Origin of the sequence: Amycolatopsis sp. GA6-003 (assembly GCF_046267895.1) — a bacterium.
In the GTDB taxonomy this organism is placed as follows: Bacteria; Actinomycetota; Actinomycetes; order Mycobacteriales; family Pseudonocardiaceae; genus Amycolatopsis.
Genome location: NZ_CP176499.1, coordinates 1,759,544 through 1,816,877, shown reverse-complemented (window position 1 = coordinate 1,816,877; position 57,334 = coordinate 1,759,544). Strand labels below are relative to the sequence as shown.

The 57,334-nt window shown below is 70.8% G+C and carries 46 protein-coding genes and 1 pseudogene (2 of these 47 cut by a window edge); 17 read left to right on the top strand and 30 right to left on the bottom strand.

The genetic code is table 11. The features are described 5' to 3' along the window. The 7 genes from F9C12_RS07665 to F9C12_RS07635 all read right to left on the bottom strand — a co-directional run. Positions 1-536: the 5' portion of an NAD(P)H-dependent flavin oxidoreductase gene (locus F9C12_RS07665; RefSeq protein WP_409465335.1), read on the bottom strand. 421 nt of this gene lie to the left of the window's left edge; the window shows 536 of its 957 coding nt (coding positions 1-536); it begins with the start codon at positions 534-536; its stop codon lies off the left edge, out of view. Next, complete coding sequence (locus F9C12_RS07660) at positions 533-2,104, bottom strand: AMP-binding protein (protein WP_409465334.1); 1,572 nt, start codon at positions 2,102-2,104, stop codon at positions 533-535. Before F9C12_RS07660 ends, F9C12_RS07665 begins: the two co-directional genes overlap by 4 nt. Then, positions 2,101-2,841 carry an enoyl-CoA hydratase/isomerase family protein gene (locus F9C12_RS07655; protein WP_409181290.1) on the bottom strand — a complete coding sequence of 247 codons (741 nt, stop codon included), beginning with the start codon at positions 2,839-2,841 and terminating at the stop codon, positions 2,101-2,103. Before F9C12_RS07655 ends, F9C12_RS07660 begins: the two co-directional genes overlap by 4 nt. Beyond that, the gene (locus F9C12_RS07650) at positions 2,841-4,031 is read right to left on the bottom strand and encodes a CaiB/BaiF CoA transferase family protein (protein ID WP_409465333.1); all 1,191 of its coding nucleotides are present in this window, start codon (positions 4,029-4,031) and stop codon (positions 2,841-2,843) included. The genes F9C12_RS07655 and F9C12_RS07650 overlap by 1 nt, the downstream gene beginning before the upstream one ends. Next, on the bottom strand, positions 4,028-4,744 hold the full coding sequence (locus F9C12_RS07645) for an enoyl-CoA hydratase/isomerase family protein (RefSeq protein WP_409181288.1): 717 nt from the start codon (positions 4,742-4,744) through the stop codon (positions 4,028-4,030). The genes F9C12_RS07650 and F9C12_RS07645 overlap by 4 nt, the downstream gene beginning before the upstream one ends. A 20-nt stretch (positions 4,745-4,764) precedes the next feature. Beyond that, on the bottom strand, positions 4,765-5,685 hold the full coding sequence (locus tag F9C12_RS07640; protein ID WP_409465332.1) for a hydroxymethylglutaryl-CoA lyase: 921 nt from the start codon (positions 5,683-5,685) through the stop codon (positions 4,765-4,767). 61 nt (positions 5,686-5,746) lie between these two features. Further along, complete coding sequence (locus F9C12_RS07635; RefSeq protein ID WP_409181286.1) at positions 5,747-6,232, bottom strand: MarR family winged helix-turn-helix transcriptional regulator; 486 nt, start codon at positions 6,230-6,232, stop codon at positions 5,747-5,749. Positions 6,233-6,329: 97 nt separating this feature from the next. Between F9C12_RS07635 and F9C12_RS07630 the strand changes: the two genes are divergently transcribed. The 3 genes from F9C12_RS07630 to F9C12_RS07620 all read left to right on the top strand — a co-directional run bounded on the left by F9C12_RS07630 (position 6,330) and on the right by F9C12_RS07620 (position 13,379). After that, positions 6,330-7,667, top strand: coding sequence for an MFS transporter (locus F9C12_RS07630; RefSeq protein WP_409465331.1), 1,338 nt, complete (start codon positions 6,330-6,332; stop codon positions 7,665-7,667). A 122-nt stretch (positions 7,668-7,789) separates the two neighbouring features. Further along, the gene (locus tag F9C12_RS07625; RefSeq protein WP_409465330.1) at positions 7,790-9,223 is read left to right on the top strand and encodes an LCP family protein; all 1,434 of its coding nucleotides are present in this window, start codon (positions 7,790-7,792) and stop codon (positions 9,221-9,223) included. Positions 9,224-9,494: 271 nt separating this feature from the next. Beyond that, positions 9,495-13,379: a Pls/PosA family non-ribosomal peptide synthetase gene (locus F9C12_RS07620; protein WP_409465329.1), complete on the top strand. Its 3,885-nt coding sequence runs from the start codon at positions 9,495-9,497 to the stop codon at positions 13,377-13,379. A 53-nt stretch (positions 13,380-13,432) separates the two neighbouring features. Here F9C12_RS07620 and F9C12_RS07615 read toward each other — a convergent pair whose 3' ends face one another. Further along, positions 13,433-14,617, bottom strand: a complete 1,185-nt coding sequence (locus F9C12_RS07615) for a CaiB/BaiF CoA transferase family protein (protein ID WP_409465328.1) — start codon at positions 14,615-14,617, stop codon at positions 13,433-13,435. Beyond that, entirely contained in the window at positions 14,617-15,798 is a 1,182-nt protein-coding gene (locus F9C12_RS07610) for an acyl-CoA dehydrogenase family protein (protein ID WP_409181281.1), read from the bottom strand. The genes F9C12_RS07615 and F9C12_RS07610 overlap by 1 nt, the downstream gene beginning before the upstream one ends. A 127-nt stretch (positions 15,799-15,925) precedes the next feature. Between F9C12_RS07610 and F9C12_RS07605 the strand changes: the two genes are divergently transcribed. Continuing rightward, the gene (locus F9C12_RS07605; protein ID WP_409181280.1) at positions 15,926-16,666 is read left to right on the top strand and encodes an IclR family transcriptional regulator; all 741 of its coding nucleotides are present in this window, start codon (positions 15,926-15,928) and stop codon (positions 16,664-16,666) included. Between the two features lie 145 nt (positions 16,667-16,811). Then, positions 16,812-18,128: an MFS transporter gene (locus F9C12_RS07600; protein ID WP_409465327.1), complete on the top strand. Its 1,317-nt coding sequence runs from the start codon at positions 16,812-16,814 to the stop codon at positions 18,126-18,128. Here the strand turns inward: F9C12_RS07600 and F9C12_RS07595 are convergent. Continuing rightward, positions 18,121-19,293: a polysaccharide pyruvyl transferase family protein gene (locus F9C12_RS07595; protein WP_409465326.1), complete on the bottom strand. Its 1,173-nt coding sequence runs from the start codon at positions 19,291-19,293 to the stop codon at positions 18,121-18,123. The genes F9C12_RS07600 and F9C12_RS07595 overlap by 8 nt on opposite strands. After that, a complete protein-coding gene (locus F9C12_RS07590) occupies positions 19,290-19,889 on the bottom strand; it encodes an OmpA family protein (RefSeq protein WP_409465325.1) in 600 nt (199 codons plus the stop codon). Before F9C12_RS07590 ends, F9C12_RS07595 begins: the two co-directional genes overlap by 4 nt. 408 nt (positions 19,890-20,297) lie before the next feature. Here F9C12_RS07590 and F9C12_RS07585 point away from each other — a divergent pair, with 408 nt between their 5' ends. Together F9C12_RS07585 and F9C12_RS07580 are read left to right on the top strand one after the other, a co-directional pair. Further along, positions 20,298-20,918, top strand: coding sequence for a DUF998 domain-containing protein (locus tag F9C12_RS07585; protein ID WP_409465324.1), 621 nt, complete (start codon positions 20,298-20,300; stop codon positions 20,916-20,918). Then, positions 20,915-22,930 carry a glycosyltransferase gene (locus F9C12_RS07580; protein WP_409465323.1) on the top strand — a complete coding sequence of 672 codons (2,016 nt, stop codon included), beginning with the start codon at positions 20,915-20,917 and terminating at the stop codon, positions 22,928-22,930. The genes F9C12_RS07585 and F9C12_RS07580 overlap by 4 nt, the downstream gene beginning before the upstream one ends. 72 nt (positions 22,931-23,002) lie before the next feature. On the opposite strand, the gene F9C12_RS07575 is transcribed toward F9C12_RS07580, so the two are convergent. The 4 genes from F9C12_RS07575 to F9C12_RS07560 all read right to left on the bottom strand — a co-directional run bounded on the left by F9C12_RS07575 (position 23,003) and on the right by F9C12_RS07560 (position 29,005). Next, on the bottom strand, positions 23,003-26,266 hold the full coding sequence (locus F9C12_RS07575) for a GH92 family glycosyl hydrolase (RefSeq protein ID WP_409465322.1): 3,264 nt from the start codon (positions 26,264-26,266) through the stop codon (positions 23,003-23,005). Between the two features lie 338 nt (positions 26,267-26,604). Further along, a complete protein-coding gene (locus tag F9C12_RS07570; protein ID WP_409465321.1) occupies positions 26,605-27,795 on the bottom strand; it encodes a sensor histidine kinase in 1,191 nt (396 codons plus the stop codon). After that, a complete protein-coding gene (gene cseB, locus F9C12_RS07565; protein WP_409465320.1) occupies positions 27,792-28,463 on the bottom strand; it encodes a two-component system response regulator CseB in 672 nt (223 codons plus the stop codon). The genes F9C12_RS07570 and cseB overlap by 4 nt, the downstream gene beginning before the upstream one ends. 8 nt (positions 28,464-28,471) lie before the next feature. Then, a complete protein-coding gene (locus F9C12_RS07560) occupies positions 28,472-29,005 on the bottom strand; it encodes a hypothetical protein (protein WP_409181271.1) in 534 nt (177 codons plus the stop codon). A 155-nt stretch (positions 29,006-29,160) separates the two neighbouring features. Here F9C12_RS07560 and F9C12_RS07555 point away from each other — a divergent pair, with 155 nt between their 5' ends. After that, positions 29,161-30,318, top strand: coding sequence for a DUF418 domain-containing protein (locus F9C12_RS07555; protein WP_409465319.1), 1,158 nt, complete (start codon positions 29,161-29,163; stop codon positions 30,316-30,318). A 24-nt stretch (positions 30,319-30,342) separates the two neighbouring features. Here F9C12_RS07555 and F9C12_RS07550 read toward each other — a convergent pair whose 3' ends face one another. The 5 genes from F9C12_RS07550 to iolC are packed head-to-tail and all read right to left on the bottom strand — an operon-like array spanning position 30,343 to position 36,214. Continuing rightward, complete coding sequence (locus F9C12_RS07550) at positions 30,343-31,701, bottom strand: MFS transporter (RefSeq protein WP_409465318.1); 1,359 nt, start codon at positions 31,699-31,701, stop codon at positions 30,343-30,345. A 43-nt stretch (positions 31,702-31,744) separates the two neighbouring features. Then, complete coding sequence (gene iolD / locus F9C12_RS07545) at positions 31,745-33,604, bottom strand: 3D-(3,5/4)-trihydroxycyclohexane-1,2-dione acylhydrolase (decyclizing) (protein ID WP_409465317.1); 1,860 nt, start codon at positions 33,602-33,604, stop codon at positions 31,745-31,747. Then, complete coding sequence (gene iolB, locus F9C12_RS07540) at positions 33,601-34,407, bottom strand: 5-deoxy-glucuronate isomerase (protein ID WP_409465316.1); 807 nt, start codon at positions 34,405-34,407, stop codon at positions 33,601-33,603. Before iolB ends, iolD begins: the two co-directional genes overlap by 4 nt. Beyond that, positions 34,404-35,270, bottom strand: coding sequence for an aldolase (locus F9C12_RS07535; protein WP_409465315.1), 867 nt, complete (start codon positions 35,268-35,270; stop codon positions 34,404-34,406). Before F9C12_RS07535 ends, iolB begins: the two co-directional genes overlap by 4 nt. After that, positions 35,267-36,214 (bottom strand): 5-dehydro-2-deoxygluconokinase, encoded by a 948-nt coding sequence (iolC, locus tag F9C12_RS07530; RefSeq protein ID WP_409465314.1) that lies wholly within the window; start codon positions 36,212-36,214, stop codon positions 35,267-35,269. The genes F9C12_RS07535 and iolC overlap by 4 nt, the downstream gene beginning before the upstream one ends. Before the next feature lie 88 nt (positions 36,215-36,302). Between iolC and F9C12_RS07525 the strand changes: the two genes are divergently transcribed. After that, positions 36,303-37,067 (top strand): GntR family transcriptional regulator, encoded by a 765-nt coding sequence (locus F9C12_RS07525; RefSeq protein ID WP_409465313.1) that lies wholly within the window; start codon positions 36,303-36,305, stop codon positions 37,065-37,067. A 634-nt stretch (positions 37,068-37,701) separates the two neighbouring features. On the opposite strand, the pseudogene F9C12_RS07520 reads toward F9C12_RS07525, so the two are convergent. From F9C12_RS07520 to F9C12_RS07510, 3 genes and pseudogenes are all read right to left on the bottom strand, one after another. Further along, positions 37,702-38,271: pseudogene (locus F9C12_RS07520) on the bottom strand (RNA polymerase sigma factor); the annotation flags it as partial. A gap of 67 nt (positions 38,272-38,338) precedes the next feature. Then, positions 38,339-39,151, bottom strand: coding sequence for an enoyl-CoA hydratase/isomerase family protein (locus tag F9C12_RS07515; RefSeq protein WP_409465312.1), 813 nt, complete (start codon positions 39,149-39,151; stop codon positions 38,339-38,341). Positions 39,152-39,224: 73 nt separating this feature from the next. After that, entirely contained in the window at positions 39,225-40,100 is an 876-nt protein-coding gene (locus F9C12_RS07510; protein ID WP_409465311.1) for a MaoC family dehydratase N-terminal domain-containing protein, read from the bottom strand. A gap of 156 nt (positions 40,101-40,256) precedes the next feature. On the opposite strand from F9C12_RS07510, the gene F9C12_RS07505 reads away from it, so the two are divergent. After that, a complete protein-coding gene (locus F9C12_RS07505; RefSeq protein ID WP_409465310.1) occupies positions 40,257-40,931 on the top strand; it encodes a GntR family transcriptional regulator in 675 nt (224 codons plus the stop codon). 4 nt (positions 40,932-40,935) lie between these two features. On the opposite strand, the gene F9C12_RS07500 is transcribed toward F9C12_RS07505, so the two are convergent. Further along, positions 40,936-43,719: an FAD-binding and (Fe-S)-binding domain-containing protein gene (locus tag F9C12_RS07500; RefSeq protein WP_409465309.1), complete on the bottom strand. Its 2,784-nt coding sequence runs from the start codon at positions 43,717-43,719 to the stop codon at positions 40,936-40,938. A gap of 54 nt (positions 43,720-43,773) precedes the next feature. Here F9C12_RS07500 and F9C12_RS07495 point away from each other — a divergent pair, with 54 nt between their 5' ends. After that, the gene (locus F9C12_RS07495; RefSeq protein WP_409465308.1) at positions 43,774-44,526 is read left to right on the top strand and encodes a FadR/GntR family transcriptional regulator; all 753 of its coding nucleotides are present in this window, start codon (positions 43,774-43,776) and stop codon (positions 44,524-44,526) included. Positions 44,527-44,622: 96 nt separating this feature from the next. After that, positions 44,623-44,907 carry a DUF3140 domain-containing protein gene (locus F9C12_RS07490; protein WP_409466976.1) on the top strand — a complete coding sequence of 95 codons (285 nt, stop codon included), beginning with the start codon at positions 44,623-44,625 and terminating at the stop codon, positions 44,905-44,907. An 839-nt stretch (positions 44,908-45,746) separates the two neighbouring features. Here the strand turns inward: F9C12_RS07490 and F9C12_RS07485 are convergent. From F9C12_RS07485 to F9C12_RS07465, 5 genes are all read right to left on the bottom strand, one after another. Then, entirely contained in the window at positions 45,747-46,052 is a 306-nt protein-coding gene (locus F9C12_RS07485; RefSeq protein ID WP_409465307.1) for a MoaD/ThiS family protein, read from the bottom strand. Next, on the bottom strand, positions 46,049-47,164 hold the full coding sequence (locus tag F9C12_RS07480) for a WD40/YVTN/BNR-like repeat-containing protein (RefSeq protein ID WP_409465306.1): 1,116 nt from the start codon (positions 47,162-47,164) through the stop codon (positions 46,049-46,051). Before F9C12_RS07480 ends, F9C12_RS07485 begins: the two co-directional genes overlap by 4 nt. 33 nt (positions 47,165-47,197) lie before the next feature. Continuing rightward, positions 47,198-47,995 carry a helix-turn-helix transcriptional regulator gene (locus tag F9C12_RS07475; protein WP_409465305.1) on the bottom strand — a complete coding sequence of 266 codons (798 nt, stop codon included), beginning with the start codon at positions 47,993-47,995 and terminating at the stop codon, positions 47,198-47,200. A gap of 99 nt (positions 47,996-48,094) precedes the next feature. Continuing rightward, the gene (locus F9C12_RS07470) at positions 48,095-50,206 is read right to left on the bottom strand and encodes a 2Fe-2S iron-sulfur cluster-binding protein (protein WP_409465304.1); all 2,112 of its coding nucleotides are present in this window, start codon (positions 50,204-50,206) and stop codon (positions 48,095-48,097) included. A gap of 107 nt (positions 50,207-50,313) precedes the next feature. Further along, positions 50,314-50,877, bottom strand: a complete 564-nt coding sequence (locus F9C12_RS07465; RefSeq protein ID WP_409465303.1) for a CGNR zinc finger domain-containing protein — start codon at positions 50,875-50,877, stop codon at positions 50,314-50,316. Between the two features lie 82 nt (positions 50,878-50,959). On the opposite strand from F9C12_RS07465, the gene F9C12_RS07460 reads away from it, so the two are divergent. After that, positions 50,960-52,114: an epoxide hydrolase family protein gene (locus tag F9C12_RS07460; protein WP_409465302.1), complete on the top strand. Its 1,155-nt coding sequence runs from the start codon at positions 50,960-50,962 to the stop codon at positions 52,112-52,114. 42 nt (positions 52,115-52,156) lie between these two features. Here the strand turns inward: F9C12_RS07460 and F9C12_RS07455 are convergent, their stop codons facing one another. Continuing rightward, entirely contained in the window at positions 52,157-54,037 is a 1,881-nt protein-coding gene (locus F9C12_RS07455) for an FAD-binding monooxygenase (RefSeq protein WP_409465301.1), read from the bottom strand. Between the two features lie 137 nt (positions 54,038-54,174). Here F9C12_RS07455 and F9C12_RS07450 point away from each other — a divergent pair, with 137 nt between their 5' ends. The 4 genes in view from F9C12_RS07450 to F9C12_RS07435 are tightly spaced (at most 37 nt apart) and all read left to right on the top strand, a layout consistent with a single transcriptional unit that may run on beyond the window. Continuing rightward, positions 54,175-54,831, top strand: a complete 657-nt coding sequence (locus tag F9C12_RS07450) for an IclR family transcriptional regulator (RefSeq protein ID WP_409181250.1) — start codon at positions 54,175-54,177, stop codon at positions 54,829-54,831. A 37-nt stretch (positions 54,832-54,868) separates the two neighbouring features. Beyond that, positions 54,869-55,873 carry a D-cysteine desulfhydrase gene (locus tag F9C12_RS07445; RefSeq protein ID WP_409465300.1) on the top strand — a complete coding sequence of 335 codons (1,005 nt, stop codon included), beginning with the start codon at positions 54,869-54,871 and terminating at the stop codon, positions 55,871-55,873. A 20-nt stretch (positions 55,874-55,893) separates the two neighbouring features. After that, positions 55,894-56,547, top strand: coding sequence for an aspartate/glutamate racemase family protein (locus tag F9C12_RS07440; RefSeq protein ID WP_409465299.1), 654 nt, complete (start codon positions 55,894-55,896; stop codon positions 56,545-56,547). Positions 56,548-56,559: 12 nt separating this feature from the next. After that, positions 56,560-57,334, top strand: partial view of a GNAT family N-acetyltransferase gene (locus tag F9C12_RS07435; protein ID WP_409465298.1) — the 5' portion only. Its footprint extends 164 nt past the window's final position; the window shows 775 of its 939 coding nt (coding positions 1-775); the start codon lies at positions 56,560-56,562; its stop codon lies beyond the right edge, outside the window.

The following is a 57,334-nucleotide window of genomic DNA, read 5'->3' as shown; positions in this document are numbered from 1 at the left end:
GCAACCCCGCCGGAGGCGATCACGGGGAGCGAAGGCACGGCGGAGACCACGGCACGGACCAGAACCTGCGTCGTGACCATCCCGGGCGGCGGATGTCCGCCCGCCTCGGCACCGACTGCCACCAAACCGTCGACACCGGCGGCAGCGGCCTTCAACGCATGCGAGACACCCGCGACAACGTGCAGGCATCGGGTTCCGACGGCGTGGAATCGCTCGAGATACCGGCGTGGGCCGCCTTGGGAGGCGATCAGCACGGGAGGGCGGCGCGCGAGCAGGAGGTCGATCACCTCGTCGGCGCCAGCGCGGTAGAGCGGCAGGTTCACCGCCCACGGACGGTCGGTTCCGGCGGCCATTTCGTCCAGTACCCGCGCGAGGTCGGGCAAGCGCATCGGCCCGGCGGCGACGACACCCAGACCTCCGGCGTTCGACACCGCCAAGGGGAGCGCCGAGGAGGACGAGGCCCACGACATCCCGGCTTGGATGATGGGCAGGTCCACGCCCAGCAAATCGGTGACGGAAGTGCGCAGGCGGGTCATGAGTTCTCCAGCAGAGCCCGGGCATGGCGGGCCAGACGGGTTTTCTGCACCTTGGCGCTGGCGGTCATGCCGATCGACTCGAAGCCGTCCACAATGCGCAGGTATCGCGGGACTTTGAAGCCTGCCAAACGCTCTTTCGCCCACGCAAGCAGGTCTTCTTCCGAAATTCCGGGCGAGGTCAGGACGACAAAGGCGAAGGGTACTTCGATCAAGCGTTCGTCGGGGACTCCGACGACGGCGGCCTGGCGTACCGAAGGATGCCGGTGCAGCACATCCTCGACATCCGCGGGGGCGACATTTTCTCCGCCCACGCGGATGATTTCCTTGGTGCGGCCGGTGAAATGGAACCGGCCCGAATCGTCCAGCAGGCCGACGTCTCCGGTGGACAGCCAGCCGTCGGCGTCGATGGTTTCGGCGGTGCGCACGGGGTCGTCCAGATAGCCTTGCATGACGTTCCATCCCCGGACCAGCACCGAACCGGGTTCGCCGGGGGCGCAGTCGCGGGTGTCGTCCAAGGCGCGGATGCGGATTTCCACTCCTGGTTCGGGGGCCATGGCTCCCGAGGCGCGGATTTCCTCCGGTTCCCACCAGGCGGATTGGGCGACGTTGGGAGAAGCTTCGGAAAGTCCGTACCCGGCAACGCATTCGCGCGCGCCGAGTTCGTCGATGACGCGACGGACGACAGTGGGAGAGGCGGCGACCCAGGCACCGCGCAGGGAAAGGCGGCGGCGCGGGCGGTCGGGGTGGTTGAGCAGGAGCAGGGCGATGGTGTCGTTGCCGGAGAAGTGGGTGCAACGCTCAGCTTCCAGCAGTCGCAACGCTTCCGCTGGTTCGAATTTCGGCATCGTCACCAGGGTGGTGGCGTGTTGCAAAGAGGACAACACCGACAGGGTGCTTCCGGCGACGTGGAAGAAGGGGCGAGCGGAATGGAATCGGTCGCCGGGGCGCAAACCCATGCGGGCACCGGAAAAGAAAGCGTCGGCGCACATGCTGCGGTGGGTCAACAGGACGCCTTTGGGCCGCGAAGTCGTGCCGGAAGTGTATTGCACGAGAAGGAGATCGTCCGGCGTCGCAACGGGTTCGGCGGGAGAACTGGCGGCCAGGAAATCGGTCCAGCTGTCTTGGCCCAGGATGATGACCCGTTCCAGCGACGGAAGGGAAGCGCAGCCGGGTTCGATGCCTGCGTCGGCGAACATTTCGGGGAAGTTCACGTTCAGGACGCGCTCGGCGGCGAACAGAGTGCTGACCCCGGCGTGCGACAAAGTGTAATGCACCTCGTCCGCGGTGAAGCGGGTGTTCACCGGGACGACGAGCGCGCCCAGCGAACCCAGGGCCAGGAAAAGCGTGACCCACTCGGGAGTATTGCCCAGGCAGAGCCCGACTCGCGAACCCCGGACGATCCCGGAAGCGGCCAGGGCCCCGCGTACCCGGGAAACCTGAAGCGCCAGTTCCCGGTAGGTGATCCGGGCGTCGGCGGTGACGACGGCTTCGACGTCGGGGGCCAGGAGCGCGGCCCGGGCGAGGGCGTCCTGGACGGTGAGCGGGCAGGCGGTGCGCAGGTCGGTCATCGGGGCTCTCCAGTGAACCGGGCGACGCCGTCGCGCCAGCTGCCGTCGGCGAGGTTCTGTTCGATGGCGGACATTTCGATCCGGATTCCGCGGTCCAAGTCGGTTTCCGAACCCAGGTCCACCGCGCGTTTGGTCAGGGCGATCGCGCCGGGCGGGGCGGCGGCGATGGCGGCGGCCACCTCGGCTCCGGCGGCGGTGAGGTCGGGGACGACGCGGTTGACCAAGCCGAGCGACGCGGCTTCGGCAGCGGACAACGGCGTGTTGGTGAACAACAGTTCCTTGGCCCGGCGTTTGCCGATGGCTCGCTGAAGCCGTTGCGTCGCGCCGACGGTGCCCCAATGCGGTTCAGGGAAGCGGAAAACGGTGCCCGAGGCGGCGAGGGCGAAGTCGGCGGCGAGGGTGATCTCGCCCCCGGACCCGACGACGGTTCCGTGCACCAACGCGACCACGGGGCAGCGGCACGCCTCGATGGCCGCATAAGCCGCGAAGGACGCGACTCGGCGGCGGCGGACCCAGGCGGCGTCCTTGCCGGTCCGTTCCTTCAGATCGGCCCCGGCGCAGAAAACCGGACCGGCGCCGCTGAGCAGCACAACCCGGGCGTCTGAGATGTCAACGGCGTCGAAGGCTTCCTTCAGCGCGTGGCACATCGCGAGGTCCACGGCATTGCGCGCCGACGGCCGGGCCAGTTCGACGCGGGCGATTCCGTCGGTGACGTCCAGCGTCACGCGTTCGTTCATCAGAGCACTCCCGCGGCCCGCAGGCCCTCGATCTCGTTGTCCGACAGGCCCGCCAGGTCGCGCAGCACCTCGTCCGTGTCCGCTCCGAGCACCGGTGGCGTTCCCAGCGCCGGAGCCTCCCCGGCAGTCTCGCGCAACGGCGTGCGCAGTGCTGGGAACGTGCCTTCGACGGGATGCGTGAACTCTCCGACGACACCCCGCGCGACGGCGTGCGGATCGGCCAGCGCCTCGCGGACAGAACGCACGGCTCCAGCTGGTATCTCAGCTGCCTGCAGTTCTTTCACCAGCTGATCCCGGTCGTGCTGGGCGATCGCCCCGCGCAGCGCCTTCATCACGCGCGCGCGGTGTTCGACGCGGCCCGCGTTGTGCCGCAGCGAAGGGTCAGCGGCCAAAGTGGACAGTCCGAGCACAGCGCACAGCGGCTGCCAATGCTGGTCGCTGCCGCTGATGTGCAGCCATTCGCCGTCCCCGGCCTGGAACGCCGCCGACGGCACCCGGCCCGGGTGTTCGGTCCCGGTGCGGACGGGGTCCTCGCCGAGCGCGAACAGCCGCGCGGCGTTGAGGGCGTGCAGGCTGAGCTGGACGTCCATCATCGCCACGTCGAGATGCCGGCCGCGCCCGTCGGACGAACGCCCGGCCAGCCCGGTCAGCACGGCGATCACCACCCACAGCCCGGACGTCAGGTCCGCCACCGGCACCCCGGTTTTCGCGGGCGGACCGGCGGGATCGCCGGTCATCGCCATCACTCCGGACAAGGCTTGGAACACCGTGTCATAGCCCTTGCGGTGCGCGTCCGGTCCGGTCTGGCCGAAGCCGGTCGCGGACACCAGCACGAGGCCGGGATGGGCCGCGGACAGTTCGGCGTACCCGAGGCCGAGCCGATCGAGCGTGCCGGGCAGGAAGTTCTCCACCACGACGTCGGCGCGCGCGGCCAGTTTCCGGACCACATCCCGGCCGCGCGGGTCCTTCAAGTCCACAGTGACCGATCGCTTGCCACGGTTGAAGGCGAAGAAGTACGCGCTTTCGCCGTGCGGCAACCGCGGTTCGAAGCCGCGGGTTTCGTCGCCGGAGCCGGGGCGTTCGACCTTGATCACGGTCGCGCCGAGTTCGGCGAGGATCTGCGTGGCCAGCGGCGCGGCGAGGACCCGGGAAAGGTCCAGCACCGTGATCCCGGCGAGCGGGCCGGTCATGAGCGGAACCCGCGCATCAAGGCGTTGACGTCCTGGCCGGCGCGCATCGCAGCCTCCGTCGGCAGGTCCGCGACGCGGTAGAAAAGGTCCTTGGCAGCCGCGAGCGCGCGCGGTTCGACCGCGGCCCAGCGCTGCGCGACGGCGAGCGCGGCGGGCACGATCTCGGCAGGCTCGACCACCTGGTTCACCAACCCATAAGACAAGGCTTCGGCCGCGGTGAGCAGCCGCCCGGTGCTGACCAGCTCGAACGCCAGCTTGCGGCCGAGATGCCGGACCAGCCCGGTCATCACCAGCGCCGGCACGATCGAATGCTTCAGCTCGGGATAGCCGAACTTCAGATCCGACCCGGCCACCACCAGGTCCGCCCCGATCGCCAGCCCGGCGCCGCCGCCGACAGCCGCCCCGCGCACCGCGCTGACGACCGGGACCGGCAGTCGCTGCATGCGCGTCTGCAGCCGGGCAGTGAGCGCGGCGCGTTCGAGAACGGCCTCCGGCTGGTCCGGCGTGAGCGACGAGAACTCGTTCAGATCGGCCCCGGCGCAGAACCCGCGACCGGCCCCGGTCAAAACGACGGCGCGGACACTGGGATCCCGCCCGGCTTCGGCCAACGCGATGTCGAGCGCGCGGGTGAGCGCGGTGTCCAATGCGTTGAGTTTGTCCGGCCGGTTCAACGTGAGGACGCGGACGGCGTCGTGATTTTCGGTCAGCAGCACAGGTTTCTCCCCAAGAAAGGTCAGGCGGACGCGAAGCCGGCGCGGGCGACCATGCTGTACAGCGGGCGGCCGAGCGCTTCTTCGCAGGCCGCGGACGCCGCGGCGAGCTGGTCGAGATCGAGGCCGGTTTCGACGCCCATCGCGGCGAACAGGCTGGCCAGGTCCTCTGTGCACACATTGCCGGTCAGCCCGGCCCCGTAGCCGATCTTCGCCGGATGCCCGCCGACGCCGCCCATCGCGGAATCGAAATGCCGGCACCCGGCTTCCAGCGCGGCGACGGCGTTGGCGATCCCGGTCCCGCGCGTGTTGTGCAGATGTGCGACCAGCGGCAGGTCCGGGTTTTCCCGCGACAGCCGGGTGTACAGCGCGCGCACCGAACCGGGAGTCGCGACGCCGGTCGTGTCGCCCAACGTCACCAGGCTCGCGCCGAGGTTCGCGAACCGCGCGACGTCTTCGGCCACCCGGCCCGGGTCGACCTTGCCCTCGAACGGACAGCCGAACGCCACCGAAACCACTCCGACCAGGCGAAACCGACCGCCGGCGAGCTGGACCATCTCGGTCACGCGCTCCCACTGCCCGGCCCGCGTGGTGCGCAGGTTCCGTTCGGTGTGCGCTTCGGTCGCCGACACCAGCAGGCTCAGTTCTTCCGCGCCGTGCCCGGCTTCGAGGTCGGCGAGCGCGCGTTCGACCGCACGCGGATTCGGGCAGGTCGCCTTGAACGCGACGCCGGGGCGGCGGTCGATCCCGGCGAGCACCTCGGAGGCGTCGGAGAACCCGGGCACCCGCGCGGGATGGCTGTAGCTGGTCGCCTCGATCCGGCGGAAACCGGTGCGCGCGAAGGAGTTCAGCAGCGCGATCTTCGTCGCGGTCGGCACGGGCTCCGGCTCGTGCTGCAGCCCGTCGCGGGCGAAGCACTCGCAGAGCGTGACGGCGTCGGACATCCTGGGCCCACCTCCTCGTCGGTGGGTCCAGAAGTACGCGAGGGTGTTGATAAAGTCAACACTACTCGGCGGCCGGGTGAGCCCGCTCACTCTCCTCGACGGCCAGCGCGTGCTCGGCCAGCTTGTCCAGCGCGCGGTCCAGCACCCGCGCCTCCTCGGCGGTGAGCACGGCGAGGAAGTCCGCGTCGCGCTCGTTGGCGGCGGTGATCAGGCCGCGGTACACCCGGGTGCCCTCGGCGGTCAGGGCCAGCTGCGACGTGCGCCCGGACCCGGCCGTGCGGTTCACCAGCCCGCGGTCGGTGAGCCTGCTGACGACGCGGCTCATCTGCGCTTTGTCGAGTCCGGCGCGGCGGGCGAGCCGGTTGAGGGTGAGCGTCGGGTCGGCCGCGATGAGCGCGATCGCGCGCCATTCGCCGAGGCTCACGTCGAAGTCGCGCCGGTAGCGCACCGCGGCGCTGCGCGACATCGCCGACGACGTGCGCGAGAGCCGGTAGGACAGCAGTCCGGAGATGGGGACCAGGTCGTGTCCGTCTGCGCGTTCGGCCATGGCCGGACATCGTAGCCGCTGCCCGCTAGGTGTTGACAAACTCAACACTTGATGCGGAGACTGCCACTCGCCCGATCCGGACGAAGGAGTCTCAGCCGTGGCCGAACCATCCGCTGTCACCGGCGCTCCGGCAGTCGCCGCTGTCGACCGCAAAGCGACCTATCGCACGATCGCCCGGCGCGTCATGCCGCTGCTGGTGCTGTGTTACGTCGTGAGCTACATCGACCGCACCAACATCGGGATCGCGCAGCAAGGCCTGAAACGGGACCTCGGCTTCGGCCCCGCGGTGTACGGGCTCGGTGTCACGCTGTTCTTCGTCGGCTTCATCCTCTTCGAAGTCCCGAGCAACGCTCTGCTCGCCCGGATCGGCGCGCGCAAAACTCTCGCTCGCATCATGGCGACCTGGGGCGTGCTGACCGTGGTGACCCTGTTCGTGCAGAACGAGATCATGTTCTACGCCGCGCGGTTCCTGCTCGGCGTCGCCGAGGCCGGGTTCTTCCCGGGCGCGCTGTACCTGCTGTCGCTGTGGTTCCCGTCGTCGCGGCGGACGCGGATGACGGCGGTGTTCTTCATCGGCATCCCGGTGTCCGGCGCGCTCGGTTCGGTGATGTCGGGCTGGATCATGCACTCGCTCGGCGGCGCCGGCGGGCTCGCCGACTGGCAGTGGCTGTTCCTGATCGAGGGCATTCCGCCGATCCTGCTGGCCGGGCTCGTGCTGCTCTTCGTCACCGACAGCCCGGAGCAGGCGAAGTGGCTGACCCCGGAGCAGAAGGCGGCCGTGCGCGCCGACCTCGACGCGGACCTGCGGGACAAGGGCCCGGCTAAGCGGAAACACAGCGGCCTGCTGCTCGCCCTGCGCGATCCGAAGGTCTGGATTCTCGGGCTCTGCGCGTGCGGCGCGTACACGCTGGCGAACGCCGTCTCGTACTGGACGCCGCGGATCATCGCCAACGCCGGCGTCGGCAACGTCCTGAACCTCGGGTTCTTCTCGGCGATCCCGCCGCTGCTCGGCATCGTGGTGATGCTGCTGGTCGGCCGGCATTCCGACCGCACCCTCGAGCGGCGCTGGCACGCGGCGACGAGCTGGATCGTCGCGGTGTTCGCGATGCTGGCGATCTCGGTGTCCGGCGGCGACGTCGTGGTCGTCGTCCTCCTACTCGCCGTGATGGCGGCCGCGCACTACTCGGGGCTGACGGTGTTCTATTCCATCCCGTCGATCTACCTGACCGACCGGGCCGCGGCCACCGGGATCGCGGTCGTGACGTCGATGGGCTCGTTCGCCGCCGCCGCTTCGCCGTCGTTGCTCGGGTTCATCGAGTCCTCGACCGGGAGCCTGTCGCTGGGGCTGCAGATCAGCGCGGGCATCATCCTGCTCGCCGTCGTGGTGCTGCTGGTCGGCGTCCGGCCGGGCGACCTTCGCGAACGGCGGCGCTGACCCTCCACAGTGTGACTCTCGGCGCGCGGCGGCCCGGTCGGCCTCGGCGGGCCGTGGTCTCTCATCGCTCTCACAGCTTCCCCGGAGTAGACCGGGTGCGCCGGAGGGAGGAGCGGTGAGCGATGGAGCGCGCGAACGGGCATTGGGCCGAGCGGATCGGCGTGGTCGCGCTGGTCGCGGTCCTGCTGGGCGGGGCCGCCTACGGGTGGGCCGAACTGCGCGCGCTGCTGTCCGGCACGTCGGCGTCCACCGCGCTCGACGGGCAGGCCCGGCCGGGCGGGGACACGAACATCCTCGTCATGGGACTCGATTCGCGGCTCGACGAGCGGGGCGAACCGCTGCCCGCCGAGCTGTACGACCAGCTGCACGCGGGGGACCAGCACGCCACCGGATACCACACCGACGTGCTGATGCTGCTGCACGTTCCGGCCGACGGGGGACATCCGACGGTCATTTCGATTCCGCGCGACGACTACACCGACCTCGCGGGGTGTCCGGACGGGGTGTGCCAGGGCCGGATCAAGGAGGCTTACGGGCACGCGTTCGCGGCGGAGTCCCAACGTCTTGCCGCGCAAGGCGTTACCGAGAAGGCGGCTCGCGAACAGCGGGCCCGGGACGCCGGCCGAGCGGCGGAAGTCGCGACGGTGCGCCAGTTCCTCGGCGGAGTCGCGGTGGACCATTTCGTCGAAGTCAGCCTGGTCGCCTTTTTCCAGCTCGCCCAGGTCGTGCAGCCGATCACGGTGTGTTTGGCCGACGCGACGCACGACGGTTTCTCCGGAGCGGATTTCCCGGCCGGGCAGCAGCGGATTTCCGCGGCGCAGGCGCTCGCCTTCGTACGGCAACGAAGCGATCCGCGGCGCGAGTTCACCGACCTGGACCGGGAACGGCGGCAGCAAGCGTTTCTCGTTTCGGTGGCGCATCAGCTGAAAGAAGGACGGGTGTTCGGGGACCCGGTGAAACTCGGGCAGCTGGTTTCGGTCGCGCGGGAGAACGTCGCGGTCGATTCCGGGCTCGATCTCAACGCACTGGCGCGGCAGGCGGAATCGTTCGCCGGCGGGGATCTGACGTTGGCGTCGCTTCCGGTCGAAAGGTTCGAAAAAGACGCGCGCGGCGAAGACGTCGATATTGTCGACCCGGTGAAAATCCGCGCCGCCGCCGCCCGGCTGCTCGGCCGGACGGTCCCGCCGCCGCCCGCCGCGACGGCCGGGCCGGCGGTGGACGTGGTGAACGCGAGCGGCCGGGAGGGCGCTGCCGCCCGGGTGCTGAAGACGCTCCCGTCGCGGGGATACCGCGCCGGGCGCACGTCCAACGCGCGGCACACGCACCGTACCGTGGTCCGGTACGGGCGCGGGGATTCCGCGTCGGCGGCGAAACTCGTGGCCGCGCTCGGCGGCGGGTACGCCGTGTCCTACGACGGCGCGCTGGCCGCGGGGGAGCTGAAGCTGGTGCTCGGTGCCGATTTCCGGGAAACGGCCGACCAGGTGGACCCGGTCCCGGTCGCCCCGGAGTCTCCCGCCGACGAATTGTCCGGAGGCGGGGTGCCCTGCGTGCGGTGAACGGGAGAAGTACAAAGTTCCTGTGAACCCGTTGAGAACGAATTCCTAAATTGCCTCTACCGAGCGACCGCGGCGGCACTGCGTCCGCTAATGTCCGGAATCGCGTGCCGAGCCGCACAGCAGCGGCCGGGGGATTGCCCGATATCTGTTCTTGTTCCGATTTCAGTGCCTGGGAACGGCACTGCTGCTTCAACCCGGCCTCACGCCGCCCATTGTTGAGTGGCACCAGGCCGGTTTCGTGACTCCTGTTCTCCTGGAAAGAGGTTTTCCCGTGACGCTGGACGCGGATCGGGCGCGCGCGGTCGCGCCCGAGAGGCTCGCCGAAGAGGCGACGGCGGTTTACCGCGCGGGCCCGCCGCCCGCCGCGCGCACGCTTTACGACATTTTCGCCGAAACAGTGCGCAAGCACCCGAATGCGCTCGCGCTGGACGACGGAATCGAGCGGGCGACGTATCGCGAGTTCGCCGCGCAGGTCGAAGAACTCGGCGGACGCCTCCGTGCCGCCGGGGTGAAGCCGGGCGACCGGGTCGGCATCCGGATGACGTCCGGCACCGCGGCGCTGTACCGAGGCATTCTCGCCGTTCTTTCCGCCGGTGCGGCCTACGTTCCGGTCGACGCCGACGATCCGGCCGACCGCGCCGAAACCGTGTGGACGGAAGCCCAAGTCAGCCTGGTGCTGAGCGACGCGGGCGTGCCGCAGCCACGCGGACCGCAGTGGCCGCGGGTCCGTCCGCAGCCGCAGGACGACGCGTGGATCATCTTCACGTCCGGCTCTACCGGCAAACCCAAGGGCGTCGCCGTCACGCATCGCGCGGCCGCGGCCTTTGTGGACGCCGAAGCCCGGTTGTTCTGCACCGCGCGGCCGCTCGGCCCGGGCGATCGCGTGCTGGCCGGGCTGAGCGTCGCGTTCGACGCGTCGTGCGAGGAGATGTGGCTGGCGTGGCGGCACGGCGCGTGCCTGGTCCCGGCTCCGCGCTCGCTGGTCCGCGCGGGTGCGGACCTCGGACCGTGGCTGGCCGAGCGCGGCGTCACGGTCGTGTCGACGGTGCCGACGCTCGCCGCGCTGTGGCCGGTGGACGCTCTGGCCGGCGTCCGGCTGCTCATCCTCGGCGGCGAAGCCTGCCCGCCGGAGGTCGTGACGCGCTTCGACGACGGCGAACGGGAGATCTGGAACACTTACGGCCCAACGGAAACCACCGTCGTCGCGTGCGCGCAACGGCTGCGCGCGGGCGAGCCGGTGCGGATCGGGCTGCCGCTCGACGGCTGGGAACTCGCGGTCGTCGACCCGGAGGACCCGGCGGGCATCCCGGTGCCGTGGGGCCGCAGCGGCGAGCTGGTGATCGGCGGCACCGGGCTCGCGCGGTACCTCGACGCGGCGAAGGACGCGCAGAAGTTCGTGCCGCTGCCGGGCCTCGGCTGGAGCCGCGCGTACCGCAGCGGCGACCTGGTGCGCGCGGTGCCGGAAGGGCTGGAGTTCGTCGGCCGCGCGGACGGTCAGGTCAAGATCGGCGGACGGCGCGTCGAGCTGGGCGAGATCGACGCGGCGCTGCGGGCGTTGCCCGGCGTCGCGGCAGCGGCAACGGTGGTGCGCCGGACGGACAGCGGCGCGCAGGTGCTGGTGGGTTACGTCGTGCCGGAGGGCGCTGACCTCGACCGCGCCGCCGCGCGCAGTCGCCTGCGGGACCGGTTGCCCGCGGCTTTGGTGCCGAGGCTCGCGTTGGTGCCGGACCTGCCGGTGCGCGCGTCGGGCAAGCTCGACCGCGACGCGCTGCCGTGGCCGCTGGAGGAACCGGCCGCCGCGCCGGTGGCGCCGTCCGATCCGAAACTGGCCTGGCTGCTGCGGGTGTGGAGCGAACACCTCGGCACCGCGGCCGGGCCGGACGACGACTTCTTCGACCTCGGCGGCTCGAGCGTGACCGCCGCGCGGCTCGTTTCCGTGCTGCGCGAACGGTATCCGAACGCGGCAGTGTCCGAGGTGTACTCCTGCCCGACGCCGCGCGAGCTGTACGAACGCCTCGCCGGAGCGCCGGTCGAAACCGTCGCGGCGGAAGAGCCGCGCGTCGCTCCGGTGCGCGGCAGCGGCTGGTGGCAGGCCGGGGTGCAGCTGGTTTTGCTGGCGCTGTCCGGAATGCGCTGGCTGCTTTCGGTGTCGCTGCTCGGTTCGCTGGTCGCACTCGTGCTGCCGGTGCAGTGGCTGCCGCGGATGTCGTGGTGGATTCTCGTGCCCGCGTGGCTGGCGTTGCTGAGCCCGCCGGGCCGGATGCTGCTCGCCGCGGGCGGCGTGCGAGTGCTGCGCGGAAAGCTCGCGCCGGGGGAGTACCGCCGCGGCGGCATTGTCCACTTGCGACTCTGGACGGCCGAACGGTTCGCCGCCGTCGTCGGCCCGCCCGGGGTCGCCGGCACGCCGCTCGCCGCGCCGTATGCCCGGCTGCTCGGCAACCGGGTCGGCCGCGCCGCCGATCTGCATTCGCCGCCGCCGGTCAGCGGCCTCGCGGACTTCGGCGACGGATGCGCGATCGAGCCCGAGGCGGACCTCGCCGGATGGTGGCTGGACGGTCCGCTGCTGCGGATCGGCCGCGTCCGGGTCGGCGCCGGGGCGCGGGTCGGCGGCCGCAGCACGCTGCTGCCGGGCACGGACCTCGGGGTCGGGTCGGTGCTGCTGCCCGGCTCGACGCTCGACACCCGCGTGCCGGACGGCGCGGTCTGGGGCGGTTCCCCGGCCGGGCCTTCGGGAGAACGCCCTTCCCGGCCGGCCGAGCCGGCACCGCGGGCGAAGCGGTACTCGCTGGCCTTCGCGCTCGGCGGCACGGTGCGGTCGGCGTTCCTGTTGGTGTCCGCGCTTCCGCTGGTCGCGGTCGCGCTGCTGCTGGTCCCGACGGCGGACGATCCGCGCGGTGCCGCATTGGCGCTCCTGCCGTGGACGCCGTTGCTCGTCTTCGCCGGAATCGTCCTGTACGCGGTGACGATCGTCTTGCTCGTACGGCTGGCCAGCCTGGCTATCCGGCCGGGCATCCACCCGGTGCACAGCCGGGCGGGCTGGGCGGCCTGGTTCGTGCACGAACTGCTGGACATCGCCCGGCGGCAGCTGTTCCCGCTCTACGCCGCGCTGGCGACCCCGGTCTGGATGCGGCTGCTGGGCGCCCGGATCGGCCGCGGCGCCGAACTGTCCACTGTGCTCAGCCTGCCGTCGCTGCTGCGGGTGCGAGACGGGGCTTTCCTCGCCGACGACGTCCTCGCCGCACCGTACGAAGTGGACCGCGGCTGGGTCCGGCTGGGCGTCTCGGAGGTCGGAGAACGCGCGTTCGTCGGCAACTCCGCGGTCGTCGGCCCGGACCGGACGCTCGGGGCCGGGGCGCTCGTCGGCGTCCTGTCCGACACTCCGGCGGAGGTGCCCGACGGCACGTCCTGGCTCGGCCGCCCCGCGTTGGAGCTGCGGCGGACTGCCGACGCCGCCGACCCCGCCCGCACGTTCGCGCCGCCGCGCCGGTTGAAGCTGGCGCGGGCATTGGTGGAATCCTGCCGGATCGCGCCGCTGCTCGTCGCGGGACTGCTCGGGCTGGCCGTGACCGCGGTACTGACCGGAGTGGACCTCGCCGACGGCTTCTGGCTCGCCGCCGCTCTCGCGCCGGTGGTGTTCGTGGCGGCCGGTCTCGCCGCCGCGCTGCTCACGACGCTGGCGAAATGGACGCTGGTCGGCCGATTCCGGCCGGGGCGGCATCCGCTGTGGAGCGCGTTCGTGTGGCGGAACGAGCTGTACGACACCTTCGTCGAGACGCTCGCGGTCCCGTGGTTCGCCGGGTCCTTCCTCGGCACGCCGGTGCTGAACTGGTGGCTGCGGACCCTCGGCGCCCGCATCGGCCGCGGCGTCTGGTGCGAAAGCTACTGGCTGCCGGAAACGGACCTCGTCCACCTTGGCGACGGCGCCGTGGTGAACCGCGGCTGCGTGCTGCAAACGCACCTGTTCCACGACCGGGTCATGCGCCTCGACCCGGTCCGCCTCGGTGCCGGCGCGACCCTCGGGCCGCGTGCGTTCCAGCTGCCGGGGAGCGGGATTTCCGAGGGGGCGACGGTGGGTCCAGGCTCGCTGGTGATGGCGGGGGAGACGGTGCCCGCGCGCACCCGGTGGCGGGGGACGCCGGTGCGGCCCTGGGGGTGAGGGGTTGTGAGTGTTTATCCCGGTTAGAACCGGGATAAACACTCACGACCCACCTACGGCAGCCGCGTGTGCGCCGCCCCCCTCGCCAGCGCCCCCTCTACCTCCTCGTCGCTCAGTCCCGCCGCCGCCAGCACTTCCCGGGTGTCCGCCCCCGGCGGCCGCGGCGGCTCGGCGGCCCGGCCCGGCGTCCGGCCGAGCTTCACCGGCACCCCGACGCCGCGATACCCGTCCCGCTCGACGACCATTTCCCGATGCCGCACCTGCGGAGCGTTCATCGCCTCCGCGATGTCGTGCACCGGGGAAGCCGGAACCCCTTTGGCCAGCAGCAGTTCAGCCAAAGTGTCCCGATTGTACTGTCCGATCAGGACGCTCAACTCAGCGCGCAGCGCGCCGACATTGGCGACCCGGTCGGCATTCGAAGCGAATCGAGGGTCGGAAGCCAGCCCGGGCGCGCCAAGCACGTCGACCAGCGCGGCGAACTGCCGGTTGTTCCCCGCCCCGACGAAGAAAGGCCCGTCCGCCGTCGAAAAAGTCTCGTAGGGCGCGATCGACGGATGCGCCGAACCAGTCCGCTGCGGCACCGCGCCGTCGGCGAGCCACGCCGCGGAATGCGGATGCAGCAGGCTGATCACGGTGTCCAGCAAGGAGCAATCCACCAGCTGCCCGAGCCCGGACCGCTCCCGTTCGTGCAGCGCCAGCAGGATCCCGGAAAACCCGAGCACGCCGGTCACCACGTCGACCACCGGCACCCCGATCCGCAGCGGCGGCCCGTCGGCCTCGCCGTTCACGCTCATCAGCCCGCCGTACGCCTGCAGCACCGCGTCGTACCCGGGCAGCCCGCCGAGCGGCCCGTCAGTGCCGAAACCGGTGATCCGGCAGTGGATCAGCGCCGGGTGCTCCGCCCGGATCGTCTCGTCCGGCCAGCCCCAGCGCGCGAGCGTGCCCGCCTTGAAGTTCTCCACCACCACGTCCGCCCCGGCGAGCAGGGTGCCGAGCAGTTCGCGACCGTCCGGACCGGACAGGTCCAGCACGATGTTCTTCTTGCCCCGGTTGAGATTCGCGTAGTACGCACTCGTCCCCTCGGACAGGAACGGCGGGCCCCAGCCCCGCGTCTCGTCTCCCGAAGGCGATTCGACCTTGACCACCTCGGCCCCGTGGTCGGCCAGCATCTGCGTGCAGTACGGCCCGGCCAGCACCCGCGAAAGGTCCAGCACCCGCAGCCCGTCGAGCGCGCCCATCAGTACGACCTCGGCAGCCCGAGCACGTGCTGGGACACGTAGTTCAGCACCATTTCCTGGCTGATCGGCGCGAGCCGCAGCAGCCGCGCCTCCCGGAAGTACCGCTCCACGTGGTACTCCCGTGCGTAGCCCATCCCGCCGTGGGTCTGGATCGCCTGGTCGGCGGCCTGGAACCCGGCGTCCGCGCACAGCCATTTCGCCATGTTCGCCTCCTTGCCGCAGGACATCCCGCGGTCGTAACGCCAGGCGGCGTTGCGGGCCATCAGCTCCGCCGCGTCGAGCCGGGTCGCGGCCTCGGCGAGCGGGAACGCCAGACCCTGGTTCTGCCCGATCGGCCGGCCGAACACCTGCCGTTCCCCGGCGTAGCGCACGGCCCTTCGCAGCGCGGCCCGGCCGATGCCGAGCGCCTCGTGCGCGAGCAGGATGCGTTCCGGGTTGAGCCCGTCGAGCAGGTACCGGAAGCCCTTGCCCTCCTCGCCGACGCGTGCCGATTCCGGCACCCGCAGCCCGTCGATCAGCACCTCGTAGGACGACACCGCGTTGCGGCCGAGCTTGGGGATCGCGCGCAGCTGCACCGCGTCGGATTCGATGTCCACGACGAACAGCGACATGCCGTCGGTCGGCTTCTCCACCTCGTCGCGGGGGGTGGTGCGGGCGATCAGCACCATTTTCTGCGACTGGCCTGCCTTGGTGATCCAGACCTTCCGGCCGTGCACGACGTAGGAATCGCCGTCGCGGCGGGCGAAGGTGGAGATCCGCGTGGTGTCGGTGCCCGCGTCCGGTTCGGTCACGCCGAAGCAGACGTGCAGCGAACCGTCGACCGCACCGGGCAGGATCTCCCGGCGCATTTCCTCGCTGCCGTGCTTGACGATCGTGTTCAGCCCGAAGATGGTCAGGTGCATCGTGCTGCACCCGTTCATCCCGGCCCCGGACGCGGCCACTTCTTCCAGCAGCAGCGCGGCTTCGAGGATGCCGAGCCCGCCGCCGCCGTACTGCTCCGGGATCGCCATGCCGAGCCAGCCCGCCGAGGCGAACGCGTCGTAGAACTCGCGCGGGAACTCGGCCCGTTCGTCGCGTTCGGCCCAGTACTCGTCGGGGAACCGGGCGGCCAGCTCGCGCACGGCGCGCCGGATGTCCTCCTGGTCTTGGCTCAGCTGGAAGTCCACAGTGCTGCTCTCCATCGTGCGTATATGAGAACGCTAAGTTCGGATATACGTCCAACGTAAGGCGGCGCGCGGTTCGGGTCAAGCGCCGTTCCGGGCGGTCGGCGCGATAGGGTTCGCAGATACGAACGCAGGGGAGGCTGGCATGACCGAGTCGACGGCCAAGGCGCACCGGACGGTCGGCCGCGTCACCAGCATCCTGGAGTGCGTCGCGCGGCAGCCCGGAATGCGGCTGCATGAGCTGGCGGTGGCCCTCGACGCGCCGAAATCCTCGGTGTTCGGCCTGGTCAAGGGGCTGGTGTCGACCGGATACCTGATCGAGGCGGACGGCGCCTACCGGCTCGGTCCGGCACTGGGGAACCTGCTCACCGGCGGCCTGCCCGGCATCGCGACCGCGGCCCGGCCCGCGCTGGAGGAGCTGCGGCGCCGGTTCGGGGAAACCGTGATGCTCGGCGCCGCGGTCGGGGATTCGCTGATCTACGTGGACGCGGTCGAGTCCGAGCAGCCGATCCGCTACTCCGCGCCGCTGCGCACCCGGCGGCCGCTGTATCCGCCGAGCGCGGGCAAGATCTTCCTCGCGTACTGGTCGGCTCGCCGGCGCGAGGCGTACCTGAAGTCGGTGCTCCCGGACGACGAGCGCGTGCGGGCCGCGATGGACGAACTCGACACCGTGCGGGCGAAGGGAGTCGCGCTCAACCGCGGCGAAACGCTGCCCGACGTGAGCGCGGCGGCCCGGCCGATCCTGGTCGACGGAGAAGTCGTCGCGGCGATCGCGGTGGCGGGCCCGACCCCGCGGATTTCCGGACGGCTGCCGGAGATCGGCGACGCGCTGGCCGGCGTCACGGCGGCGGTCGTGAAGCGCTGGGAAGCCGCGCGCCAGGGCTGAGCCCGAATTCCCGAAGCCCCTTGACCGGTGTGTTCGCGGTCTCTTAGCATCCGGATATACGCATCAAGCGTTCCCAAATACGCACGCAACGGCGCGCGCAGGCTGGCTTCCGCTCGCCCGTGCCCCAGTTCCGGAGAGCAGGACCATGCCCAGTGTTGTGGACGACGGCGTCGGAACGACCCGGAAAGCCCCGCGCGGAGTCGGGGTGGCGGTGATCGTCGGCTCCGCGCTCGAGTGGTTCGACTTCTACCTCTACGCCTCGATGGCCGCGCTGGTCTTCGGCCACGTGTTCTTCCCGCCCGGCAACGACGCCGCGGCGACCATGGCCTCGGTCGCGACGTTCGCGGTCGGCTTCCTGGCCCGTCCGGTCGGCGGCATCGTGTTCGGCGCGCTCGGCGACCGGATCGGCCGCAAAAAGGTGCTGTCCTGGACGTTCGTGCTGATGGGCGTGTCCTCGGCCGGGATCGGCTTGCTGCCCGGCTACGCGAGCGCCGGGCTTCTCGCGCCGGTGCTGCTCGTGGTGCTGCGGCTGCTGCAAGGACTCGGCGCCGGGGCGGAATTCGGCGGCGCGATCGCGGTCGCCTACGAGCACGCCGATCCGCGCAAACGCGGCCGGCAGGGTTCGTGGCCCGCGCTGGGCGTGAATGTCGGGCTGCTCGTCTCCTCGCTCGCCGTCGCCGGACTGACCACTTTGGACAAGGAGTTCCTGCACGGCTTCGGCTGGCGGATCCCGTTCCTGGCCAGCTTCCTGCTCGTCGGCGTCGGACTGTGGGTGCGCCGCCGGGTCCCGGAGACCCCGGAGTTCGAGAACCTGGTGCGCAGCAAGAAAAACCGGCCGCGCGGCTGGGCGAACCGGCCGCTGGTGAAGCTGTTCCGCAGCGACTGGCGCGCGCTCGCGGTGGTCATGGTGATCACCATCGGCTACAACGGCGTCAGCTATGTGTTCAAGACGTTTTCGCTGGCCTATCTGACGAATTTCCGCGGCGTGCCGGCGAATGTCGGCGCGCTGGGGATCAGCATCGCGAGCGGGACGGCGATCGTGACGGTGCCGATCGCCGGGTGGATCAGCGACCGGATCGGCGCGAAGAAGGTCGTGGTCGCCGGCGCGGTGGCGACCGGGTTGCTGGCGTTCCCGTTCTTCTGGCTGCTCGACACCGGGGTCAACTGGTACATCTGGCTCGGCCTGGTCTTCGCGACCGGCATCGTGGTCCCGGCGATGCTGTCGGCGCAGGGAGCGTTCCTGGCCAAGCAATTCCCGGCCGAAGTCCGTTCGACCGGCCTCGGCACCGGCCGCGAGGTCGGGGGAGCGGTGTCCGGCGGGCTCGCGCCGCTGGCCGCGCTCGCGATCGTGGAAGCGTCCGCGACGCACGCGACCTGGGGAGTTTCGCTGCTGTTCCTCGCGGGTGCGCTGTGCATCGGGCTCGGCGCGTTGGCCGATCAGAGCCGCAACGCGCTCAACTGAGCCGCGGCCACCGGGTGCGGGTCTTGGGCAATTCCGGCCCGTACACGGCTTCGGCGACCGAGCGCTTCAAGTTCGCGCAGTGGTGCAGGACGTGCGCGGGAAAACCGTTGCCGGCAGGGCGTTCCGGCGGCTTCTCGGCGCCGGCGGCAACGAGTGTCCATCCTGAACCGAGTTCGAGGAGGCTCCGGTGTTTCGTGGTGTAGTACTCCGGAGAAACGTCGATCGCCACCCCGGTCGCACCCGCCGCGGCGGCGACCAGGTGCAGGTGGAACCGGCTGGAGATCCACGTCTGTCCGGGCGCGAGCGGAAGGCCGCGGCGCCAGACGTCGCGGAACGGGTGGAACTCCGCCCCGGGCAATTCGGGTTCCAGCAAAGCGAAAACCTCGCGGTCGACGCGAGGAATCCCTTCCACCACAGCGAGTTCGCCCGGCGGAAGCCGCCACTCGCGCACCAGATCGAGCACCTGCGCGGCGAGCGCGGACGGCCGCTCGGCGCCGATGTCCGATTGCACGCACAGGACGAACTCCCGCGACGTGGGCGTGGTCGGCGGATGCGGGTCGAGGAAAACATCGTCGCAAGACCGTTCGACGCCCGCGACACCGTGCAGGAGTTCGGCGGACGGATCGTCGCGGACGTCAACGACGTCGAACCGCTCAGCGAGCGCGCGCAACAGCACGGCCGCGCCCGCCGGGAACGGGACGAAACCCTGTCCGGTCATCGCCGAACGGGCTCCGGAACGCTGCGCGGCCGCGGCCGCCCCGGCGACCAGTCCCAGGTGCCGGGGCCATAACGCGTTGACATAGCCGCCGCCGAGCAGATGCACGACGTCGAGGTGCCCGAGCAATTCGATGCCCGCGTCCCAGCGCGGCGCCCGGCCGGGGTCGTGCACCGCGGCTCGCACCCAGGACGCGACTTCCCACGGATCGTCCGACGGTGCTTCGCCGCACAGCCGCCACAAGGTGTCGGTGCAGCGCAAACGCGGGTGCAGATCGCCGAGCAAATGCTGCGCGGGCCCGGGCGAATGCGTATCGAGCCAGACTTCGGAGTCCGGTTCGGTGCGGGCCAAGCGGCGGATCCAGGCCGCGGCGATCAGTTCGTCGCCGAAGTTCGGATAGCCGCTCGGCCCGACCAGGTAATGCCGGCGGGGAGACGGGGAACGGGTCACGAAGCGACGCTGAGCTGCGTGTCCAACGCCTGGTCGCCCTGCGCCTTTTCGTTGCCGCTCGGCTCGCTCTGGATGCGGTCCTTGGCCACGCCGTCGGCCTCGAGCGCGCTCGAGATCGCCTGCGCGCGCTCCTCGGAAAGCTTCTTCGCCTTCTCCGCGTCCGGGTAGCCGGCGTGGGTCACGACCTTCAGCTTGACGTCGTTGCCCTGCATGGCTTTCGCGATCGCGGCGAGGCCTTCCTTGGCCGGGCCGGTCAGTTCCGCCTTCTCCGGCTCGAACTTGATCGGCGAGGCCTGCGACGCCTGCTGGATCGCGGCGGTGACCGCCTGCGCGGCCGGGCCGCCCTGCCCGGGGGCTCCGTTTTCCCCGGACGCGCCGTTCTGGCCCGATGCGCCGTTCTGCCCGGACGCGCCGTTCTGCCCGGCGTCGCCGGACTGGTTGGCTCCGCTGGGCTGCGCGGCCGCGCTGGACTGGGCGGTGTTCTGCCCGGACGCTCCGGATCCGGACGAGTCGTTCGATCCGCCCGACCCGCACGCGCTGACCAGCGCGACGACGGCTGCGGCCCCGACGACCGCCTTGACGAGTGCCCTCTGCATGGGAATTGCGCTCCTTCGGCTGGGTTCGCCGGGATCTGAACACGGGGCCGGGGCGGCGGCAACCGGGGCGCACCCCGGCGAACGCGCCGAGCGACGGCGCGGTTTCGCGCCGTCAGCAGGGCGGGGGCGGCGGCTCGCGGCCCGGTTCGCCCGCGCTGACATCCACCCGGGTGAGGGACCCGTCAAGTCCACAAAGGACAGTAAGATCGACGCGCGCCTCACTGGTGTATAATGTCCTATTCAGCGGCGCGTCGGGGCGATTTGTCCGACCTCGCCGACGGCCGCCCGGAGGCGCGCGTCCGGACCATTCGGGCTTGAGAAGCCCCGCGAGCGGCCGCGGATTCCCGGGGTGCATCTCAGGGTGTTCCCCGATGCCGGGCAGTTGCGGCCGCCAGCATGCTGAGCGATGTGACCCTCATAACGCGGAAAGCCAGGGCGGCGGCGCCCGCGATCGCCGCCGGTGCGCTGGCTTTTTCGCTGGTGCCGATCCTTCTGCTGCATCTGGTCGCGGCGGGCACGATCGACCCGGTTCGCGACGTCATCAGCGATTACGTCTTCCCTCCCGGCGGAGCGGTGCTGCTGGCGGCGGCCTCGCTCGGGCTGGCCGGAGCGTCGCTCGCGGTCCGGCACGCGCTGCTCAAACAGGGCTTGCCGAGCCGAAGCCCGGAATCGGTGCTGATCGCGTTGTGGGCGGCCGGATTGGTCCTCGCGACGTTCTTCCCGACCGATCCGACCGGCGCGGAGACGTCGTTTTCCGGTGCGGTGCACCGATACGCGGGCGCGGCGATGTTCGTGTGCCTGCCGCTGGCAGGATGGTTGCTGGCACGCCGCCAACCGGAAGCGAAGGCGGTGCGCTGGCTTTCGCTGGCCTCCGGCGCCGCTTCGCTCGCCTTTTTGCTGGCCCACGCGCCATTGCTGGAGCAGTCCGTGCCCGAGTTCCTGGGATTGTTCGAGCGCGTGCTGTACGCCCTGCTCTACGCACAGCTTTTCGCCGTCGCCGCGATGGCGCGAGCCGAGGTGGCCTCATGACGATTCTCGCCATCGCGCTAGCCGTGCTCGGCGCGGTTTTCTTTGCCACCGGCGCACTTTTGCAGCACGGCGTCGTCACCGGCCTGTCCGGCCGGCCGCGGCTGCGCGAACTGATCCGCGCGCCGCGCTGGCTCGGCGGCCTTGGGCTGCTCGGTGCCGGGGCGGGCGTGCACGCGGTGGCACTGGGGATGGCTCCGCTGACCGTCGTGCAGCCGGTCGGGGTCATCGCCGTGGCGATCACCGCGATTCTCGACCGGAGGCGGCGGGAGCTGCCCGCCGTCGCGGTCACCATGCTCGGCGTCGGCACGTTCGTGACCGTCGCCGCGGGCAGCACCACGAGCACCGAAGTCGGGGCCGACGCGCAATTGCGGGCGGCCTTGCTGGTGCTGGGGGCCGTGGCGCTGCTGACGCTGATCGGCGCGCTCGCTTCGCGTCCGTCGATCCGCGGACTTTGTTTCGGCGCGGCCGGCGGCGCTGCCTACGGCTTCGTCTCGGTATTGATGCGAGCCGTTTCCCTCGAAATCCGCGAGGGAACCGTCGACTTCGGCACCGCGGTGTCCGTCGCCGCGATGGTGACCGCGCTGCTGGTCGGCGGCTGGCTCGTGCAGTTGTCTTACCGGTGCGGCCCGCCGCATCTCGCCGTCGCTTGCCTGACTGTCGTGGATCCGCTGGTCGCGGTGGGCCTCGGCGCCGGGGTGCTGGGGGAAGCCACCCGCCTCGACGCCGCGGCGACCGCGGTCGCGCTGACCGCGGCGGTGCTGGCGGTCGGCGGCGTCGCGGTGCTGAGCCGCGGCAGCTCTTCTTCCGTCCACTCCACCAGATCGGAGCACCCTGTGAACGACGACCGGGCTTTGCGCATCGTGGTCGCCGCCGAAACCTATCCGCCGGACGTCAACGGCGCGGCGCAGTTCGCGCACCGGCTCGCCACCGGGCTCGCCGGCCGGGGCCACGAGGTCCACGTGCTCAGCGTCGACCCGGAGGGCCCGGCGCGCACCGAAAGAGACGGCGACGTCGTGGTGCACCGCGTCCGGTCGCACCGCACCCCGTTCCACCGGACCTTCCGGATCGGCCTGCCCTGGGAGGTGAGCAAGGACGTCGCTGCGCTGCTGGAGGAGCTGCAGCCCGACCTGGTGCACGTCCAGGCGCATTTCGTGGTCGGCCGGTACGTGCTGAAGCACGCCGCGGCGATGGGCGTCCCAGGCGTGGCGACGAACCATTTCATGCCGGAGAACCTGTTCGGCCACGTGCGAGTGCCGACGTGGCTTCGCGGCGCGGCTTCGCGGTGGGCCTGGCGCGACCTGACGCGCGTCTTCTCGACGGCCCGCGTGGTCACCGCGCCGACGCCTAGGGCGGTGGAACTGTTGCACGACAACGGTTTCCCGAAGCGTGCGATCCCAGTGTCGTGCGGAATCGACATCGCTCGCTACCGGTCGCGCACGGTGCCTCGATCCTCCGGCGATCCGACGGTCTTGTTCGTCGGGCGGCTGGACGAAGAGAAGCGCGTCGACGAACTGCTGCGCGCGGTCGCGCTCGTACCCCGGCTGCGCGCGGAGATCATCGGCGACGGTTCGTGCCGGGCGGACTGGGAAAAGCTGGCCGGCGAACTCGGAATCGCGGACCGGGTCCGGTTCCGCGGGTTCGTGTCCGAAGAGGACTTGCTGGACGCCTACGCGGCGGCGGACCTCTTCTGCATGCCGGGCGTCGCCGAATTGCAGAGCCTCGCGACGATGGAGGCGATGGCGGCGGGCAAGCCGGTGGTGGTGGCGGACGCGATGGCGCTGCCGCACCTGTGCCGTCCGGGGTACAACGGCTGGCTGTTCGAGCCGGGCAACGTCGGGCAGCTGGCCGAGCGGCTGCACGCGGTCGCCGCGGATCCGGCGACGAGGGCGCGGATGGGGGCGGCGAGCGGCAAGCTGATCGCCGGGCACGCGCTGGAGTCCACTTTGGACGCGTTCGAGGCCTGTTACGCCGAGGCGATGGGCCGGGTCGCGGCGGTGCCCGCGGCCGCCTGAGATTTCTGGGGGAAGAGGGGGGATGGCCGGGTTCGCCGGACTAGGGGAGGGATCCGGCGAACCCGGCCGGGCTCAGGCCAGCGTAATGGCGTAGAGCTGGACGCGCGGGTCGTTCGGCAAGCTCACCGACTGGACGGTCTTGCTTCCGTCCACTGTGGCTGCGAGACCGAACAGCCGCACCGGCGGACCGTCGACCCCGCTGCCCGCCTTGATGCGGTGCGGCAGGTCGAGCACGACGGTCGTGCCGGACGGCGTCGAACCGGCCCAGTCGCCGAACGTCACCGGGAGATCCGCGCTGGATCCGTCGCTGTAGTGCACGGTCAGCGACGTGGACACCGGCCCGTTGTGCGAAGAGCCGATCAGCCGCACCGCCTGGTGCTTTCCGGCGGGCAGCAGCAGCGATTGCCCGCGTGCTTCCACGAAGTTCGCCGCGGTGCCGGTAGGGTCTGGTGCCGCATAGGTGACTCCATTGTGGACGAAGGTTCCTGCTGGCGGCAGCAGGTCAGCGTCGTAACTCCAGCCGCTGCCGTCGAAGTTGCCCTCCGTGGACGCCGTGACGGTCGCGGTCCCGTCGTGATTGCGGTCGTGGCTGAGATCGACCGCGCACTGGGTTCCGGAGGTCGCCGCGCACACCGTCGGTTCCCGGACTTCGATGCTCGCGGTGCGGGTGACGGTGTTCGCTCCCGGCCCGGATGCCTTGAGCTGCACCGAATACGTGCCGACTGGGGTGTTCGCCGGAACGGTCACGGTCACCGGTGCGGTCTTCTGGGTCGGCAGCCGGAAGGACCACAACAGCTGCAACGGTTCGGTCTGCACCCGCCAGCCAGACGGTGCCGACGAGGTCACGAAGACCGGCTGGGTCCCGGGATTCTGGCCCAGCACGTCCAGGCTCAAGTGGACTGTCTGCGATGAAGATTGCTGAGGCAGCACAACGGAACTCGGCCGCAGCGTCGCGTCCACGTGCCGACGGAGATCGCCGGCCGCCTTGTTCACCGACGGCGGTTCCGTGCCCGGCTGCGTGCCCCAGCGGGACGGCGTCGCACCGACCTGGTAGGCGAGATCGCCGCCGTGCGCGACCGCGGACCAGTCCAGCCAGGTCTGCCGGATGTCGCGCCCGTTGAGGGAAACGCTTTGCACGTAACGGTTCGTGTCGCTCGCACCCGGCGCGGTGATGGTGAGCGTGCCGCCTTGCCGGCCTTCGTACTGTCCGATCCGGACAGTCGCCGAGGCGAACTGCGGACTGGACACGGCGAGGAAGTTCGCGCCGCTCATCGTCGGGTAGAGGCCGAGCGAGGAGAAGACGTACCAGGCGGACATCGTGCCGAGGTCGTCGTTGCCGGTCATGCCGTCCGGTCCGGTGGTGAACAGCGTCATCGCGGCACGGACGACGGTCGCGGTCTTCGCCGGCGCGCCGACCCAGTTGTACATATACGGGGAAAGCAGGTCGGGTTCGTTGTTGGGGTTGTAGGTGGCCTTGGCGTAGTAGTCGTACGGGCTGGCGATCCAGTCCTTGCGCGCGGTGCCCGCCGGGTCCTTGAGCAGATTGTCGTAAGCGAAGAAGGAATCGAGCCGCTTTTCGGTCGCCTGCCTGCCGCCCATCAGCTCGGTGAGCCCGGCCGGGTCCTGCGGGACCAGCCACTGGTACTGGTAGGCGCCGCCTTCGTGGAACTGATGGTCGGCGTCGACCGGGTCGTACGGCGTGAGCCAGGTGCCGTCGGTGGTGCGCGGCCGGAACTGCTTGTCGGCGGCGTTCCACACGTTGCGGTACCACTGTCCGCGGTCGGCGAACATGCGCGCGTCGGATTGGTGGCCCAAGCCCTTGGCCATCAACGCGAGCGCGGCGTCGGCGGCGGAGTATTCCATGGTCGCCGACGTCGGGTGCTCGCAGTCATTGTCGCCGCCCTTGGCCGCGCAGTCCTTGCCGAGCGTGAGTCCGCTCGGGAGGTAGCCGCGGTCGTTGTAGTACTTCACGCCGGAGCGCCCGTTGTACGGCGAATCGGCGGGTGGCGTACTGGTCGCGTTCTTTTTGAGCAGCGCGTACGCCTCGTCCTCATGCCCGGCCAGCAAGCCCTTCGACCACGCTTCGACGAGGAACGGCGTCACCGGGTCGCCGGTCATGATGTTGGTTTCGCTGCCCGCCAGCGCCCATCTCGGCAGCCAGCCGCCGTCGCGGCCGATCGCCAGCACGGACAGCGCGACGTCCCGGGCTACCTGCGGTTCCAGCATCTCGAGCAGCTGGTTCTGCGGGCGATAAGTGTCCCAGAGCGAGAAGTTCTGATACGGCGTGTAGCCGTTGGCGCGGTGGACTTTGCCGTCGAAACCCGCGTAATCGCCGTTGAGGTCGCCAGCCAGGTTGGGGTGCAGCTGCGCGTGATAGAGCGAGGTGTAGAAGGCGGTCTGCCGTTCGGTGGTGCCGCCGCTGATCTTGATCGCACCGAGCCGGTCCGCCCACTGCTTGCGCAACGCGGCGCGGGTGGCGTCGAAGTCGTAGCTGTCGCTGGTTTCCTTCGCCAGGTTGTCCCGCGCGCCAGCCAGACCGGTGTAGGAAAGCCCCACTTTCAGGACGACATCGTGGTCCGCGCTGGCGTCGAAGCTGACCCACGCGCCATTGCCGCCGGTGCCCGCGGCGTCGCGGCTGCCCGCGGTGCGGGTGCTGCCGCGCCAGGTGCCGTAGGAGGCGAACGGACGGTCGAAAGTGGCGGTGAAGTAGACGGTGTGCTCGTCGTGCCCGGCGCAGAAACCGCCCGCGCGCACGCGACCCTCGAGGGTCCGGTCGCCGACGACGTGGATTTCGGAATCCTTCACGGACTGGTTCGCCTGGCCGGTGTTGAACAGCACGTTGGCCTGGCCGGTCGACGGGAAGGTGTAGCGCTGCCAGCCGGTGCGCGGGGTAGCGGTGAGCTCGGCGCCGACGCCGTATTTCTTCAGCCCGACGCGGTAGTAGCCGGGTTCGGCCTTCTCGTCGTCGTGGCGGTACTCGGATTTGTAGGAGTTCTTGTCGACGGAATCGACGGCCCCGGTGGTCGGCATGACCGGCAGTTCGCCCATCACCCCGCAACCGACTCCGGAGAGGTGGGTCTGGCTGAAGCCGTAGATCGCGTTCTGCTGGTAGTCGTAGCCGCCCTGGCCGCCGGTGTCCGGGCTGACCTGGACCATGCCGAAGGGAGCGCTGGCTCCGGGGAAGGTGTTGCCGAAGTTCTGCGTGCCGACGAACGGGTTGACCAGCGACACCGGATCCGCCGCCGCGGCCGCGCTCGCCGGCGTGCCGGCCACCAGCCCGGCCGCCGCGAACCCCGCCGCCGCGACCGCGGCCACCCGTCTCTTCTGCGACCACATGGACGCGCTACCTCCAGGGCTGACAACGTTGTCATCGTGCGAGCCGATGCGAAGACGACCGGCTGGTGAGCAGCTTGTCATCCCGCCGAGGGTTTGAGAAGGCCGACAACGGGACAGCTTCCGGGGTGCCCGTGGGGTGCGTCGAGTTCGCTGGCCGAGGCGGGTTGCGCAGCTCTGCTGAGGTCTGGGAGGGGAACCCTGGGGGGAATCAGCGTCCGTGCAGGCTTCTCTCACAGACCTCCGCGCCGTGCGCAGCCGGACGGTTGGTGTCTGAGTCCGTGAAGGTTCCCCTCACGAACCACCGCACCACCGAACCACCGCACCGCCGCACGAGCCCGTCACTCGCCGTCCGGCCCAGCCGTCTCCGGCAACCGGAGCACCGCCCGTGCCCCGCCGTCGGGGAGGTTCGAGAATTCCAGCTCCGCTCCCAGCACCCGCGCCTGCGCGACCGCGATCGTCAGCCCCAGCCCGTGCCCGCCGCCGCGGGAGTCCGTGCCGGTCCGGAACCGGGCGGGGCCCTCCCGGAGCAGCACCTCCGGGTATCCCGGCCCCCGGTCGCCGACCACGACGCACCGGCCGGCGACCTCCACCGTCACCGGGGGCTCCCCGTGCTTGGCCGCGTTCGACAGCAGGTTCGCCAGGATCCGTTCCAGCCGCCGGGGATCCGTCCGCACTCGGACCGCGACCGGGGCGGCCGCGTCCGGCACCCGCCGCCGGACGAACTCCGCCAGGTCGATGTCCGCCGGTTCGGCCCGTTCGGCCGCGGTGTCCAGCCGGGCCACCTCCAGGACGTCCTCCACCAGCGACCGCAGCGCCGCCACCCGGTCGCGGACCAGTTCCGCCGGACGGCCGGGCGGCAACAGCTCGGCCGCGGTCACCAAACCGGTGACCGGCGTCCGGAGTTCGTGCGCGATGTCCGCGGTGACCCGTTGCTCCGCGGCCAACCGCGCCTGCAACGCGTCCGCCATCGCGTCCACGGCCTGCGCGAGGTCCGCCGCTTCGTCGCGCGGACGCGGGCCGATCGCGTCGCGCACCCGGGCCGGAGCGCCGTTCGCGACGTCGCGGGCGGCGTCGGCGGCCCGCCGCAGCCGGCGCGCCATCCCGGCGCCGAGCACGACGCCCAGCAACGCCCCGGCGACGGTCACCACAGCCGAACCCGCCAGCAATTCCCGGTCCAAAGTGGCCAGTGCCTGCGTTTGCGCCGCATAGCTGGCCCGCACCGAAACGACGTGCCCGCCCGTTTCGGCGGCGGCCCACAGAACACCTCCGTCCAAAAAGGTCGCCCGGTTGCCGCCGCGGACGGCGTCGCGCAGGGGAGCGGGCAGCGCCGGATCGTCGAACTGGCCGTCGACGCCCGGATTGCGCAGCAGCAGCTGGATCCATTCGTCCTGCGCACGCCGCGCCTGATCGGCTTGGGTGCGCGCGAATTGCTGATGCACCAGCAAACTCAACGTCAGCGCGACGGCGGCCGACACGAGAGCCACCGCCGCGGTCAGCCGCCACCGAAGCGTGGCCGGGAGGAGTTTCACGGCTCGGCGCGGAGCTTGTATCCGAAGCCGCGCACGGTCCGCAGCCGGTCTTGCCCGATTTTCACCCGCAGCCGCTGCACGTGGACGTCGACCACCCGCGTATCGCCGCCCCACGCGTAATCCCACACGCTTGCCAGCAAAGTGTCCCGGCTGAGCACGATGCCGGGCGATTCGGCGAACCGCAGCAGCAGCCGCAGTTCGGTCGGGGTCAGGTCCACCGGCTGCCCGGCCCGGCGCACGTCCAGCCCGGCGCGGTCGATTTCGAGGTCGCCGAACCGGACGAACGCGTCCTCCTCGGGGCCGGACCACCCGCTTCGCCGCAGCACCGCCTGGATCCGGGCGATCAGGACCGCGGTGTCGAACGGTTTGACGACGTAGTCGTCGGCCCCGGCTTCGAGCCCGAGCACGACGTCGACCGCGTCGTCGCGGGCCGACACCATCAGGATCGGCGTCCGGCTTTCCTCGCGGATCCGGCGGCACAGGCTGACGCCGTTGAGGCCGGGCAGCATCACGTCGAGCAGCGCCACGTCCGGCGGCTGAGCGCGGAACCGGTCGAGCCCGGCGAGCCCGTCCGCGGCCGCCGACACCTGGAATCCGGCGCGTTCGAGGGCGAGCTGCGTCGCCTCCCGGATCACGTCGTCGTCCTCGACGAGCAGTACCCGCGTCATGTCCCCTCTCACTCCGGCGAAAACCCGTTGCCGGTCCAGCGGTAGCGCGCGACCCCGTTGTCCGGCCCGGTCGCCGACATCGTGGCCAGCCGCCCGTCGAGCACGGTCAGCAGCGCACCGGAGTTCTCCAGCTTGAACAGCTGTTTCCCGGTGACGGTGTAGACGTAGCCGCCGAGGTACGCGCTGACCGGCACGCCGGTCGCGCCGCTGCTGCCGGTGCCGGGAGCCCCGGCCGCGGCGCACGGGTAGACGTTCACCACGACGTCGACCTCGCCGGTCAGCTCGTGGTAGGCGGTGCTGACCGGATACGACCCGGCGATCGGCCCGCTCGGGCACGGGCGCAGCGCCGCCTTGGTCCGCGCGCTGACCGTCGGGTCCGCGCGCAGCAGCGCGACGGCGTCCACGCTCGGGCCGCGCGGGTTGTTCGCCGGTGCCGGGGTGGCTGCTGCCGGCGGAGCCGGTCCGGCGACGCGCACACCGTCCACATCGGAGCAAGCGGTGAGCGACAGCAGCGCGACCGCCGCGACCACTGTCCTCCGCATGCTTCGCACAGTAGCCATTGTGCCGTCCGAGCGCTGCTCGGGAAGCGCTGTTACGAGACCGATGGGTTTCCTCCGGACAGCCGCGACGCGGAGCGAGGCTGGCGGTGATCCGCCGTTCCTACCTTGGCCGGGAACCGAGCAGGGAGAGGAGTCCGATGAGGACGGAAACGGTGCGGGACCCGGCGGAAACGCGGGTGCCGAAGGGACGGCTGCTGGGCGTGGACGCGGTCCGCGCGCTGGCGATCGTCGGGGTGTTCGTCGAGCACTTCTTCGCCAGCGGCTGGCTGCGCGGCGGCCCGCCCGACCAGGCCCCGGGAATCCTGGCCTGGCTGAACGTGCAGACGTCGTCCCGGGCGATGAGCCTGTTCGTGCTGCTGTTCGGGCTGTCCGCGGCGTTGATGACCGGCGGCGCGACCCCGTACGGCGGGAACGAACAGCGGCGCGCCCGCGGCAGGCTCGCGGTCCGGGCGGTGGTGTTGTTCCTGCTCAGCCTGGCGATCGACGAGTACGGCAGCTCGGTGATCGAGTACTACGCGGTGCTCCTGCTCCTCCTGCTGCCGCTGACCCGGTTGCGCGCGCGGACGTTGTCCGTTCTCTCCGGAATCGCCGTTCCGGCGGTGACGCTTTACGCGTTCTGGGTGTTCAACGCCCATTCCGACTGGCTGCGCTCCGGATCCGGCACAGCGAGCGGGCTGGCGATCCTCGGGCATCCCGGGCAGTGGGGCGAGTTCTTCACGGGGATGCTGCTGTCCGGCGGCGGCTTCCAGGTCGCGTACGGCCTGCCGCTGGCGCTGGCGGGAATGGCGATCGGCCGGCTCGACCTTCGCGCGCACCGGGTCCGGATCCGCTTGCTGTACACCGGTTTCGTGCTCGCTTCGGCGTCGGCCCTCGGTTCGTGGATCGCTACCTATCCGCTGGGCGGAGCCGACGCGATCGCGACGACCCCGCCGCCCGCGATGCCGTGGCAGGTGCTCCTGGCGATGCCGGCGGACGGCTCGCTGTACGCCACCAGCCCGCTCGGCATCGTGCTCATGATCGGCGTGGCGATGGTGCTGCTCGGCGGGCTGCTGATCGCCTTGGACCGCCCGCTCGGCCGTCGTGCGCTGTGGCCGCTCGCCGCGGCCGGCGGGATGGCGTTCACCTGGTACGCGGCGCATTTCGCGGTCTTGAAGCTGGTGCCGAAGCCGTATTCGTTCGTGTTCCTGGCGACGGTCGTCGCGGTGATGCTGGCCGCCTCGGCGGCGTGGCGGCACTGGCGGCGGCGGGGTCCGCTGGAATGGCTGGTGCACCGGGCGACGCTGCTCGTGCCGTGACCGCGGGGCCGGTCCGTGCGGGAATCAGCGTCCCTCACGGACCGCCGAGGCGGCCGGCGGGCGTCGGCGGGTGGCCAGCAGAGTGCAGCCGACCGCCGCCGCGTAGCCGAGGGCGACCACGGTCATCGGGACGCTCAGCGACATCGTCGAGCCCGCGCTCAGCAGCGTGCCGAGCACCGCGGTGCCCAGCGCGCCGCCGGTCTGGCGGGCGGTGTTCAGCACTCCGCTGGCCAGGCCGGTGTGCTCCTCCGGAGGCGTCGACATCGCGACCGACGTCATCGCGGGCATCGCGATCGAGCAGCAGCACAGCACCACGCCGCCCGCTACCACCAGCGGCAGGGAGTCGGCGGCGGCCAGCAGGACCGCGCCGAGCCCGGCGAGGCTGAAGCCGGTCAGCATCGGGACGCGGGCGCCGAAACGGGCGGTGAGCCGTCCGCTGGCGGTGGCTCCGATGCCGATCGCGACGGTGAGCGGGAGCGTCAGCATGCCGGTCGCGTACGCGCTCTGGTGCAGCGGGCCCTGGAGGAACAGCGACAGGCAGAGCAGGGTGCCGTAGAAGCAGAAGTTGAAAAGCAGCCCGGCGGTGCTCGCGGCGGAGAACGGGCGGGACGAGAAAATCGCCAACGGCAGCATCGGATCGCGGCGGCGCCGCTCGACCGCCACGAACGCGACCCCGGCCAGCACCCCGGCGGCGATCAGCGGGAGGGCCCAGCCGGAGCGGCCGACCTGGATCAGCCCGCCGGCGAGCGCGGACAGGGCGACGGTGCCGAGGACGAGCCCGTACGGGTCGAGGCGGCGGTCCCTCGGCGGCGATTCGACGACGTACCGGCAGGTCAGCACGATGGCGAGGGCGGCGAACGGAACGTTGACCCAGAAGATCGCGCGCCAGTCGGCCAGTGCGATGAGCATTCCGCCCGCCACTGGGCCGGTCGCGAGGCCGATGGCCGCGATGCCGCCCCACACGCCGAGTGCGTGCGCCCGCGCCCGCGGTTCCGGGAACTGCCGGACGATCAGCGCCAGCGAACACGGCAGCAACGCGGCCGCGCCGATCCCCTGCAGCGTCCGCGCGGCGATCAGCACCGGAAGGGCCGGGGCCAGCGAACACAGCGCCGACCCGGCGCCGAACACGACGGTCCCCAGGACGCAGATCCGGCGCGATCCGTAACGGTCGCCGAGCGAGCCCGCGGTGAGCATGCCCGCGGCGAGGGCGACGGTGTAGCTGGCGATCACCCATTGTTCGCCGCCCAGCCCGCCGCCGAGGTCGCGCCGGATCGCTTCGACGGCGACGTTCACCACGGTCGCGTCGAGCTGGACCACGAAAAAGGGCAGGCAGAGCGCGATCAGCGCCAGCCGTTGCGTGCGTGCGGAGGTGGTTGCGGTCACCAGACCAGGATGACGCGGAAACCGTTCGGTGTGGACCGAAGCGTCAAAGATACGGCCGCTGGTTCCGCTTTTCCGCGACATAAGTCTCGTAAGCCGCGCGCGTGGAGTCCAGCTCGGACACTTCGCTCACCGGAACGTCCCACCAGGCCGAGCCGGGCGGATTGGGCGCGAGCGGATCCGTCTCCACGTGCACCACCGTCGTGACCGGATTCGCCTTGGCCTGCTTCATCGCCGCCCGGAACTCGTCCACAGTGGACGCGCGGAGGACGGTCGCGCCGAGGCTGGCCGCGTTGGCCGCGAGGTCGACCGGCAGCACGTCGCCGTCCAGCAATCCGTTGTCGGCGCGATACCGATACGCCGTGCCGAACCGTTGCGAGCCAAGGGATTCCGACAGCGACCCGATCGAAGCGAACCCGTGGTTCTGCACCAGCACGATGATCACCTTGAGCCGCTCGGCGATCAGCGTCACGATCTCCTGCGCCATCATCAGGTACGACCCGTCGCCGACGAGCACGACCACCTCGCGGTCCGGCGCGGCCAGCTTCGCCCCGACGCCCGCGGCGACCTCGTATCCCATGCACGAGTACGCGTATTCCACGTGGTAGGCCTTGGGATCTCTGGCCCGCCACAGCATTTGCAGATCGCCGGGCATCGACCCGGCGGCGTTGATGACGACATCGCGGTCGTCGAGCGAGCGGTTCAGCGCGCCGAGGATCTCGGTTTGCGCGGGCAGCGGCGCGTGCCCCAGATCGAAGCAGGCGTCGGCGGCGCGGTTCCATTCGCCGGCGAGTTGCCGGGTCCGCGCGCGATGGGCGGCGGAGACCTGCCAGCCGGACAGCGCGGCCGACAACGCTTCCAGCCCGCGCCGGGCGTCGGCGACCACCATCTCGGCGGAGTGTTTCGCGGCGTCGAAGCGGGCGACGTTGAGGTTCACGAACCGCACGTCCGGGTTGCCGAACACGGTGTGCGAAGCGGTGGTGAAGTCGCTGTACCGGGTGCCGATTCCCAGCACCACATCAGCGTCGGCGGCCAGCGTGTTCGCGGCGGAAGTGCCGGTGGAGCCTAAACCGCCGACCGCGCACGGGTGGTCCCACGGCACCGCGCCCTTGCCCGCGTGCGTGTCGGCGACGGGAATCCCGGTGGCGTCGGCGAACGCGCGGAGTTCCGGCCAAGCTTCGGAGTACACGACGCCGCCGCCCGCGACGAGCAGCGGAGCCTTCGCCGACCGCAGCAGTTCCGCGGCGCGGGCCACGGCTTCCGGCGCGGGCACCGGGCGGTCGACGTGCCAGACGCGGCGGCGGAAGAAGTCTTCCGGCCAGTCGTACGCTTCGGCCTGGACGTCTTGCGGCAGCGCGAGGGTGACGGCGCCGGTCTCCACCGGATCGGTCAGCACCCGCATCGCGGCGAGCGCGGCCGGGATCAGCTGTTCGGGCCGGGTGATCCGGTCGAAGTACCTCGACACCGGGCGGAACGCGTCGTTCACCGACACGTCGCCGCAGCGCGGGTCTTCCAGCTGCTGCAGCACTGGATCGGGGCCGCGGCCAGCGAAAACATCGCTCGGCAACAGCAACACGGGCAGCCGGTTCGCGGTCGCCAGCGCGGCCCCGGTGATCATGTTCGTGGACCCCGGGCCGGTGGACGCGGTGCAGGCGAAGGTCTGGAGCCGGTTGCGCATTTTCGCGAACGCGGTCGCGGCGTGCACCTGGCCCTGCTCGTTGCGCGCGAGGTAATACGGAAGGATTCCGGCGGGCGCGGCCTGCAGCAGGGCTTGGCCGAGCCCGGCGACGTTGCCGTGCCCGAAAATCCCGAAGCAGCCCGGGATCAACCGGTGCTCGACGCCGTCGCGTTCGGAGTACTGGTTGGCGAGAAACCGCACCAGGGCTTGTGCGGTGGTCAGTCTCATCGTGCGCCTCCGAACGGCAGCCGCGGGTCGACGGCCTGCGATTCCCAGGTCTCGCGGACCCACGCGTGGGCGGGGTCGTCGCAGATCAGCCACGCCCGCTCCGGGCCGGGCCCGGCCATCACGTTCAGGTAGTACAGGTCGTAGCCGGGCGCGGCCATCGACGGACCGTGCCAGCCGTGCGGGATCAGCACGACGTCGCCGGTGCGGACTTCCTTCAGCACGTCGATCGGGCGTTCCTCGGTGCCGTAGACCCGCTGGTAGCCCATCCCGCCGCCGGCGACCTCGAAGTAGTAGATCTCCTCCAGCTCGCTCTCGCCCTCGCGCGCCTCGTCGTGCTTGTGCGGCGGATAGGACGACCAGTTCCCGCCCGGCGTGAGCACTTCGCAGACGAGCAGCTGGTCGGCGTCGAAGGTGTGCGGCAGGCAGTAGTTGTTGACCTGACGGCTGCAATTCCCCGCGCCGCGCAGTTCGGTCGGCACCCCCGAAGCGGGCCCGTAGCGCGCGGGCAGCCGCTTCGAGGTCTTCGCCGAGGGCAGCGCGAACCTTCCTCGGCCGGTCAGTACAGCTTCGGAATCCCTTGGCAGGTAAGCGAAATCGGTGACCGCATCGAACACGCTAGCACGACCGGCCAAGTCGAACTTCTGTCCGTCGACCGACACCGAACAGCTGCCGGACAGCGGGAGCACGAGCGTCTCCGCGTCGCCGGTGGAGACGGTCTCGGCGCCGTCGAGTTCCAGCACGCGCAGGCCGGAGAAACCCCAGCCCGCCGATTCGGGCGTGATCACGACACTGAACTGGTTCACCGCAACCCCACCGCCGTGTCGACCGCCTTGGCCACGTCGCCGTCGTGCGGATAGAGCAGCGAACGCCCGACTACCAACCCCTGCACCGTCGGCAGCGCGAGCGCCTCCTGCCAGGACGCGAACGCCGCGTCCGGATCGGCCACCTCGCCGCCGAGCAGCACGACGGGCAGCGTCGAGGCGGCCAGCACCCGCTCCATCTCGGCGACCACCGGCAGCTTCAGCCAGGTGTAGGCGGACGACCGGCCGAGGCCGGACGCGATGGTGACCGACCGGATGACCGCGCCGGGGGAGAGGTCGTTCTTGATCTTCCCGTCGACCCATCCGGACAGGAACGGCTCCACCAGCGCGAGCAGCTTCCGGTCCGCGAGCGCGTTGACGGCCTTCGCGGCGTTCTCCAGCACGCCCGGCGTCGCCGGGTCGTCCAGGCAGATCCGGGTGAGCATCTTCCCGCCGTCGAACCGCATGCGCGCGATGGTTTCCGCGTCGTAGCAGGCGAACCGGTCGTCGATCTCGAAGCTCGACCCGGCGAGTCCGGTGCGGTTCATCGAGCCGAGGACGGTCTTGCCGTCGAGGACGCCGAGCAGCAGCAGGTCGTCGATCACGTCCGGCGTCGCGAGCACGCCGGTGACGCCCGGGCGTTCCAGCGCGAGGCACAGCCGTTCCAGCAGTTCGCCGCGGTCGGCCATCGCGAGCGGATCGGCCCCGACGGCGTTCGCGCCGCGGGCGGGGTGGTCGGCGGCGATGATCATCGCCACGCCTTTGTCGTTGAACGGCGATCGCGCCGGTATCCGGGCGGCGGCGGCTTCGGCGATGGCGTCCGGATCGTGGACCCGGGTGGTGACGATGCGTTCGACGGTGTTCATTCCGTCCCTCCGAGCCTGCGCAGGACCTGTTCTTCCGTGGGCATCGCGTCCGAACAAGCGAGTTCCCCGGCGACGTGCGCGCCCGCGGCGTTCGCGAACCGCATGACCCGTTCGACGTCCCAGCCCGCCAGCAGCCCGTGCACCAGCGCGCCGCCGAACGCGTCGCCCGCGCCAAGGCCGTTGACCACCTCCACCGGAACCGGCGGCACCTCCACTTCGCCGGTGTCGTCCACCGCGAGCACGCCCTTCGGTCCCTGCTTCACCACCGCGAGGGAGATACCCTTGTCCCGCAGCGCTTTCGCCGCGTCGCGAGGTTCGCGCAGAGCCACCGCGGTGTCGCATTCGTCGAGGTTGCCGACCGCGACCGTCGCGTAGTCCAGCGCCTTGCCCGCCCATTCGCGCGCCTGCTCGCGGGACTCCCAGAACATCGGCCGGTAGTCGAGGTCGAGCACGGTGTGCCTCTCACGCCCTCGGGCTTCCAGCGCGGCGAGCGTGGCGCTGCGGCTCGGCTCCTGCGACAGCCCGGTCACCGTCGCCCAGAAGACTTTCGCGCCGCGGATCGCGTCGAGGTCGAGTTCGCCGGGGGAGAGGTCGAGGTCGGGGGCCTTCGGGAACCGGTAGAAGTAGAGCGGAAACTCGTCCGGCGGGAAGACCTCGCAGAACGTGACCGGCGTCGGCAGGTGCGGCGAGGTCCCGACGAACCGGTCGTCCACGCCGTACCCGGCGAGCGCGCGGCGCAGGAACCGGCCGAACGGATCGTCGCCGGTTTTGGTGATCACCGCGCAGGAGCGGCCGTATCGGGCGGCGGCGACCGCGACGTTCGCGGCGCTGCCGCCGAGGTATTTGCCGAACGAGGTGACGTCTTCCAGTCCGACGCCGGTCTGCAGCGGGTAGAGGTCCACCCCGATCCGGCCCATCGTGACGAGGTCGAACCCCGTGGTCATCGCGTCCTCCTCGCAGGCTGTGCCCCGACCGTGCCCGGTGCGCGCGGACTTTGTCAAGACATACGGACATATGCGGTAGGCTTCGGCGATGACCACCAGCCCGGCCTGGGACCCGGTCCGCGGGATCGCGGTGGACCCGGCCAGCCCCGAGCCGCTGTACTTCCAGGTAGCCCGCCAGCTGCGGGCGGCAATAGACGACGGCCGCCTTCCCGCGGGCTCCCGGCTGGCGAACGAACTCGACCTCGCGGCCGGGCTGCGGCTGTCCCGGCCGACGGTGCGGCAGGCGATTCAGTCGCTGGTCAACCAGGGTCTGCTGGTGCGCAAACGCGGCGTCGGCACCCAGGTGGTGCGCACGAAAGTCACCCGTCCGCTGCGGCTGAGCAGCCTGTTCGAAGACCTCGCCGGGCTGGGCGAGACGCCGTCGTCGGAGGTGCTGCTCAACCGCGTGGAACCGGCCGGCGCCGAGACCGCCGCGCTCCTGGAAGCACCCGGGCTGAAGCAGGTCCGCCGGCTGAAGCGGATCCGCCGCGCCGGCGGCGAACCGCTGGCGATCATGAACAACTGCCTCCCGGACGGCGTTCTCGACGTCGAGGACGAGGAGTTGCGTTCCCAGGGGCTCTACCAGCTGTTACGACGGGCCGGGATCCGGCTGCATTCGGCCCAGCAGAACATCGGCGCGCGCCTGGCGACCGAAGAAGACGCGGAGCTGCTGGAAGAACCGCCCGGCGCGGCGTTGCTGACCATGCAGCGCACCACGTACGACGAAACGGGCCGGGTGGTCGAATACGGCTGGCACGTTTACCGGGCTTCGCGGTATTCGTTCAATCTCCCGCTGACGCACGGTCCGCAGTAGAAATCTCCGCCGCCGATTCGGCGGGGCAGGACAATTCCTCCAGCCGCGCCAGCAACTCGGCCGGCGACTTGAGCAGATGCTGATTCTGTTCCAGTGCCCGGACTTGCGCGACCGAAAGCGTCTGCGTGAACGCGGTGACCCGGCCGTTTTCGTCAGTGTGCTTCACCAGCAGCAGCGAACCGACCAGCGCGACGAAACTGTCGCACGCCGCGGCGGCGGAAAGCAGTTTGTTCGCCGCGTCCGCGTGCTGGGCGTTCACCTCGCTCATCGGTTTCTGCAAAGCGACGACCTCGACGGCGTGCTCGACCTTCTGCAGCCGCTGTCTGACCTCCTCGCGGGTCAGCGAGCGCCTCGCCCGCAGCGTGAACCGTTGCGCCCAGGACGAGATCACCGGCGGCCCGTCCGGGACGGCTTCGATGCCCTGCTGCGCGAACACCTCGGTGACGGCGGCGGCGAGCCGTTCCGCGGCCGCGTGATCGTCGCCGGAGACGTAGACGAAGCAGTGCCGGTCCAGCGCGCGGGTGCGGGCGGTCACCGCGACCGCCATCCGGGACGGCAGGTCGCCGGGAGCCGGGTCGGCCTTGTCCAGCACGCCGTCCAACCGGCCGCGCAGCTCCTCCTGATTGCCCGGTTCGCCGTCCTCGGCGAGGAGTTCGCGCAGCATCGCGAGGCAGCGGCCCCGCGTCGGCCCGACGCTGCCCCGCGGCAGGTGCATGACCTCGGCGATCAGCTGGTAGTCGGCGCGGCCGGCGAGCACGGTCAGCCGCAGCAGCTCCTGGCAGCGGTCGGGCAGCCGGCGGAAGGCGTTCCAGACCCGGCGGTCCCGGTCGGCGCGCAGCGCCTCCTCCTCGGGGCCGGGCAGGTCGCTTTCGAGGGTTTCGGCGACCTCGTCGCTCAGCGGGACCGGCCGGGCCTGCCGGCGGGCCGCTTCGCGGCGGGTGGTGACGATCAGCCAGGCGGTCAGCGAACGGGGATTCTTCAGCCGGTCGGCGTTCCGGAACAGCTCGAGCCACGTCGTCTGCAGCACGTCCTCGGTGTCCTGCGTGCTCAGCCCCTGCGCCCGCGCCACGTGCCAGGCGATCGGCGTCAGGTCCTCGACCAGGGCCTTCGCCGCCGACTGGTTCCCGGCCTTCGCCTCGCGCAGGGCGACGTCCAGCCGCTCCCCGTCCGCCGAACGGCCGACACTGTCCGCTGTCCCGGTCATCTTCCCCCCGCCGATCCGCCTGTCCCCGACCGCCGATCCTAGAGCAGCGCGGCCGTCGACTGTCTACTTAGGACTCGTGCACCCTCGTGAAGTCCGGCTCGCGGCGTTCCCGGTGCGAGGCGAGGCCTTCGCGCACCTCCGGACCGGCGAAGCCGTAGAACTCCAGTGCCAGCGAGGAGTCGAAGATCGCGCCCGCGAGCTGGCGGTACCAGAGGTTGAGGCTCTGTTTGGTCCAGCGGATCGCGTTCGGCGCGCCGTTGGCCAGCTCGTGCGCGATCTCCCGCGCGGCAGGCAGCAGCCCGGCCTCCTCCTCGACGCACAGCGACACGAGCCCGATCCGCTCCGCCTCGGCCCCGCTCATCGGACGGCAGGTCATCAGGTAGTACTTGGCCTTGGCCATCCCGCACAGCAGCGGCCAGCACACCGCCGCGTGGTCGCCCGCCGCCACGCCGAGCCGGGTGTGGCCGTCGATGATCTTGGCATTGGCGGCGGCCACCGAGATGTCCGACAGCAGCCCGGCGACCAGGCCCGCGCCGACGGCCGGGCCGTGGATCGCGGAGACGGTCGGCTTGGAGCAGTCGATGACGTTGTAGACCAGGTCGCGGGCCTCGCGCATGGTCCGGGAACGGGCTTCGAAGTCGTTCGTCAGCTTCTCGACCAGGTCGAAGGATCCGCCCGCGGAGAAGCCCTTGCCCTCGCCGCGCAGCAGGACGGCCTTGACCTCGGGGTCGCGGTCGAACTCGCGCCAGATGCCGGCGAGTTCGCCGTGCGCGGCGTCGCTGACCGCGTTGAGGTGCGGCGCGTCCAGGACGAGTTCGACGACGCCGTCCTCGTCCGGCCCGTCGACCCGCAGGTTCTCGAACTGCGCGTAGCGGCTCATTCGGCTTCCCTCCGTCGTCCGGAACACCTGGGCCAGCCTGCCATCGGTGCGGACGTCGCCGCCAGAGCCGAGGTCACCCGCCGTCTTCGGACAGTTCGACGGCGAGGCTGGTGCTCGGTCCGGACGGGCCGAGCAGGTCGAGCGCGACCGAACCGGCGCCGGGGCTGGCCCGCAGCTGCGCGGGCTGCCCGCAGAACAGCGGAGCGTGGTTGCGGTGGCTGATCCGGCGCACCCGCGAGGCCGGGGAGTCGAGCCGCAGCACCTCGGCCAGCGCGAGCGACATCAACGGCCCGTGCACGACCAGGCCGGGATAGCCCTCGACCCGGGTCGCGTACGGCCAGTCGTAGTGGATGCGGTGCGCGTTCGCGGTGGCCGCGGAGAAACGCATCAGCAGCGTCGGATCGGTGGCGAATTCCCACGTCTGCCCGTCGGTCCGGCGAAACGGCGACCCGACCGGCTCGAGCGCCGCGGCGGTTTCCGGGACCGCGGGCGCGGAGGACGGCCCGGCCTCGCGGTGCAGCAGGTCCTGGCGCTCCTCGAGGTACGGTGTTCCGTCCATTCCGGACAGTTCCGTGCGCACCTGGACGAGCACCAGTTTCCCGGAACGGCCGGACTTCTCGGCGACTGAGTCCACAATGGAGCGTCGGCGCACCGTCTCGCCGACCCGCGGCGCGCGATGGACCACGACCTCGCCTCCGGCGAACATCCGGCGCGGCAGGTTCACCGGCGGAAGGAAGCCGCCGCGGACCGGGTGGCCGTCGAGGCCGAGCCGCGACGACACCGGCCAGCGCGGCAGCGCGACCCAATGCCACAGCGGCGGCAGGGCGTCGCCTTCGCGCGGCGCGGGGAGCCCGTTGTCGAACAGCGCGGCCAGCGAGGCGACGGGACCGGGTTCGACGACCTCTTCGCCGACGAGGGCGTGCGGTTCCCAGGCTTCCGGTTCGGGCATGGGGTTCCTCAGATCCTGTCGCGGGCGAGGCGGTCGGCTGAAAACCTTATCAGGAATGCGCCGGGCGACCCGCTCGAACAGCAGGGATGAGCGGGCCGGCAGAAGCACGGCTTGTGCAATACTTTGTCCGGAAGACGTGTGCCGGAGGGGGAGGCGATGCCCGAAACCACGGGCGCGGGACCGCGCCGCGGTCCGGCGAACCTGAAAGCGCTGGCCGCGCACGAGATCCGGCGACGGGTTTTCTCCGGTCAGCTGCGGGCCGGGGAGAAGATCGACCAGGAAGCGCTCGCCGACGAACTCGGCATCAGCAAACTGCCGATCCGCGAAGCCCTGATCACCCTCGACCACGAAGGCGTGGTGGAGCACATCGCGCGCCGAGGCGCGTTCGTAGCCCGGATGACCCGAGACGACATCCGCGACCACTACCGCGTGTTCGGCCTCGTGTCCGGGCTGGCGGCGGAGCGCGCGGCGAAAAACCTGTCGCCGGAAAGCCTTCAGGCCCTGCGCGATCTCGCGGACCGGATGGAGTCCGGAGCGGACCGGGCCGAGCAGGAACGGCTGAATTTCGAGTTCCACCGCAGGATCAACCACGCCGCCGACTCCCGCAGGCTGGTCTCGATCCTGGGCATCCTGGCGAAAACGGTGTCGCACGGGTTTTACGAGGCGCACGAGGACTGGCCGGGCAAGGCGCACGAGGACCACCGGAAAATCCTGAACGCGCTCAGCGCCCGGTCGGCCTCGCGGGCACGGTCCATTGTGGAGAAACACTTCTCGGACGGCGGCGAGCGCGCGGTCGCCTTGCTGGAGAAACAAGGCTTCTGGGACCGCTGATTCGTCAGTGTCGCTTCAGCAGCTGTGCCAAGTGGACCCCGCGCACCCCGGCCAGCTGGTCGGCTTGCGTGCGGCAGGAGAAACCGTCGGCGAGAAACACGGCGTCCGGGTTTTCCCGCAGGGCCGGAAGCAGCGCGTTCTCCGCTACCGCAACGGAAATGTCGTAGTGGCCGCGTTCCATGCCGAAGTTCCCGGCCAGGCCGCAGCATCCGGCGAGAGTGCGCAGTTCCGCCCCGGTCGCGGCGAGCAGCGCCCGGTCGGCCTCGAAGCCCAGCACCGAGTGGTGGTGGCAATGCGGCTGCGCGACCACGGTGACGCCGGACAGATCGGGCGCTTGCCAGCCTTCGGTCTTGGCGAGGAGTTCGGCGAGGGTGGTGACCGCGCCGGAGACGGTTTTGGCGTCCGGATCGTCCGGGAACAGATCCAGCAGATCGGACCGCAGGACAGCGGTGCACGACGGTTCTACGCCGACGATCGGGAGCCCGGCCTGCGCGTACGGGCGCAGGGTGTGCACGAGATCGCGAAGCTTCCGGCGGGCGGTGTCGAGCTGTCCGGTGGTGATCCAGGTGAGTCCGCAGCACGGACGGCGCGGCGGGACCAGCACGCGGTATCCGGCGTCGGCGAGCACCGCCGCGACCGCTTCGGCGACCTCGGTGTCCATCCCGTCCGAAAAGGAATCCGCCCACAGCACCACTTCCGGTCCCTGTTCGCGGATCCTGCGCCGGGACCGGGTGAACGAACGGCGGGCGAACTTCGGCGCGCGGCGGCGGGTGTCCACTCCGGACAGTGCTAACAGGACCTTCTCGACCGGCCGGAGCGACATCAGCGCGTTGCCGACGAGCGGGCCGAGCACCGGGATCCGGTGCAGCAGGCGAAGCCAATCCGGCAATCGGCCCAGGGTGTAATGCGAGACCGGACGGAGCCGGTTCCGGTATTTCCGGTGCAGTGCTTCGGATTTGTACTGCGCCAGGTCCACTCCGGCCGGGCAGTCGCTGCCGCAGGCCTTGCACGACAAGCAGAGATCGAGCGATTCGTGCACCGCGCGGTCCGACCAGCCGGACACCAGCGAACCGTTCGCCACTTCCTGCAGCACCCGCGCCCGGCCGCGCGTGCTGTCCTTTTCGTCGCGAGTGGCGAGATAGGACGGACACATGAACCCGCCGGCGGACCGGTTGTCGGCGCGGCATTTCCCGACCCCGACACAGCGGTGCACGGCGCGGGTGAAGTCGCCGCCGTCGTGCGCGAAGGAGAATCCGCCCGCGACGACCGGGAGCGGACGTGCTTGCGGGCGGCGGAGATCGGCGTCGAGCGGATGCGGCCGGACGACGACGCCCGGGTTGAGCAGGTCGTCGGGATCGAAGAGGTTTTTGACCGCGCCGAACAGTTCGATCGTTTCGGCCGAGTACATCCGCGGGAGCAGTTCGCCGCGCGCCCGGCCGTCGCCGTGCTCGCCGGAGAACGAGCCGCCGTAGCCGACGACCAGGTCCGCGGCGGCGGTCATGAACTCGCGGAACACCGACGCGTCGCGTTCCAGCGGCAGCCCGAGCCGGACGTGCACGCAACCGTCGCCGAAGTGGCCGTAGGGGAGTCCTTCGAGGCCGAATTCGTCCAGGAGCGCGTCGAAATCCCGCAGGTACGCGCCGAGCCGTTCGGGCGGGACGGCCGCGTCTTCCCAACCGGGCCACGCCTGCTCGCCGGCCGGGGTCCGGCCCGCCAGCCCGGCCCCGTCCTCGCGGATCCGCCACATCGCGGCGGCCTCGGCGCCCGGGGCCAGCACGACGTGGTCGAGCGCCTGGGAGTCCGCGACAAGACGCTCGGCGTGGTGCCGGGCCTCGGCTTCCGTTTCGCCGCCGACCTCGATCATCAGCCAGCCGCCGCCTTCCGGCAGCGACGGGACGTCGCCGCGGTGGTTGCGCACCAGGTCGACCAGCCGCGCGTCGAGTCCTTCGACCGCCAGCGGGCGATGCGGCAGCAACCCGGGCACCACGTCGCCGGCCGTCGCCATGTCCGGGTAGCCGAGCACGACCAGCAGCCGCGCGGGGGAGATGTCGACCAGGTCGACGGTCGCCTCCAGCGTGACCGCCAGCGTGCCTTCGGTGCCGACCAGCGCCCGGGCCAGCGACCGGCCGTTCTCCGGCAGCAGATGTTCGAGCGAGTAGCCGGAGACCTGGCGGCTGAACCGGCCGAATTCGGTGCGCAGCAGGCTGAGCCGGGTGTCGATCAGCTCCGCGAGGCCCGGCACCGTGTCCGACGGACCCGCGGCGAACCGGCGTCCGGTGCCGTCGACCACGCGGAGTTCGCGCACGTTGTCCGCGGTGCGGCCGTAGGCGATCGCGTGCGGACCGCAGGCGTTGTTGCCGATCATGCCGCCGAGCGTCGCGCGGGCGTGCGTGGACGGGTCGGGCCCGAAGCGCAGCTCGTGCGGCGCGGCGGCCCGCTGCAGGTCGGCGAGGACGACACCGGGCTGGACGACCGCGGTCCGCGCTTGCGGGTCGAGGTCGACGATGCGGTTGAGGTGCCGGGAAAAGTCGAGCACGATGCCCGGCCCGATCGCGTTGCCCGCGACCGACGTGCCCCCGCCGCGGCTGGTCAGCGGAACGCCGTGGCGGCGGGCGATCTCGAGGGCCGCGAGAACGTCGCCGGTCTCCCGGGGCAGCACGACGACCCGCGGGACGACTCGGTAGTTCGACGCGTCGGTGGAGTACTCGGCGCGTCGCCGGACGTCGGCGTGCACCTCGCCGCGCACGTTCGCGCGGAGGTCGGCGAGCAGATCGGTTTCGGTGGGCATCCCGGCCTGAACTTAGGTGTTTGAAACAGTGCCGTCAATCCGTACGCTGGCCCGATGACCTCGGGACGGAGGGGACCGCCGCCGGAGCTGGCCAGGGTGCGCCGGGTGAGCGTGGTGGACTCGCTGGTCGAAGAGATGACCCGGAAAATCCTCGGCGGCGAATGGCCGCCCGGGACCGCGCTGCCGTCGCTGCGCAACTTCGCGGCCTCGGCCGGGGTGTCGATGCTGACCGTCCGCGAAGCAGTCCGGACGCTGCAGGCGCGCGGCTGGGTCGAGACGCGCCAGGGGGTCGGGACGTTCGTGCTGGAACCCGAGGCCGGCGGTTTCGTGCCGTGGCAGCTGGGCGCTTCGGACGCGGCCGAGTACCGGGAGCTGGTCGAGGCCAGGGAGGCGATCGAATCGACCGTCATCGGCCTTGCCGCCCGCCGCCGGACCTCCGCCGAGCTGGCGGTTCTGACGGATTTGGTCGACCGGATGGCGGCGGCCTCGACCGACCGGGACCGGTTCCTTGAAGCGGACGCGGAGTTCCACGTCGCGCTGGCCGAAGCCGCGCACAACCGGATCCTGCTGCGCAGCATGCTCGCGATCCGCGCGCCGCTGCGCCGCCTGATGGCCGACCGGCTCCGCGAAGAACTCGCCGAACACGGCGATCTCACCCGATCGTGGGAGGACCACCGGACCATCGCGGAGGGCGTCGCGAGGTGCTCGCCGGAACCGGCGTGTGCCGCACTGGCACGGATCGCCGCGCGAGCCCGGTCCTATGTGGACTCGAGACTGCCCGGGTTTGCCGCCCGGCCGTCCGGGTAACCGCCCTCGCGACGACGACGCCGGGAGGTGATCGACGTGGCCACGCACGAGACCGTGGACGACGAGCTGTGGACGGAATTCCACCGCGTAGTGAACATGACCTCGCGAGAACTGGCCGACTGGCTGCGCACCCGGGAAGCCGGACCGGACACCGAACCGCTGCCGGACCAGGCGGGCCCCGCCACCGGCCGCAAGGTCTTGGCCATCCTGGGCAAACGCAGGTCGGACGTGAACGAAGCGGACGCCGAGGTGATGCGCGACGTGGTGGACCGCGTGCACGCCTCGCGCAGAGACGACCTGGAACCGGTAGCGGGCGACGCGGGGTGGCGGCAGGGGCTGATGTCTCTGGGCCACGACCCGGTGAAACCGGTGCGGGGCTGATCCGGGGCGGCTGGCTTGGGCGGAGAGCCGCGGGTGGATGAACTCTGATCCCGCTCGGCTGCCGCTTGTTCCCGCGCGGGCGGTGGCGGTCGGTGTTGCTGGGGAACCGGCTGCCTGGGGCAGAGTGACGGCCGCGCCGAGAGCGGGCGAGGGCCGCCTCCGGCAGGTCGGCCGCCGCGCCTCGCGGGATTGAGCGTGGGACGTCCGAAGCGGGCCGCGCTCCTGCGGCGTGGAGCGCGGGGCGCGCCGAATGCGTAGGGGCAGCATGCCCAGCGGGAGGGAAATCCCCGTGCGGAACGTCTGAAGTGCGGCTGTGCTGTGGGGGCGTGGGGCGCGTGCTGAATGCGGCAGGGGCAGCACGTCCAGCGGGTGGGGAGATCCCCGTGCGGGATACCTGAAGTGCGGCCGTGCTGCGGCGGCGTGGCGCGCGCGGGCGCGCAACGCGCAGGGGCAGCACGGCCGCAGGAGGAGAAACCGCGCGCGGGACGTCTCAAGTGCGGCTGTGCTGCGGGGGCGTGGGGCGTGCTGGATGCGGCAGGGGCGGCATGCCCAGCGGGAGGGAGATCCCCGTGCGGGATGCCTCAAGTGCGGCCGTGCTGCGGCAGCATGGAGCGCGGGTGCGTGCCGAATGCCGTAGGGCATGCCAGCGCGAGGGGAGATCCCCGCTTGACGCTCCTCCTCGACCGGCTCCGCGTGTCAGCCGTGCTCCTCCCGCCTGGCAGCGACCAGCGCGGCCGAGCGCGACCAGGCACAACCCGGCCCAGTAAGCCCCAGGCCTCGGTGCGCCCCCGCGACGCACCGAGGCCCGGGGTTCTTCCCCTCGGCCGGTGGTTCGTGGGTCAGCCGCCCGCCATGGCTCCGATGATCAGGAACGGTTCGGCTCCGGACAGGACCTCGGCGGGCAGCGTGGCGTCCGGGGCGGTGTTCGACAGGTCTTCCTCGCAGGCGAAGAACCGGACGAACGCGCGGCGCCGGCCGGTGGTCGTGTCGCGGACTGTGCCGCGCAGTTGCGGGTAGGCGCGTTCCAGCGCGTCCAGCAGGGCGTCCCGCGTCGGCGGGTCCTCGACCGGCAGCCGGATTTCTCCCTCGACCTTCGCCAGGCGGCGCAGGTGCGTGGGCAGCTTGACGCGCACGAGCGTGGTCATCGCAGCGTCTGCACCTCGACCGAGCACACCGCGGGCAGGTCGTGCACGATCGGGGTCCAGCTGTCGCCCCCGTTGTTCGACGCGTAGACCTGTCCGCCGGTGGTGCCGAAGTAGATGCCCGCCTCGTCGCAGGAATCCACGGCCATCGCGTCGCGCAGGATGTTCACGTAGCAGTTTTCCTGGGGCAGGCCGGCGGTGAGCGGCTCCCATTCGTCGCCGCCGGTGCGGCTGCGGTACACGCGCAGCTTGCCCTCCGGCGGGTAGTGCTCGGAATCGCTGTGGATCGGGACCACGTACACCGTTTCCGGTTCGTGCGGGTGCACCGCGATCGGGAAACCGAAGTCGCTCGGCAGGTTGCCGCTGATCTCCCGCCAGTGGTCGCCCGCGTCGTCCGAGCGCATCACGTCCCAGTGTTTCTGCATGAACAGCACGTCCGGTCGCGCCGGGTGCAGCGCGATCCGGTGCACGCAGTGCCCGACCTCGGCGTCCGGGTCCGGGATGCCGTCGGAGTGCAGGCCGCGGTTGATCGGCTGCCAGGTTTCGCCGCTGTCGTCGCTGCGGAACGCGCCCGCGGCCGAGATCGCGGCGAACATCCGCTTCGAGTTCCGCGGGTCGAGGATGATCGTGTGCAGGCACAGCCCGCCCGCGCCGGGTTGCCAGCCCGGCCCGGACGCGTGGTTGCGCAGCCCGGTCAGCTCCCGCCAGCTCTTCCCGCCGTCGGTGCTGCGGTACAGCGCCGCGTCCTGCGCGCCCGCGTACACCGTGTCCGGGTCGGTCAGCGACGGTTCCAGATGCCAGATCCGGGTGAACTCCCACGGTTTCGGCGTGCCGTCGTACCAGAGGTGCTCGCCCGCCCCGCCCTCGTAGGCGAAGTCGTGGTCGACCTGGTTCCACGTCTTCCCGCCGTCGTCGGACCGCTGGATCAGCTGGCCGAACCACGACGTGGACTGCGACGCGTACAGCCGGTCCGGGTCCGCGGGCGAGCCGGCGACGTGGTAGACCTCCCAGCCGCCGAAGTGCGGCCCGTCGACCTCCCAGCGCGTGCGGCCCTCGTCCGAGGTGAGGATGAACGCGCCTTTGCGCGTGCCGACCAGTACTCGAACTCCAGGCATGGCTTCTCCCTGACAACGGCCTTCTGACCTGGCCTAACCTAACTTCGCCAGTCGCGCGCCGCCTCTCCATTCTTGCGCTCCCGGCGACGCCAGCGGCGGCAGCGCGACCAGCACCGGAGGCGACCACGAGGGCGCGACGTCCAGCCGGACGTCCTGGCGCAGCGGCACCGGCCCGGCCCGGATCCGCACCGGCCGCGCGGCCGAGCCGACCGCCCGCACGCTCGGCGCGAGCTGCGCGCGCGGATCCGCGGCCGACGGCAGCGCGCAGGCCAGCAGCCGGTAGGTGCCCGGGGGCACGCCGACGAGCGCGAACTCCAGGTCCGGCCCGAGCAGCGAGCCGCTGACCGGCACGCCGCGCGCCGACGACGAGGCGAACAACCCGACGTACACCGCGGGCGCTCCGTCGAGCGCGGCCACCGCGGCCGGGCTCAGCAGCGCGCGGCCGGCGACCGCCCCGCCGGCGCAGTCCGGGCCCGCCACCCGCACCGGTTCCGGCGGGTGCTCGGCGAGGAGGCCGGGCAGCTGCCGGAACCGGTGCGGGCTCACCCCGACCGCCGCGGTGAACCGCGTGGTGAACGTGCCCGGCGCGGAGAACCCGACCTCGTGGCAGATGTCGACCACTTTCTCGCCGGTGTCCAGCAGCAGCTCCTTGGCGAGCTGGAACCGTTGCGCGGCAAGGAATTTCCCCGGCGGCAGGCCGATCTCCCGCTCGAACGCGCGCGCCAGGTGGAACGGGCTGTAGCGGACGTGGTCGGCCACGTCCTCGAGCGTGAGCTGCCGGGTGCGTCCGGCGGCCAGGAACCTCGCCGCCTCGAACACGGCGTCCCGCATGTGCACACCTCCTCGGATGTGCCGCCATGGTAAATCCGTGCACCGACAATTCCGGGACGTCGGCTGCCCGCGAAGCGAGGAAGCCAGGGAAACCGGGCGTCAGTCGTCTTCCAGCTCGACCACCACCGCGGAACGCGGGCAGCTGACGCAGGCGAGCACGTACCCGTCCGCGCGCTGCCGCGGGGTGAGGCAATTCGGCTGTTTCATCGAGACCTCCCCGGAGCGCAGCCGAACCAGGCATTCGCCGCAGTTTCCGACAGTGCACGAGTACGGCATCGGCAGCCCCGCGGCGAGCCCGGCGTCGAGCAGCGTGTCACCGGGTTCCACCGTCGCCGCGCCGACGTTCTCCACGACCATTTCCCGCGGTTCGGCGCTCATTTCCGCCGGGTCGAAAGCGCCGCTGGTGTAGCGCTCCTCGTGGAAGCGCCCGTCCGGCACGCCCAGTTCGGCGACCACCGCACGGGCCGCGGCCAGCACCGGTTCCGGACCGCACACGCAGTACTCGGCGGTCGGGGAAGCGTCGGCCAGCCAGCGGCGCAGCAGGTCCGCGTCGATCCGGCCGCGTTCGCCGGTCCAGCTCGAGTCCGGACGCGACAGTACGTGCGTGATCCGCAACCGGCGCGGATGCCGCCGCCGCAAACGGGCCAGTTGAGCGGCGAAGATGGTTTCTTCCGGAGACCGGTTCGCGTACAGCAGCGAAATCCGGCTGCGCCCCGGCCGGGACAGCCGCGTGCGGACAATGCTCATCATCGGCGTGATTCCGCTGCCCGCGGCGATCAGCACCAGGTCGGCGCGCGGATCGGGGCGGAACGAACCGGACGGGCCGCGCACCGACAGCCGGTCTCCGACGCGCAGGCGGTCGTGCAGATAAGCGGAGAAGCGGCCGTCGTCGACCCGTTTCACGGTCACTTCGAGCCGCTTCTTTCCGGGGACCGACGAGGCGGAGTAGGCGCGGCGCACCGAACGGCCGCCGAGATCGGCGATCAAGGTGAAAAACTGGCCGGGACGGAAATCGAACGCGGCCCCGTCCTCCAGCGCGATGGTCACCGCCTGCGGGGTTTCCCGGCGGATTTCGGCGACCCGCACGGTTCGCAGCCGCCGCTCGAGTTCCGGCGCGGAATCGGCGTACCCCTCGGCGTGGAGCTGGCTGCGATAACTCCGGTCGATGACGAATCTGAGCAGTTTCGGGAATTTCGCGAGCAGCCTGAACAAGAACCCCGACGACGCGCCTACCGCGGTGTTGAGCGAAGCCTGTTTCATCGCCAGCGCCATCAGGTCCGGCACTTCGGCCCGGTCGACGTGGGCCTCCGGATGCCACAGCCGCGAGCGTTCGACGGCTTCGCCGGGCGCCAGTTCGGCGTGCGTCACGTCGATCAGCAACGCGGCTTGGGGGAGATTTCCGCGCAGGGCAAGGGGTTCCAGCAGGGCCGGGTCGGCGGTGAGGGAGGCGGTGCCGCGCAAGTGGAGGATGCCGGTGCGTCCGGGGACGAGCGCGGCGAGGGCGAGTTCCGGGTCTTGGAGCAGGTTGCGGTCGGTGTCGGCGCGTTTGTTGCCGTTGCGGTCCGGCAGCAGGATCGTGCGGCCGTCGACGAGCTGCGCGAAGCCGGGCTGGTCGCCGCGCGGGCTGGTGTCGCTTCCGCCCGCCGCGTCGCCTGTGGTGAGGACCAGGAACGGGGAGCGGGCCAGGAACTCGGCGACGTCGGGCCGGGCCAGCGGACCGTCTCCGAGAGCGGGAGTCGGCGGGGCGGCGGACACTGGGCGCGGTTGCCAGAGCCGGGAGCGGAAGACGGCACGTCCACAGTGGATGTAGGTCTCCTGCACTTTTACTACGGTTTCGCGGCCATCTGTCGCGGTGACGGTTCCGTTGAGCCGCAGGGTTTCGCCGACGCCGGGAAGCAGGACCACGAACGAAATGCCGTGGCCGATCGCCGGTTCCGGCGCGTTGGCGGGCAACTCGAAGGAAACCTGCTTAGGGGAGCGGACGCGCAGGAAGCCGGGTACGCCGCCGACGAACGTGCTGTGCCGGGCGCCGGCTGCGGTCCGGTAGCCGCAGCCGGCGAACGGGGAGTGCGCCAGGATCGTTTCGCAGCCTTCGTCGAGCCAGTCGAGCTGCTTCAGCTTGATCGCCGCGCCGGGACGGCCGATGACCGCTTCCAGCTCCTCGACAGTGGTCGTCCGGCGCGCGGTGGTCGCCGTGTTTGCGCTGGTCATGGCTATATTGTGAGCTTTAGCTCGGGTATTTGGCTACTCGCTTTTCCGGCCGCGCGAAACCAGTGTTCAGCGGGGATCGGCCCCGGTGGCTGCTCGCATTCGGCGGGTCACTTCGCCGCCGCGCGGTTCGCGTTGAAGCGCGCTTTCTTCTGCCGGTTGCCGCACGTGTTCATGTCGCACCACCTGCGGGTGCGGCTCTGGCTGGTGTCGAAGAAGGCGGCTCGGCAGGTCGGCGAGGCGCACAGCGCCAGCTTTCCGTCGCGTTCGCCCGAGATGATCTCGATCGCGTCGGCGGCGATCACGCCGAGCGCGTCTTCCACCGCGGTGGCCGGGCCGAGCTGCCAGCGCCGTTCGCCGTCGGGCGTCAGGACGGCCGCGGCCCGGCCTTGCGCGCTGCGGGCATTGATCACCTGGACCGCGGACGCGGGGAGGGGTTCCTGGAGCGCGGCCGCGGTCGCGGCGGCGTGGATCGACTCCCGCAGTTCCCGGGCGAGTTCGAGCTGTCCGGTGGTGCAGGAGTGCACGGCGAGGCCGCTCACTGCCAGCCAGTCGGCGAGCCGCTGCGGGGTGGGAATGCGCTCGACGGGATCGCCGCGACGCTCGGTCAGGGTCGCCGTGAAGCTGGTCGCGAGCACGGTGCCGAGGCGGAAGTCGGGGAACGCGGCAGGCATGGAACCAGCTTAGCCGGTTGCGCTCGGCCGCGTGGGCCTGCTAGAACCGGCTAAGCCGGTTCCAACTCCCGGAGGAGGATTCATGACCCGCCTGACCAGCGACGTAGAACCGTTCCAAGCCCGCGCGACGGACGCCGACCTCGAGGATCTGCGGGCGCGGCTGGCCGCGGCGAGGCTTCCGGAAGCCGAAACGGTGCCCGCCGACCAGCGATGGGGCCAGGGCATTCCGCTCGCCGACCTGGTCGATCTCGTGCACTACTGGCGCACCGGGTACGACTGGCGTTCGTTCGAAGAGCGGCTCGACCGGATCGGCCAGTTCCGGACCGTCATCGACGGCCTGGGCATCCACTTCCTGCACCGCCGATCCCCGCGCGCCGACGCCACACCGCTGATCCTGACGCACGGGTGGCCGGGAAGCGTCGCGGAGTTCGTGGACGTCGTCGACGAATTGGCGGATCCGGACGAGGCCGGCGCGCCGGCCTTCCACGTCGTGATTCCGTCTTTGCCAGGTTTCGGATACAGCGACAAACCGGCCGCGACGGGATGGGGAACGGAGAAGATCGCGGCCGCGTGGGCGGAACTGATGGATCGGCTCGGCTATCGGAGGTTCCTGGCGCACGGCGGCGACTGGGGCGGCAATATCACCACGATTCTCGCCGGCCGGTTTCCGGAGCGGGTGATCGGTGTCCACACGTTGTTCGCCGAAGGCCCGCCCGGATTGCCGGCGGACGGGCTGACGGCGGACGAGCGCAGGTGGGCCGAGGAGACCCGGCATTTCTGGCGGCATCGCGCGGCGTATGCGAAACAGCAGGCGACGCGTCCGCAGACCATCGGGTACTCGCTGGTCGATTCGCCGGTGGGGCTGCTCGCCTGGATCGTGGACAAGTTCGCGGAGTGGTCGGACACCGAGGACAGTCCGTTCGAGACCATTTCCCGGGATCGCGTCCTGGACGACGTGACGCTGTATTGGCTGACGCGGTCCGGGGCGTCCGCGGCCCGGATTTACTACGAGAGCCACAATTCGCTGGATCCGGAGCTGCGGGTGGACGTCCCGGCGGCGGTCAGCATGTATCCCCGCGACACCGAGAAGACCCCCCGGCCCTGGGCGCGGGAGCGGTTCCGGCAGATCGTCCGGTGGCGGGAGCCGGAACGGGGCGGGCATTTCCCGTCGCTGGAGGTCCCGGAGTACTTCGTGCGGGACCTGCGGGAGGGGCTCGCCGTGGTGCTGCGGGCGTGACCGGGGCACGGGCCCCGGATTTCCTCCGGGTTCCCCTCCCGGCTATCCGGCGGCGAAGATCGGGGCGAAGAACGCGGCGAGTTCGGCGGTCGCGGCGAGGGGAAGGACGTTCGCGACGTACTGGTCCGGCCGGACCACCACGACCGCGCCGCCGGGCGAAATGCCGCGGGCCGCGAAGATGTCGTCCGCCGGATCCGCCGCGTACACCTTTTCGTAGTCGATCAGCGAGAAGGGGCCGGTGCGGGGGAGGAAGATCTCCGGGACCTCGCCGAGATCGATTTCCTCGTAGGGTTGCGGGTAAACGACTTTCACGTCGAACCAGGCGTCGATGTCCAGGTTCTTCGGCGTGTGCGCCACGACCGGGGAATCCTCCGCGCTGCCCAGCCACGCGGCGAATTCGGCGAGTTCGGCGCCCGAATCGGGTGCGGCGGGGGCGAAAACGTAGACGCGCCACCGGCCGTCGGCCTGGGCGTGGTGTCCTAAGTGGATGACGTTCGCGTCGCACACCCGCATGACGGGGGCCGACTTGAACCGCTTGCCGATCGGGAAACCGGTCGCCAGGTCCTGGTGGTCCGGCCGGGCGATGAGCACCGAAGGCTGGTAGCACGTCATGAACCCGGACGGGAACTCGAAGGTCTTCACGTAGAATTCTTCCAGTTCCGCCGGATCGGCCAGGTCTTCCGGCCGGGCCGCCATCAGCGTCGACCATTCCTTGTCGAAGTCGATGAGGTTTTTCGCGATCAGCTGGCGTTCCGCGGAATAGGTGGACAGCAGCGAAGCGGGACCGCGGCCGTCGAGGACGTGGCCGAGTTTCCAGCCGAGGTTGAACCCGTCCTGCATCGAGACGTTCATGCCCTGCCCGGCTTTCGCGCTGTGCGTATGGCAGGCGTCGCCGGTGATGAAGACACGCGGCAGCCGGGTCTCGCCGACGGGAACGTCGTCGAATTTGTCAGTGAGTCGGTGGCCGACCTCGTACACGCTGTGCCAGGCGACGTTCTTCACGTCCAAAGTGTAGGGACGCATGATCGCGTTGGCGCGCGCGATGATTTGGTCGATCGTGGTCTTGCGCACCGCGCCGTGATCGTCCTCGGACACCTCGCCGAGGTCGACGTACATTCGGAACAGCGACCCGCCTTCGCGCGGGATCAGCAGGATGTTGCCGCCGTCGTGGGACTGGATGGCGCATTTCGTGCGGATGTCCGGGAAATCGGTGACGGCGAGGACGTCCATCACGCCCCAGGCGTGCAAAGCCTGGTCGCCGACGAGTTTCCGGCCGATCGCCTCGCGCACCGCGCTGCGCGCACCGTCGCAGCCGACCACGTATTTCGCCCGGACCACGCGATTCTCGCCGGTGCGCGGGCCGGTGGTGTGCCGCAGCGTGACGGTCACCGGGTATTCGTCGCCCTCGGTGATGGCCAGAGACTGGAATTCCAGGCCGAAATCGGGCTTCATCCGGCTCGGCGAATGGGCCATGTACTCGGCGAAATAGTCCTGCACGCGCGCCTGGTTCACGATGAGGTGCGGGAATTCGCTGATCCCGGTGGGGTCGTCGGGCACGCGCGACGAGCGGACGATGCGTTTCGGGTCGGCGGGATCGGGTTTCCAGAACGACATGGTGGTGATCCGGTACGCCTCTTCGACGATCCGGTTCGCGAAGCCGAAGGCCTGGAACGTTTCGACGCTGCGCGCCTGGATCCCGTCCGCCTGCCCGACCTCGAGCCGTCCGCCGCGGCGTTCCACGATGCGCGTGGTGACGTGCGGGAACCGGGACAGCTGCGCGCCGGTGATCATGCCCGCGGGGCCGGTGCCCACGATCAGCACGTCGACCTCGTCCGGCAGTTCCTCGGGCCGGTCGATCCCGGTTCCGGCGGCGGGCAGGACGCGCGGTTCGCCGGAAACGTAGCCGTGGTGGTGGAACTGCATGGGGTTTCCTCACCTCACTGTGAGCACTGCGAAGCCTCGACGTGTTCGATAATAGAATTCGTTGTTCAATTATTGAGTGCATCGATGCTAAGGTGGGCCGCTCCGGTGCACAAGACCCCGCGGGGAAGGACCGAGTCGTGACGGAAGCCAAGCAAGCGGCCGGGTCGCAGACGTTGTCGCGCGGGCTCACCGCGCTGGAAGTGCTCGCCGACGCCGATACGCCGCTGTCGATCGGCGAACTGGCCGCGCGGCTCGGGCTGCACCGGTCGATCACCTACCGGATCGTGCGCACGCTCGAGGACCACGGCCTGGTCGTGCGCGGCGCGAACGGAGAGCTGGAACTGGGTGCGCGGCTGGCGGCGTTGGCGCGCAACGTTTCCCGCGATCTGCAGTCCACCGCGCTGCCCGAACTGACCGTGCTCGCCAACGAACTGGGCATGACGGCGTTCCTGGCAACGCTGGACGGCGAGGATTCCGTCGTCACGCTGGCCAGCGTCGAGCCGCGGCAGGCGACGGCGGCGGTGGCGCAGCGGCCGGGCAGCCGGCATCCGATCACCGACGGCGCACCGGGGCGCGCGATCCTGCAGCAGCTGCGCGGGGAGAAGGCGCCGTACGAAACGAGTCATGACGAGGTGATCCCCGGGCTGTCGTCGATCGCGGTGCCGCTCGCGGTGCCCGGGCAGCATCCGGCCGCGCTCGCGGTGGTGTATCTGACCGGCCCGGCTGATATCTCTGCGATCGGGGAGCGGCTGGCGCGGTCGGCCGAGGTGATCCGGGCCGAACTGCATCCGTAATGGACGCGGTGGACAGCGGCCGGGCGCGGGAAGCACGATGGCGACCGTGGTACAGACGACGCGCTTCGCCCGCTTCCCGCTCGGACACTTCCCGACCCCGCTGGAACCGCTGGACCGGCTCGCTGCGCGGCTGCGCGAACGCCACCGCGACGTTCCGGACCTCTGGATCAAACGCGACGACTGCACCGGATTGGCGACCGGCGGCAACAAAACGCGCAAGCTGGAATTCCTCGTCGGCGACGCGCTTGCCCGCGGTGCCGACACGCTGATCACCCAGGGCGCGACGCAGTCCAACCACGCCCGGCAGACCGCCGCGGCCGCCGCGCGCGCCGGGCTGTCCTGCAAACTGCTGCTGGAACAACGCCAGGTGCGCGACGAGGAGTACGAGAATTCCGGCAACGTGTTCCTCGACGAACTGCTCGGCGCGGAGATCGTGGACCGAGTACCGGCCGGAACTGATATGTCAGCGGCGATGGAAGACGTGGCGGCGAAGCTGCGCGCGGAGGGACGGCGGCCGTACGTGATCCCGGGCGGCGGCTCGAACCCGATCGGCGCGCTCGGGTACGTCCAGTGCGCGCTGGAGCTGGACGCCGCGCCGGTCCCGGTCGATTGGGTCGTGCACGCGACCGGCAGCACCGGCACCCAGGCCGGACTCGTCGCCGGACTGCGCGCGGTGCACAGCCCGGCGAAGGTGCTCGGCGTGAGCGTGCGGCAGCCGGAAGCGCGGCAGATCGACGCGGTGCACGCGCTGGCCGGCCGGACGGCGGAGCTGATCGGCGCCGAGGTGTTCCGCGACGACGTGCTGGTGGACGACCGCTGGGTCGGCGAGGGCTACGGCGTGCCGACCCAGTCCATGGTGGACGCGGTGCGGCTGCTCGCCGAAACCGAAGGCATCCTGCTGGACCCGGTGTACTCGGGGAAGGGCTTCGCGGGCTTGCTCGGCGCGATCGCGGAAGGCCGGTTCGCCGCGACCGATCGCGTCGTGTTCGTGCACACCGGCGGCGTCGCCGGACTGTTCGGCTACCGGTCGGCCTTCTCGTGATCGCGGGGATCCTCGGCGGCATGGGTCCCGCCGCGACCGCGGAGTTCTACGCGAAACTCGTCGCGCGCACGGCCGCGGAACGCGACCAGGACCATCTGCGGGTGGCGATCTGGGCGGACCCGACGGTGCCGGACCGGGTGGCGGCGGTCCTCGACGGCAGCACCGACCCGTATCCGGCTTTGCTCGCCGGAGCGGAAAAACTGCGCGATCTCGGCGCGAACCTCATCGCGATTCCGTGTCACACCGCGCATTTCTTCCTGAACCGGCTGGCGGCCGAGAGCGGTGTGCCGTTCGTGGACATGATCGCGGAAACCGCGGAGTTCCTCGCCGGACGGACGGGTCCGGTCGGGCTGCTCGGCACTCGCGGGACGATCGCCGCCGGGCTGTACCAACGCGGGGTGCCCGGCGTCGACTGGGCAGTGCCGTCCGAAACGGGGCAGCGGAACGTCGATGCGGCGGTCGCGGCGGTGAAACGCGGCGACCTGGCAGGCGGAGCGGAGCATTTCGACCGGGCGCTGGCCGACGTCGACGCGCCGTTGTCGGTGCTGGCGTGCACAGAACTTCCGTTGGTGACGGGGCAGGCGGCCGGAGTCCTGGACCCGACGGACCTGCTCGCCGACGCGATGATCCGCCGCTGCGGGGGAAAACCGGTCGACGCCCGGCCGTCCGGCTGACAGAGTCCGGCCATGACTGATCTGCTGACCGCCGCGGATGTGCAGCTCATGCAGGGTCTCGCGCAGCGGATCACCGCCGTGCGGCCGGAACTCGTCAACAGCGACGCGTCCTACGGCGAACTGGCCTGGAACTGGGGCAGAGCACACGCCGCCCAAGGGGCGAGCTGGGTCCGCCGGCTGTGCTTCGCCGGGGACGACCTGGTGGCGTGGGGCTGGGCGCACCTGCCCCGGAGCGTGCGGCGCAGCGACGGGTCGGTCAAAGACATCACCGGCGCGCATCTGGCATATCAGGTCCATCCCGAACACGCCGAGCTGGTGGACGAGGTGATCGGCTGGTTTGACGCCACCGCCGACGGCCTCGAACGTACCGTGCTGCCCGGCGCGGCGGACAAGTTCGGCTTGGAACGCTGGGCGGCACACGGCTACCGGCCCGATCCGGACGGCCTCGGCGACACCGGATCCTGGACGCAGCTCAACGAACGCGCCCTCGATGTCCTCGAAAAACCGGTGCTGCCGGACGGATTCCGCTTCCGCACCGCTGCCGAAGCCGGAGCGGAGGCAGCCGTGCAGGCGCACCTGGCTGCGTGGGAAGCCAGCTCGTACTCGCTGGAGAGCTACGAGGGCGTCCGCGCGACCCCGGCGTATCGCGGCGACCTGCACGTCCTGGTCGAAGCACCGGACGGGACGATGGCGGCGTCCACGATCATGTGGCTCGACGATGCCAACAAGACCGTCGAATTCGAGCCGGTCGGCACCCATCCGGACTACCGGCGGCGCGGGCTGGGCC

Bases quoted from the DNA above. Each gene is read 5' to 3' on its own strand.
- iolD (WP_409465317.1), bottom strand. From the start codon at position 33,604: ATGAGACTGACCACCGCACAAGCCCTGGTGCGGTTTCTCGCCAACCAG.
- F9C12_RS07455 (WP_409465301.1), bottom strand. From the start codon at position 54,037: ATGCAGTTCCACCACCACGGCTACGTTTCCGGCGAACCGCGCGTCCTG.
- F9C12_RS07590 (WP_409465325.1), bottom strand. From the start codon at position 19,889: ATGCAGAGGGCACTCGTCAAGGCGGTCGTCGGGGCCGCAGCCGTCGTC.
- F9C12_RS07655 (WP_409181290.1), bottom strand. From the start codon at position 2,841: ATGAACGAACGCGTGACGCTGGACGTCACCGACGGAATCGCCCGCGTC.
- F9C12_RS07510 (WP_409465311.1), bottom strand. From the start codon at position 40,100: ATGCCCGAACCGGAAGCCTGGGAACCGCACGCCCTCGTCGGCGAAGAG.
- F9C12_RS07660 (WP_409465334.1), bottom strand. From the start codon at position 2,104: ATGACCGACCTGCGCACCGCCTGCCCGCTCACCGTCCAGGACGCCCTC.
- F9C12_RS07560 (WP_409181271.1), bottom strand. From the start codon at position 29,005: ATGCGGAGGACAGTGGTCGCGGCGGTCGCGCTGCTGTCGCTCACCGCT.
- cseB (WP_409465320.1), bottom strand. From the start codon at position 28,463: ATGACGCGGGTACTGCTCGTCGAGGACGACGACGTGATCCGGGAGGCG.
- F9C12_RS07575 (WP_409465322.1), bottom strand. From the start codon at position 26,266: ATGTGGTCGCAGAAGAGACGGGTGGCCGCGGTCGCGGCGGCGGGGTTC.
- F9C12_RS07635 (WP_409181286.1), bottom strand. From the start codon at position 6,232: ATGGCCGAACGCGCAGACGGACACGACCTGGTCCCCATCTCCGGACTG.
- F9C12_RS07475 (WP_409465305.1), bottom strand. From the start codon at position 47,995: ATGCGGGACGCCGTGTTCGAGGCGGCGAGGTTCCTGGCCGCCGGACGC.
- F9C12_RS07525 (WP_409465313.1), top strand. From the start codon at position 36,303: ATGACCACCAGCCCGGCCTGGGACCCGGTCCGCGGGATCGCGGTGGAC.
- F9C12_RS07505 (WP_409465310.1), top strand. From the start codon at position 40,257: ATGCCCGAAACCACGGGCGCGGGACCGCGCCGCGGTCCGGCGAACCTG.
- F9C12_RS07535 (WP_409465315.1), bottom strand. From the start codon at position 35,270: ATGAACACCGTCGAACGCATCGTCACCACCCGGGTCCACGATCCGGAC.
- F9C12_RS07500 (WP_409465309.1), bottom strand. From the start codon at position 43,719: ATGCCCACCGAAACCGATCTGCTCGCCGACCTCCGCGCGAACGTGCGC.
- F9C12_RS07440 (WP_409465299.1), top strand. From the start codon at position 55,894: ATGGGTCCCGCCGCGACCGCGGAGTTCTACGCGAAACTCGTCGCGCGC.
- F9C12_RS07615 (WP_409465328.1), bottom strand. From the start codon at position 14,617: ATGGGCGCGCTCGACGGGCTGCGGGTGCTGGACCTTTCGCGGGTGCTG.
- F9C12_RS07625 (WP_409465330.1), top strand. From the start codon at position 7,790: ATGGAGCGCGCGAACGGGCATTGGGCCGAGCGGATCGGCGTGGTCGCG.
- F9C12_RS07600 (WP_409465327.1), top strand. From the start codon at position 16,812: ATGCCCAGTGTTGTGGACGACGGCGTCGGAACGACCCGGAAAGCCCCG.
- F9C12_RS07465 (WP_409465303.1), bottom strand. From the start codon at position 50,877: ATGCCTGCCGCGTTCCCCGACTTCCGCCTCGGCACCGTGCTCGCGACC.
- F9C12_RS07485 (WP_409465307.1), bottom strand. From the start codon at position 46,052: ATGACCACGCTCGTGCGCGTCAAGCTGCCCACGCACCTGCGCCGCCTG.
- F9C12_RS07605 (WP_409181280.1), top strand. From the start codon at position 15,926: ATGACCGAGTCGACGGCCAAGGCGCACCGGACGGTCGGCCGCGTCACC.
- F9C12_RS07610 (WP_409181281.1), bottom strand. From the start codon at position 15,798: ATGGAGAGCAGCACTGTGGACTTCCAGCTGAGCCAAGACCAGGAGGAC.
- F9C12_RS07495 (WP_409465308.1), top strand. From the start codon at position 43,774: ATGACCTCGGGACGGAGGGGACCGCCGCCGGAGCTGGCCAGGGTGCGC.
- F9C12_RS07640 (WP_409465332.1), bottom strand. From the start codon at position 5,685: ATGTCCGACGCCGTCACGCTCTGCGAGTGCTTCGCCCGCGACGGGCTG.
- iolC (WP_409465314.1), bottom strand. From the start codon at position 36,214: ATGACCACGGGGTTCGACCTCGTCACGATGGGCCGGATCGGGGTGGAC.
- F9C12_RS07460 (WP_409465302.1), top strand. From the start codon at position 50,960: ATGACCCGCCTGACCAGCGACGTAGAACCGTTCCAAGCCCGCGCGACG.
- F9C12_RS07470 (WP_409465304.1), bottom strand. From the start codon at position 50,206: ATGACCAGCGCAAACACGGCGACCACCGCGCGCCGGACGACCACTGTC.
- F9C12_RS07650 (WP_409465333.1), bottom strand. From the start codon at position 4,031: ATGACCGGCCCGCTCGCCGGGATCACGGTGCTGGACCTTTCCCGGGTC.
- F9C12_RS07445 (WP_409465300.1), top strand. From the start codon at position 54,869: ATGGCGACCGTGGTACAGACGACGCGCTTCGCCCGCTTCCCGCTCGGA.
- F9C12_RS07490 (WP_409466976.1), top strand. From the start codon at position 44,623: ATGACCTCGCGAGAACTGGCCGACTGGCTGCGCACCCGGGAAGCCGGA.
- F9C12_RS07555 (WP_409465319.1), top strand. From the start codon at position 29,161: ATGAGGACGGAAACGGTGCGGGACCCGGCGGAAACGCGGGTGCCGAAG.
- F9C12_RS07515 (WP_409465312.1), bottom strand. From the start codon at position 39,151: ATGAGCCGCTACGCGCAGTTCGAGAACCTGCGGGTCGACGGGCCGGAC.
- F9C12_RS07480 (WP_409465306.1), bottom strand. From the start codon at position 47,164: ATGCCTGGAGTTCGAGTACTGGTCGGCACGCGCAAAGGCGCGTTCATC.
- F9C12_RS07580 (WP_409465323.1), top strand. From the start codon at position 20,915: ATGACGATTCTCGCCATCGCGCTAGCCGTGCTCGGCGCGGTTTTCTTT.